At 64.9% G+C, this 57,671-nt stretch carries 47 protein-coding genes (1 of these 47 running past the window's edge); 24 read left to right on the top strand and 23 right to left on the bottom strand.

Translation table 11 applies throughout. The features are described 5' to 3' along the window. Positions 1 to 122 precede the first annotated feature (122 nt). From TZ00_RS06915 to TZ00_RS06945, 7 genes are all read right to left on the bottom strand, one after another. Complete coding sequence (locus TZ00_RS06915; RefSeq protein ID WP_044440485.1) at positions 123 to 1,172, bottom strand: lipoate-protein ligase LplAB; 1,050 nt, start codon at positions 1,170 to 1,172, stop codon at positions 123 to 125. Positions 1,173 to 1,254: 82 nt separating this feature from the next. Further along, positions 1,255 to 2,103: an alpha/beta hydrolase gene (locus TZ00_RS06920; protein WP_044440487.1), complete on the bottom strand. Its 849-nt coding sequence runs from the start codon at positions 2,101 to 2,103 to the stop codon at positions 1,255 to 1,257. 89 nt (positions 2,104 to 2,192) lie between these two features. Continuing rightward, positions 2,193 to 3,038, bottom strand: a complete 846-nt coding sequence (locus tag TZ00_RS06925; protein ID WP_044440489.1) for a transglutaminase family protein — start codon at positions 3,036 to 3,038, stop codon at positions 2,193 to 2,195. Then, positions 3,035 to 3,967, bottom strand: a complete 933-nt coding sequence (locus TZ00_RS06930; protein ID WP_044440491.1) for an alpha-E domain-containing protein — start codon at positions 3,965 to 3,967, stop codon at positions 3,035 to 3,037. Before TZ00_RS06930 ends, TZ00_RS06925 begins: the two co-directional genes overlap by 4 nt. Beyond that, positions 3,961 to 5,685, bottom strand: a complete 1,725-nt coding sequence (locus TZ00_RS06935; RefSeq protein WP_084605966.1) for a circularly permuted type 2 ATP-grasp protein — start codon at positions 5,683 to 5,685, stop codon at positions 3,961 to 3,963. Before TZ00_RS06935 ends, TZ00_RS06930 begins: the two co-directional genes overlap by 7 nt. Positions 5,686 to 5,852: 167 nt before the next feature. Further along, positions 5,853 to 6,554, bottom strand: a complete 702-nt coding sequence (locus TZ00_RS06940; protein ID WP_044440492.1) for a YceI family protein — start codon at positions 6,552 to 6,554, stop codon at positions 5,853 to 5,855. Next, positions 6,551 to 7,762 carry an acyltransferase family protein gene (locus TZ00_RS06945; protein WP_052521371.1) on the bottom strand — a complete coding sequence of 404 codons (1,212 nt, stop codon included), beginning with the start codon at positions 7,760 to 7,762 and terminating at the stop codon, positions 6,551 to 6,553. Before TZ00_RS06945 ends, TZ00_RS06940 begins: the two co-directional genes overlap by 4 nt. Before the next feature lie 186 nt (positions 7,763 to 7,948). Between TZ00_RS06945 and TZ00_RS06950 the strand changes: the two genes are divergently transcribed. Next, positions 7,949 to 8,608, top strand: coding sequence for a response regulator (locus tag TZ00_RS06950; RefSeq protein ID WP_044440494.1), 660 nt, complete (start codon positions 7,949 to 7,951; stop codon positions 8,606 to 8,608). A 99-nt stretch (positions 8,609 to 8,707) separates the two neighbouring features. Then, positions 8,708 to 9,703 (top strand): sensor histidine kinase, encoded by a 996-nt coding sequence (locus TZ00_RS06955; RefSeq protein WP_084605968.1) that lies wholly within the window; start codon positions 8,708 to 8,710, stop codon positions 9,701 to 9,703. Between the two features lies 1 nt (position 9,704). On the opposite strand, the gene TZ00_RS06960 is transcribed toward TZ00_RS06955, so the two are convergent. Further along, positions 9,705 to 10,664 carry a LacI family DNA-binding transcriptional regulator gene (locus TZ00_RS06960; protein WP_084605969.1) on the bottom strand — a complete coding sequence of 320 codons (960 nt, stop codon included), beginning with the start codon at positions 10,662 to 10,664 and terminating at the stop codon, positions 9,705 to 9,707. Between the two features lie 164 nt (positions 10,665 to 10,828). On the opposite strand from TZ00_RS06960, the gene TZ00_RS06965 reads away from it, so the two are divergent. The 3 genes from TZ00_RS06965 to TZ00_RS06975 are packed head-to-tail and all read left to right on the top strand — an operon-like array spanning position 10,829 to position 15,736. Further along, a complete protein-coding gene (locus TZ00_RS06965) occupies positions 10,829 to 12,226 on the top strand; it encodes an MFS transporter (protein ID WP_044440498.1) in 1,398 nt (465 codons plus the stop codon). After that, positions 12,226 to 13,242, top strand: a complete 1,017-nt coding sequence (locus TZ00_RS06970; RefSeq protein WP_044440500.1) for a Gfo/Idh/MocA family protein — start codon at positions 12,226 to 12,228, stop codon at positions 13,240 to 13,242. The genes TZ00_RS06965 and TZ00_RS06970 overlap by 1 nt, the downstream gene beginning before the upstream one ends. Before the next feature lie 25 nt (positions 13,243 to 13,267). Continuing rightward, on the top strand, positions 13,268 to 15,736 hold the full coding sequence (locus TZ00_RS06975) for a glycoside hydrolase family 2 TIM barrel-domain containing protein (protein WP_044441300.1): 2,469 nt from the start codon (positions 13,268 to 13,270) through the stop codon (positions 15,734 to 15,736). A gap of 115 nt (positions 15,737 to 15,851) precedes the next feature. Here TZ00_RS06975 and TZ00_RS06980 read toward each other — a convergent pair whose 3' ends face one another. Next, positions 15,852 to 18,113 carry a glycoside hydrolase family 3 C-terminal domain-containing protein gene (locus TZ00_RS06980; protein WP_044440502.1) on the bottom strand — a complete coding sequence of 754 codons (2,262 nt, stop codon included), beginning with the start codon at positions 18,111 to 18,113 and terminating at the stop codon, positions 15,852 to 15,854. Positions 18,114 to 18,373: 260 nt separating this feature from the next. Here TZ00_RS06980 and TZ00_RS06985 point away from each other — a divergent pair, with 260 nt between their 5' ends. The 5 genes from TZ00_RS06985 (at position 18,374) to TZ00_RS07005 (ending at position 24,238) form a co-directional block, all read left to right on the top strand. Next, the gene (locus tag TZ00_RS06985; RefSeq protein WP_052521374.1) at positions 18,374 to 19,933 is read left to right on the top strand and encodes an ABC transporter substrate-binding protein; all 1,560 of its coding nucleotides are present in this window, start codon (positions 18,374 to 18,376) and stop codon (positions 19,931 to 19,933) included. Positions 19,934 to 19,997: 64 nt separating this feature from the next. Then, the gene (locus TZ00_RS06990) at positions 19,998 to 20,939 is read left to right on the top strand and encodes an ABC transporter permease (protein WP_044440504.1); all 942 of its coding nucleotides are present in this window, start codon (positions 19,998 to 20,000) and stop codon (positions 20,937 to 20,939) included. Next, positions 20,936 to 22,717: a dipeptide/oligopeptide/nickel ABC transporter permease/ATP-binding protein gene (locus tag TZ00_RS06995; RefSeq protein ID WP_044440506.1), complete on the top strand. Its 1,782-nt coding sequence runs from the start codon at positions 20,936 to 20,938 to the stop codon at positions 22,715 to 22,717. The genes TZ00_RS06990 and TZ00_RS06995 overlap by 4 nt, the downstream gene beginning before the upstream one ends. Further along, positions 22,714 to 23,577, top strand: coding sequence for an ATP-binding cassette domain-containing protein (locus TZ00_RS07000; protein ID WP_044440507.1), 864 nt, complete (start codon positions 22,714 to 22,716; stop codon positions 23,575 to 23,577). Before TZ00_RS06995 ends, TZ00_RS07000 begins: the two co-directional genes overlap by 4 nt. A gap of 52 nt (positions 23,578 to 23,629) precedes the next feature. Next, positions 23,630 to 24,238 carry a TetR/AcrR family transcriptional regulator gene (locus tag TZ00_RS07005; protein WP_044440508.1) on the top strand — a complete coding sequence of 203 codons (609 nt, stop codon included), beginning with the start codon at positions 23,630 to 23,632 and terminating at the stop codon, positions 24,236 to 24,238. On the opposite strand, the gene TZ00_RS07010 is transcribed toward TZ00_RS07005, so the two are convergent. The 3 genes from TZ00_RS07010 to TZ00_RS07020 are packed head-to-tail and all read right to left on the bottom strand — an operon-like array spanning position 24,239 to position 28,990. Then, complete coding sequence (locus TZ00_RS07010; RefSeq protein ID WP_044441302.1) at positions 24,239 to 25,444, bottom strand: family 1 glycosylhydrolase; 1,206 nt, start codon at positions 25,442 to 25,444, stop codon at positions 24,239 to 24,241. It lies immediately after the preceding gene. A gap of 17 nt (positions 25,445 to 25,461) precedes the next feature. Continuing rightward, on the bottom strand, positions 25,462 to 27,747 hold the full coding sequence (locus TZ00_RS07015; protein WP_044440509.1) for a glycoside hydrolase family 3 N-terminal domain-containing protein: 2,286 nt from the start codon (positions 27,745 to 27,747) through the stop codon (positions 25,462 to 25,464). Positions 27,748 to 27,769: 22 nt separating this feature from the next. Next, the gene (locus tag TZ00_RS07020) at positions 27,770 to 28,990 is read right to left on the bottom strand and encodes a family 1 glycosylhydrolase (RefSeq protein ID WP_044440510.1); all 1,221 of its coding nucleotides are present in this window, start codon (positions 28,988 to 28,990) and stop codon (positions 27,770 to 27,772) included. A gap of 124 nt (positions 28,991 to 29,114) precedes the next feature. Between TZ00_RS07020 and TZ00_RS07025 the strand changes: the two genes are divergently transcribed. The 4 genes from TZ00_RS07025 to TZ00_RS07040 all read left to right on the top strand — a co-directional run bounded on the left by TZ00_RS07025 (position 29,115) and on the right by TZ00_RS07040 (position 33,797). Continuing rightward, complete coding sequence (locus tag TZ00_RS07025) at positions 29,115 to 29,720, top strand: TetR/AcrR family transcriptional regulator (RefSeq protein ID WP_044440512.1); 606 nt, start codon at positions 29,115 to 29,117, stop codon at positions 29,718 to 29,720. A gap of 74 nt (positions 29,721 to 29,794) precedes the next feature. Then, positions 29,795 to 30,925 (top strand): GDSL-type esterase/lipase family protein, encoded by a 1,131-nt coding sequence (locus tag TZ00_RS07030; RefSeq protein ID WP_044440514.1) that lies wholly within the window; start codon positions 29,795 to 29,797, stop codon positions 30,923 to 30,925. A gap of 84 nt (positions 30,926 to 31,009) precedes the next feature. Beyond that, positions 31,010 to 31,957 carry an alpha/beta hydrolase fold domain-containing protein gene (locus TZ00_RS07035; RefSeq protein WP_202965829.1) on the top strand — a complete coding sequence of 316 codons (948 nt, stop codon included), beginning with the start codon at positions 31,010 to 31,012 and terminating at the stop codon, positions 31,955 to 31,957. 103 nt (positions 31,958 to 32,060) lie between these two features. Next, positions 32,061 to 33,797: a family 43 glycosylhydrolase gene (locus tag TZ00_RS07040; protein WP_202965830.1), complete on the top strand. Its 1,737-nt coding sequence runs from the start codon at positions 32,061 to 32,063 to the stop codon at positions 33,795 to 33,797. Here TZ00_RS07040 and TZ00_RS07045 read toward each other — a convergent pair. Next, positions 33,794 to 34,666 carry a MurR/RpiR family transcriptional regulator gene (locus TZ00_RS07045; protein ID WP_044440520.1) on the bottom strand — a complete coding sequence of 291 codons (873 nt, stop codon included), beginning with the start codon at positions 34,664 to 34,666 and terminating at the stop codon, positions 33,794 to 33,796. The two genes, TZ00_RS07040 and TZ00_RS07045, sit on opposite strands and share 4 nt — an antisense overlap. Before the next feature lie 112 nt (positions 34,667 to 34,778). Here TZ00_RS07045 and TZ00_RS07050 point away from each other — a divergent pair, with 112 nt between their 5' ends. Further along, a complete protein-coding gene (locus TZ00_RS07050; protein ID WP_044440522.1) occupies positions 34,779 to 36,044 on the top strand; it encodes a metal-dependent hydrolase family protein in 1,266 nt (421 codons plus the stop codon). After that, on the top strand, positions 36,041 to 37,288 hold the full coding sequence (locus TZ00_RS07055; protein WP_044440524.1) for an alpha/beta hydrolase: 1,248 nt from the start codon (positions 36,041 to 36,043) through the stop codon (positions 37,286 to 37,288). The genes TZ00_RS07050 and TZ00_RS07055 overlap by 4 nt, the downstream gene beginning before the upstream one ends. Before the next feature lie 47 nt (positions 37,289 to 37,335). On the opposite strand, the gene TZ00_RS07060 is transcribed toward TZ00_RS07055, so the two are convergent. Further along, positions 37,336 to 38,001, bottom strand: coding sequence for a TetR/AcrR family transcriptional regulator (locus tag TZ00_RS07060; RefSeq protein ID WP_044440526.1), 666 nt, complete (start codon positions 37,999 to 38,001; stop codon positions 37,336 to 37,338). Between the two features lie 94 nt (positions 38,002 to 38,095). Between TZ00_RS07060 and TZ00_RS07065 the strand changes: the two genes are divergently transcribed. From TZ00_RS07065 to TZ00_RS07075, 3 genes are all read left to right on the top strand, one after another. Then, on the top strand, positions 38,096 to 38,995 hold the full coding sequence (locus tag TZ00_RS07065; RefSeq protein ID WP_044440528.1) for an SDR family NAD(P)-dependent oxidoreductase: 900 nt from the start codon (positions 38,096 to 38,098) through the stop codon (positions 38,993 to 38,995). A 138-nt stretch (positions 38,996 to 39,133) separates the two neighbouring features. Further along, positions 39,134 to 39,928, top strand: coding sequence for a sugar phosphate isomerase/epimerase family protein (locus TZ00_RS07070; RefSeq protein WP_044440530.1), 795 nt, complete (start codon positions 39,134 to 39,136; stop codon positions 39,926 to 39,928). After that, entirely contained in the window at positions 39,928 to 41,049 is a 1,122-nt protein-coding gene (locus tag TZ00_RS07075; RefSeq protein WP_044440532.1) for a Gfo/Idh/MocA family protein, read from the top strand. The genes TZ00_RS07070 and TZ00_RS07075 overlap by 1 nt, the downstream gene beginning before the upstream one ends. An 80-nt stretch (positions 41,050 to 41,129) precedes the next feature. On the opposite strand, the gene TZ00_RS18740 is transcribed toward TZ00_RS07075, so the two are convergent. From TZ00_RS18740 to TZ00_RS07110, 7 genes are all read right to left on the bottom strand, one after another. After that, a complete protein-coding gene (locus TZ00_RS18740; protein ID WP_052521375.1) occupies positions 41,130 to 42,086 on the bottom strand; it encodes a sugar phosphate isomerase/epimerase family protein in 957 nt (318 codons plus the stop codon). Between the two features lie 36 nt (positions 42,087 to 42,122). Beyond that, positions 42,123 to 42,734: a nucleoside deaminase gene (locus TZ00_RS07085; RefSeq protein ID WP_044440534.1), complete on the bottom strand. Its 612-nt coding sequence runs from the start codon at positions 42,732 to 42,734 to the stop codon at positions 42,123 to 42,125. Positions 42,735 to 42,774: 40 nt separating this feature from the next. Then, positions 42,775 to 44,298, bottom strand: coding sequence for a GMC oxidoreductase (locus TZ00_RS07090; protein ID WP_044440536.1), 1,524 nt, complete (start codon positions 44,296 to 44,298; stop codon positions 42,775 to 42,777). Further along, positions 44,291 to 45,445: an ROK family protein gene (locus TZ00_RS07095; protein ID WP_044440538.1), complete on the bottom strand. Its 1,155-nt coding sequence runs from the start codon at positions 45,443 to 45,445 to the stop codon at positions 44,291 to 44,293. Before TZ00_RS07095 ends, TZ00_RS07090 begins: the two co-directional genes overlap by 8 nt. Positions 45,446 to 45,523: 78 nt before the next feature. Continuing rightward, entirely contained in the window at positions 45,524 to 46,348 is an 825-nt protein-coding gene (locus TZ00_RS07100) for a carbohydrate ABC transporter permease (RefSeq protein WP_044440540.1), read from the bottom strand. Continuing rightward, a complete protein-coding gene (locus tag TZ00_RS07105; RefSeq protein ID WP_044440542.1) occupies positions 46,345 to 47,262 on the bottom strand; it encodes a carbohydrate ABC transporter permease in 918 nt (305 codons plus the stop codon). The genes TZ00_RS07100 and TZ00_RS07105 overlap by 4 nt, the downstream gene beginning before the upstream one ends. 4 nt (positions 47,263 to 47,266) lie before the next feature. Beyond that, positions 47,267 to 48,574, bottom strand: a complete 1,308-nt coding sequence (locus TZ00_RS07110) for an extracellular solute-binding protein (RefSeq protein ID WP_044440544.1) — start codon at positions 48,572 to 48,574, stop codon at positions 47,267 to 47,269. 225 nt (positions 48,575 to 48,799) lie between these two features. On the opposite strand from TZ00_RS07110, the gene TZ00_RS07115 reads away from it, so the two are divergent. Then, a complete protein-coding gene (locus TZ00_RS07115; RefSeq protein ID WP_044440545.1) occupies positions 48,800 to 50,062 on the top strand; it encodes a D-arabinono-1,4-lactone oxidase in 1,263 nt (420 codons plus the stop codon). Positions 50,063 to 50,237: 175 nt separating this feature from the next. Here the strand turns inward: TZ00_RS07115 and TZ00_RS07120 are convergent, their stop codons facing one another. Further along, complete coding sequence (locus TZ00_RS07120) at positions 50,238 to 51,248, bottom strand: LacI family DNA-binding transcriptional regulator (RefSeq protein WP_044440547.1); 1,011 nt, start codon at positions 51,246 to 51,248, stop codon at positions 50,238 to 50,240. Between the two features lie 102 nt (positions 51,249 to 51,350). On the opposite strand from TZ00_RS07120, the gene rhaI reads away from it, so the two are divergent. Together rhaI and TZ00_RS07130 are read left to right on the top strand one after the other, a co-directional pair. Then, complete coding sequence (gene rhaI, locus TZ00_RS07125; protein ID WP_044440549.1) at positions 51,351 to 52,514, top strand: L-rhamnose isomerase; 1,164 nt, start codon at positions 51,351 to 51,353, stop codon at positions 52,512 to 52,514. A gap of 236 nt (positions 52,515 to 52,750) precedes the next feature. Continuing rightward, a complete protein-coding gene (locus TZ00_RS07130; protein ID WP_084605971.1) occupies positions 52,751 to 54,286 on the top strand; it encodes a DHA2 family efflux MFS transporter permease subunit in 1,536 nt (511 codons plus the stop codon). Positions 54,287 to 54,843: 557 nt separating this feature from the next. Here TZ00_RS07130 and TZ00_RS07135 read toward each other — a convergent pair. After that, positions 54,844 to 55,827: a hypothetical protein gene (locus tag TZ00_RS07135; protein WP_078712993.1), complete on the bottom strand. Its 984-nt coding sequence runs from the start codon at positions 55,825 to 55,827 to the stop codon at positions 54,844 to 54,846. Positions 55,828 to 56,732: 905 nt separating this feature from the next. On the opposite strand from TZ00_RS07135, the gene TZ00_RS07140 reads away from it, so the two are divergent. Further along, positions 56,733 to 57,494, top strand: coding sequence for a DeoR/GlpR family DNA-binding transcription regulator (locus tag TZ00_RS07140; protein WP_044440553.1), 762 nt, complete (start codon positions 56,733 to 56,735; stop codon positions 57,492 to 57,494). Between the two features lie 103 nt (positions 57,495 to 57,597). Continuing rightward, a protein-coding gene (locus TZ00_RS07145) for a bifunctional rhamnulose-1-phosphate aldolase/short-chain dehydrogenase (protein ID WP_044440555.1) crosses the window boundary here: on the top strand, positions 57,598 to 57,671 show its beginning. Its footprint extends 1,975 nt past the window's final position; 74 of the gene's 2,049 nt are visible here — the first part of the coding sequence; it begins with the start codon at positions 57,598 to 57,600; the stop codon falls past the right edge of the window.

The raw sequence follows: 57,671 nt of genomic DNA on the forward strand, positions 1-57,671 counted from the left end.
ATCGAGATGGACGTAAAGTGTGGTCAGGAGGGTGTTGAGGTCTGTTTTCACACACTGGGCTTAACACCCTCCGCCTGCGATTAACAGCATCCACGCCGCCCGAACCAATCGGACTCACTCATCTAGGGAACTCGTGCGATCCACTCGGGCGTGCTGAACTTGGTGCGCACCAGCTCTTCGGCCTTGGCGTACTCGTCGTCGGTGATGTCGCCGGGCGTTGCCCCGTAGAGTCCCGTGAAGGTCGCGATCATCTTGTCGATGATCTCGGCTCGCGAGAGACCGGTCTGGCTGCGCAGGGGGTCGACGCGCTTGGCCGCCGACTTCGTTCCCTTGTCGCTCATCTTCTCGCGGCCGATGCGCAGCACCTCAACCATCTTCTCGCCATCCATGTCGTAGCTCATGGTGACGTGGTGCACAACGGCGCCGTTGCCGAGACGCTTCTGCGCGGCCCCGCCGATCTTGCCCGTGGGGCTCGTGATGTCGTTGAGCGGCGCGTAATGTGCGTCGATGCCGAGGGACTTGAGGGCGATGATGACCCACTCGTCGAGGAAGGCATACGAGTCGGCGAACGTCATACCCGAGACAAGGGCCGCGGGAACGTAGATGGAGTAGGTGATCACCGAGCCGGCCTCCATAAACATGGCGCCGCCTCCCGAAATACGGCGCACGACGTCGAAGCCGTACTTCTCGGCGTTCTCGAGGTCTACCTCGTTCTTCAGCGACTGGAAGCTGCCGATCACGACCGCCGGCGACTCCCACTCCCAGATGCGCATGGTGGGCTGGCGCCGACCCTCGCCCACCTCGATCGCGAGCACTTCGTCGAGAGCCATCTGCTCGACCGGCGGGACGGCCTTCGAGTGGATGACCTGCCAGTCGTAGTCGCGCCATCCGGTGGCCTTGGCAAGAGAGCGCCGCACGGCGACCGCCACGGCCTCGGGCGAGAAGCCGAGAAGCTGCGCCCCTTCGGGAAGCGCTGCCTTGACGGCTGCGGCGATGGTGGTCGCGTCGGATTCGACGGGCAGGCCCTCGATGGCCGCGTTGATCAGGGGAAGAGCATCGTCGGGTTCGAGAAAGAAGTCACCCGCCAGGCGGAAATTCGCGATGCGACCATCGACCTGGTCGAGGTCGACGACCACGAGTTTGCCGCCGGGAACCTTGTACTCACCATGCATGCAGCCAGCCTACGCCGCTGCAATTCAGGAAAAATGCGCCTAAACGGCCCTTCTCGCGCGCGGCGACCCCGTTTTTCCTGAGTTAGAGCGCGATGTGGTGCTCGAGCCAGTCGACGAGGCGGTCGAACACCTCTGCGCGGTTCGTTTCGTTGAAGATCTCGTGCCGGGCACCGGGGAACACCACCACCTCCACGTCGTCGAGCTTCGAGCGCCGCCGATACGCGCGCGCCAGCCGCCGCATGCTCGCGGGCCCACCGAGAATATCGTCGGAGCCGCCCATGATCAGCACGGGCAGATCGTGCCGGATGTGGCGCCCCGGCACGCCGAAGAGCCGCAGCCCGTCGCGCAAGCCGAACTCCTTCAACGCCTTCGCCTCGAACATCAGCTCGTCGGTCGCGGCACGCTTCTGTCCCTCGACGTCGCGGGTCAGCCACTCGAATCCGGTGCCCCGCCCACGACCGGGGCGGTGACGCCGCGTCAGGTCGCCGCCATCCATCGACCCCGGCATCCGGTATGCCGTGCCGGTGAACACCACCCCGTCGAACGCCGTCGAGCGAGTGTTGATGACCCGCTGCAGAATGAGTGAGCCGAGGCTGTGGCCGATGGCGAAGAGCGGAACGTCAGGCACCTCGTCGCGCAGCAGACGGGTGAAGCGCACGATGTCGTCACCGGCCGCGCGCAGCCCGCCCACGCCCATGCGGTGCTCGCCGGGTCGGGGGGTTCCGCCGGGCAGTAGCGCGGTCTGGCCGTGGCCACGCTGGTCGTGTGCGTACACCGAGTAGTCGGATGCGTTCAGCCGACCCGCGAGTTCGGCATACCTCCCCGAGTGGTCGCCGAGGCCGTGCACGATCTGCACAACACCACGAGGGCGGTCGACCGGCCAGGCGGAGTAGCTGATGGCGACGCCGTGGTCGCTGAGAAACTGGGGCACCCGTTCATTGTGTCGCCGTTCCCTGAGCTTGTCGAAGGGAATCGGCCCTTCGACAAGCTCAGGGACGACAGACTCAGGGAACGACAGGCTCAGCTCTCGCGAGTGATCTCCACCGTGACGAAGAGGCTCGAGCCGAAGGGACCGGCGTACACACCGCGCAGCGGAGCCACGTCGTTGTAGTCGCGACCGCGTCCGACCGTCACGTGGCGGTCTCCGATGTCGATGGAGTTCGTGGGGTCGAAGCCCCGCCAGTCTCCGCAGTACCACTCGACCCACGCGTGCGATTCGCCCGCGACGGTCTCGCCGATCTCGGCGTTCGGCTTGGGATGCAGGTAGCCCGACACATAGCGCGCGGGGATTCCCACGGAGCGGAGAGCGCCGAGGGCGATGTGCGCGATGTCCTGGCAGACGCCGCGCTTGTCGGCCCAGGAGTCCTTGGCCGTGGAGTGCACGTGCGTGACGCCCTGCACGTACTGCATCTGGTCGCCGATCACCGAGCAGATCTCGAGGGCGGCCTCGCACGGGCTCTCGTAGCGCGACGCGATCTCGGCAGCAAGCTCGACGATGTCGTCGGCCGGGTCGGTGAGCCGTGTCTGCTTGGAGTGCTCGACGAAAGACGTGGCCTTCGCCGAGGCATCGGCAAGCGCCTCCCACCCGACGGTGTGCGGCTGGTGCGCGCGCGGGCGCACCTCGACAAGGCTGTTCGCGGTGAGCGACAGCTCTTTGTGCGGGGTCAGTACCTCGAAGCTCGACACTCGGGTGCCCCAGTAGTCGAGGTAGTTGTGGTTGCTCGAGACGGGAGCGATCTCGAGGTTCGAGAAGAGCACGAACTGGTCGCCCGACGAGACGGGCAGCATGCGCGCTTCGTTGTACGACGCGGCGACCTCGCCCTCGTAGCGATATCCGGTGACGTGCCGGATGCGAAGCCGGTTCATGTGTTCTCTCCCGTCCAGGAAGGAGCCGCGTTGGTGGGGAAGTAGCGCGTGCGAATGGCCTCTGACGCGGTCGACGTCGCATCCTGCACGCTGTCCATGTGCTTGGGCAGCTCGTGAAGGATGTCCATGATCGGTCGGTATTCGAGCTGGCTGCGGATCTGGCCGAGCAGTCGCTGAGCGTTGTCGGTCACGCCGACGCGATCGTTGCGGGGTTCGATTGCCCGAAGCGACTCCTCTGCCCGCGAGACCGAGAAGATGATCGAGCGCGGAAACAGTCGATCGAGCAGCAGAAACTCGGCCGCGTTGCGCGCCGACGGCACGCCGCGATAGGTGCGCAGATAAGTTTCGTAGGCGCCGCACGATCGCAGAATGGTCGTCCAGCTGGGGCCGGATGCCTCGGTGAGGCTTCTCGTCGCCAGCAGGCGGGCCGTCATGTCGGCTTGCTCGAGCGAGCGCCCGAGGTTGAAGAAGTGCCAGGCCTCGTCGCGGCTGGTGCCGGACTCGACGATGCCCACCGCGAGCGCGGCCCGCTCGCGCACCCAGCCGAAGAATTCGTGGGTCTTCTCAGCCGCGACCTTGCGCGGCATCTTGGCGCGGGTCGTGTTGAGGCACTCCCACAGCTCGGTCGACACGATCTCGCGCGCCCGCCTCGCGTTCTCGCGGGCCGCTCCGAGCGAATAGGCGATGGATGCGGGATGCGTGCGGTCTACCGCGAGTGTCGCAAGCACGTCCTGCCGCGTCAGTTCGCGCTCGGGGCCGGGGACCTCGCTGCCCATGAGCGCGAGGAGCGAGCGGCAGGCGAGGTCTTCTTCGATCCACGGGTCTTCGAGCAGCAGCTGCAGGTGCACGTCGAGGATGCGGGCGGTTCCGTCGCTTCGCTCGATGTAGCGACCGATCCAGAAGAGGCTCTCGGCGATGCGGCTCAGCATTCGTCTGCTCCCTCTGCTGCGTTCCGCTCGTCGAGCCTGTCGAGGCGCGGCATCGGCAGCGGTGGATGTCCCGGACTCCAGCGGGCCTGCTGCTGTTGTTGTTGCTGGTCGTTCTGCGGCTTGTCCTGCGGCGAGTGGTCGACGGCGTGCTTGCCCACGATCGGAATCGACTGCGTGTTCGCCGCCTGGTCGGCCACCAGACCCTGGATGTTGCGGGCCGAGGACTCGTGGAAGAAGTCGGGTTCGAGCCCGATGACCCAGGTGTCCTTCGATCCACCGCCCTGGCTCGAGTTCACGACGAGCTCGCCCTCGGGCAGCGCCACGCGAGTGAGCCCACCGGGCAGAACCCAGATGTCGCTGCCGTCGTTGACGGCGAACGGACGCAGATCCGCGTGACGCGGCCGCATCCCATCTTCGACCAGCGTGGGGATCGTCGACAGCTGAACGACGGGCTGCGCGATCCATCCGCGCGGATCTTTGAGCAGCCGTTTGCGCAGCGTCTCGAGTTCGGTTTTGGATGCCGCGGGACCGACCACGAGGCCCTTGCCGCCCGAGCCGTCAACCGGCTTCACGACGAGCTCATCGAGGCGGTCGAGCACCTCTTCGAGCGAGGCCGGGTCTTCGAGGCGCCACGTGTCGACGTTCGGGATGATCGCCGTCTCGCCGAGGTAGTACTTTATGAGGTCGGGCAGGTACGTGTAGACGAGCTTGTCGTCGGCGACCCCGTTGCCGACCGCGTTGGCGATCGTCACGTTTCCGAGCCTGGCCGCCATCATGATGCCGGGCGAACCCAGCTGGCTGTCGGCACGGAACTGCAGCGGGTCGAGGTATTCGTCGTCGACCCGGCGATAGATCACGTCGACGCGCATCGGACCGGCCGTGGTGCGCATCCAGACCCTGCCGCCAGAGCAGAACAGGTCGCGGCCCTCGACGAGCTCGACGCCCATAAGACGGGCCAGCAGGGTGTGCTCGAAGTAGGCCGAGTTGTAGACGCCGGGGGTGAGCACGACCACGTTGGGGTCGTCGACGCCGGCCGGCGCCGATGCACGCAGAGCCTGGAGGAGCTTGTTCGGATAGTCGCCGACCGGGCGAACGCGCATGCTCACGAACAGTTCGGGCAGCGTCTGCGCCATGACCCGGCGATTGGAGATGACGTAGCTGACGCCCGACGGAACACGAACGTTGTCTTCGAGCACCCGCCAGGCGCCCTTCTCATCGCGAATCAGGTCGATGCCCGAGACCTGGATGCGCACGTTGTTGGCCGAGACGATGCCCGCGGCCTGGCGGTGGAAGTGACTCGACGAGCTGATGAGCGCTGCGGGAATGACGCCGTCGCGCACCGCGTGCTGGGGGCCGTAGATGTCGGCGAGAAAGGCCTCGAGCGCGCGCACTCGCTGCTTGATTCCGGCCTCGACGTTGAGCCATTCCTTCTGCTCGATCACCCGCGGAACGGCGTCGAGGGGAAAGGGCCGCTCTTCGCCGGCGAAGTCGAAGGTGACGCCCTGAGCGAGATACGAACTGGCTAGCGCATCGGTGCGCCCGCGCAGTTCCTCTTGTGTCATGCGGGCCAGCGCCTGGTACACGTCTTTGTAAGCGGCACGGGCCTCGACGGGTGCCAAGGAACTCGGTTCGGGGAACATTTCGTCCCATGCGCTCGCGGACCCACGCGACGAACGAGGGTTGAGTGTGGCGCCGTAACCGGCGAACAGGTCGACCATGCCCCGAGCCTAGTGCGGCGGTGTTGCCGGTGTGTTTCGGATGCTGCGAGCTGGCCGAGTGCGCCGGTCGAGCAGACCGGATGCGCTGAGGTGCGGAAAGTGGCCGCTTTCGTGCGCGTTGATGCGGCCATCTTCCGCACCTCAGCGGACCGAATGGATCGGAGCAGCTATGAGGCGTTCGCTCCCTTCTGCAGCGCGAGCGAGAACTCGATCGAGCCCTTCGGCTCCACCTTGACGAAACCGAGGTCGGGAGCGGTGACGCCGTAGTCGGCGAACGTGATCGGAACGCTGCCGACGAGAAGCGCCCCGTCACCGCTGAGGGCGAAGGTCACCGGCGCGGTCACCTCTTTGGTGACGCCATTGATGCTCAGGCTCCCCTTTGTACTCACGGTCTGCGACTTCTTCAGCGACGAGGTGTCGACCTTCAGCGGCTCCGCGATCGTGAAGGTCGCCTTCGGAAAGCGGCTCGTGTCGATCGCGGTCGTTCGGAAGTACTCGTCTCTCGCCGCCTCGGTCGTGGCGATCGATGCCACGTCGACGCTGATCTCAGCGCTCTTCACGGTGTCAGACGTCGTGGTGATCGCCGCGTCGATCTTCGAGGTGCGCCCCGTGACGGTGACGTCGGTTCCGTTCAGAACCTCTTTGACCCGGTACCCGGCATAGGAGCTCGAGCCCGTCTTCCACGATCCGGCCAGTTGATCGCCGGCGAGCGTGCTCGGCTTCAGCACTCCTAGGTCGTCGGCCGGCGCCGCCGCGGCCGGGCCGACCACGAGGTCTCGGTAGAGGGCGGGACCGGCGATCAGTGCCGTTGCGCCGAGGGCGACGACAAGGGTTGCGGCGGAGATGACGACGATATTGCGAGTTCTCATGAGTGGGTCCTTCTATCGGTGGTGGGATCTGTGGTGAGTGAGCTCTTGCGGGTGACGAGCGCTGCGGTCGTGGAGTGAACGAGGGATTCGAGCGGTCCGCGACGCGCGAAGCGGAACCAGATCAGGGCGAAGGCGACTGCACCGGCGACGAACGCCAACAGCACCCAGAGTGGCTGGCCGGGCATCGCGTCGAGGCCGGCGACGTTGATTGTCAGCACGTGCAAGACGTAGATCGTCAGCGACATCGATCCCGCCGCGACGACCGGTCGAGTGAGGCGGGGCAGCCGCTCCGCGACGGCGAGACACACGGCAAGGACTGCCAGCGCGACCCCGATGCCACCGACGATCTCGAAGGTCGAGCCGGTGTGCGCATCCGCCCCCAGCAGAATCGACCAGTCGAGCGAGCCCGACGCGTCGGGCGGGCCGGCGACCGGCCGCGGACCGAGAGGGGTAAGCAGAGCCGAGAATCCGTATGCGACGAAGGCCATGCCTATTCCGATGGCGAGCATCGTCGTGCGTGACAGTCGGGCGATGTCCAACCGGCCGAGCGCCAGGCCCACGAGAATGAACGGCATCCACGTGACGGCAGGATAGATGCCCGTCACGAGCAGCTGGTCGATGCCCTCACCGGAGATGAGCGTGATGGGGTCGACGCGGGCGACCACATCCGCCGCGCTCGAACCCCACCACCATGACTGCACAAGCAGAGCGACGACGGGGCCCGCGAGCGCCCAGCAGCCGGCGATCACGAGCAGGGTTCGCGCCGTGAGTCGCAGGAACGGGATCGCGAGCAGAAAGAACACGCCGTAGTAGGCGAGGATGACGGCCACCGGAGTGCCCATCGCGGTGAGGGTAACTCCGATCGCCATGATGAGCAGGCCGCGCACCGCAATGCGCAGCCGGGTGCGCCGGGGGTCGGATGCGCCGGGCGGCGTCGCGCCGCCGCTCAGCAGAGCGAGCGAGAGCCCGGCGAGGGTGGCGAAGAGAATCGAGGAGTGCCCGGATGCCACGAACATCAGCGCGCCGGTCACGCCTCCGACGTCGGAAGACGGCCCCACGTGAACCGCGAACATGCCGAACAGCGCCAGCCCTCGTGCGAGGTCGATGCCCCGGATGCGAGGACGAACGCCGTTGGTCTCGGTTGTCTGCTCGGCAGGCTTCTCGGCGGCCTTCTCGACGGGCGGCGCTGTGACCGTGGCTGTGCTCATGAACCACTCCTGTTCTTGGGGGCGATGTCGTGTGGGAGGGCGATACATCGACTCTCCGGCAGCAGCAGAGTCGGCAGTATCCGCCGGTCGACCGGAGTACCCCCGACACCTGGGGGATATTCGCCCCCGCGAGAACGACCGCGCAGTTTCTAGCCCTACGGTGGAGACGAACAGGATGGAGACCCGATGATCCGCGTGGTGGTGATCGACGACGAGGCGCTCGTGAGAAGCGGGTTCCGCTTCATCCTCGAAGCCGTCGACGACATCGTTGTGGTGGGTGCCACCGATGGCCATGGGGCCATCGACCTCATCGCCGAGACCGATCCCGACGTCGTGCTGCTCGACATCCGGATGCCGGGGCGCAACGGCCTCGAGATCCTCAGCGAGCTCGATCCGCACGCGGGCGGCCCGGTCGTGGCGATGCTCACGACCTTCGACACCGACAGCTACATCGCCGAAGCGTTGAGGCGCGGAGCCTCGGGCTACCTCGTGAAGGACACCGACCCCGAGCAGCTGCCGCACCTGGTGCGCAGCCTCGCCTCCGGAGGAGTCGTGCTCTCGGCCGAGGCGAGCCGGGCGGTGCTGCACAGGCAGCTCGGCACCGTCGACAACGAGCTCGCGAAGAAGCAGGTGGCCCAGCTCACCGCGCGCGAACGCGAGGTGCTCGTCTTACTGGCCGGCGGCGCATCCAACACGGAGATCGGCTCGTCGCTGCATCTCAGCAGCGGAACGATCAAAGACCATGTCAGCTCGATCCTGGGGAAGTTCGGGGTGGCGACCCGCGTGCAGGCGGCCCTTGTGGCCGATCGCGCGGGCCTGCTCGAGAACAGCGGAGGCGCACGATGAACGCCGTGTATCGCCTGTACCTGCGGACCCCCCCCGATCGTCATCGATCTGCTCCTCGCGGGGCTGGCGCTCACCGATGGGCTGCTCAGCCTGTGGCGCATGACCGACACCGACACGATCTACACGATCGTCGCCGCGGGTGGGTTGCTTCTGCGTCGTCGTGTGCCGTACCTGGCGCTCGCTCTCACGCTGCCCAGTCTGTTCTTCGGGTCCTCCAACGTCGCTGCGATCGTCGCGCTGTACACGGTCGCTGCGCTGTCGCGCTCGCGCGTCGGCGTGCTCGTCGCGGCGGTCGTCGTCTTCTGCGGAAACACCAGCTTCTGGGCCGAGTCACTCACCTTCGCCGAGTCCGTTCCCGACATCATCTACAGCCTCATGGTCGCGGCCGGCCCCACCGCCCTCGGGCTGCTGACCCGCACCTATGGCGAGCTGGCGCGCCGAGTCTCGGAGCTCAGCATCCTGCGCGATCAGGAGCGCGAACGCATCAGCGACGAGGTACGCGCCGCCGAGCGGGTGCAGCTTGCCCGCGAGATGCACGACGTGGTCTCGCACCAGGTCAGCCTCATCTCCGTTCAGGCGGGTGCTCTGCAGGTGCGGTCGGCAGACCCCGAGGTGAAAGAGGCCTCGCTGACGATCCGGCGCCTCGCCTCGCGCACCCTCGAGGAGCTTCGGCAGATGGTGGTTGTGCTGCGCGGCCCCGCCGACGAGGGCGTGTCACTCACGCCCCAACCCACCCTGGCGAGCGTCGACGAGCTGATCGCGAGCAGCGGCCTCGACGTCGAGGCCAGCCTCTCTCTTCCCGCCAATCTCTCCCCCGCCGTGCAGCGCACCCTGTATCGCGCCGTTCAAGAGGGACTGACGAATGTGCGCAAGCACGCCCCCGGCGCCCGAGTGACGGTGCGCGGAGCGGTCGAGCGGAACGAGATCGTTGTCACGGTCACGAATTCGGCGCCCACTCAGCCCGCGCTCGACCTGCCTTCTGCGCGGCATGGGCTGCTTGGGTTGGCCGAGCGCGCGGACATCCACGGCGGGTCGTCATCCGCTGGCGCGACACCGGATGGCGGGTTCGAACTGATGCTGCGGCTGCCCCGCTGACCTAGGCGGAGTCCCCGTCGATCATCTGGAGCGGGAAGGGGCGGTTCACTGCGCCATCGGGGTTTCCGGTAACTGCCGCGATGATACCGGCGACCATAGCGTGCCCCGCCTCGCTGACGAGATATCCGACGGTACTGAGCCGGGGAACCATCACTTGCGACAGAGGCGTGTGGTCGACCCCGACCACCGCGACGTCCAGAGGAATTCTTCGCCCACGAATTTGGGCGGCCGCCACGAGCGTCGCGGCGACATCATCGTTGTAGCACGCGATCGCGATCGGCTCAGGGCCCACCGAATCGAGGGCCGCGAGAGCATCGCCGCGGTCTATGCCCAGCCTGAGCGTGGCGGGCTCGGGCAGCTTGTGCTCTCGACACTCGTCACGAACTCCCGCCTCTCGTTCGTCTCCGAAGGGATCTTGGCGAGCGTCGCTGAGGTGGGCGTAGGCGAGGCGGCTATGTCCTTTGCCGATCAGATAGCTGGCCTGCAGCCTGCCGATCTCGTAGTCGACTTTGCGACGTTCGCCCGGGGTTGAGGTGTCGAAGACTTCGACTCCCCTGGCCAGCATGATGTGTCGTTCCTCAGCGGTGAACGGCAGGAACGACAGAACACCGCGGGGATTCAACGACGAGATCAATCGATCAAATGATTGCGGCGAAGACGTGGCCAGTCGCAAGACCAGCGTGAGCCCATGTTGGGCCAGCTCTTCCGTCGCGCGCTCGAAGATGTTCTGAAGGTTCGCACCGAACGTCGTGTCGGGAATGAGAGCGAGGACGAGGTCGCTTGTCCCCCTCACCAGACTTCGCGCTGCAGCCGATGGCCGATAGCCCATGTCGCGCGCGACTTGTTCGACCTTCTCGCGCGTCGCGGCGGCAAATTTGTGGCCTCGTCCATTGAGGATTTCGCTCACGGTCGAACGGGATACCCCCGCAGTTCGTGCAACGTCGCGACTCGTGGTGACCACGCGCCCTCCTCACCTCGGACGGAACCACAGTCTATACGTGTGTTACGTGACAACTTGGGCGGACTTGTGTATTGTCACGTAACAACATCGGATTTCCGATGTGCCCATAACCGACACGGCTGGATGTAGTTCGCTCGGTTTTCACAACAACGGAGTTCTGATTCATGTCACCCAATCCATCTGACGACACGTCGTCACCACTGTCCGACCCTCAGGCGTATGAGTTGCCGCTGAACCAGCCGGCCACGATTCAAGTCGGAGCCGAGCGCATCAACGATGCTCTGGCAGACACGTCAGCCGACACCCTGCCGAAGCTGCGCACCCGATACCTCTGGGCGATCTACATCACCCAGCTGACACTCTTCATCGCGTTCATCGTTCCGATCGCATTCTCGCTCGCGATCAGGGTCGCTCAGGTCGCACCCGACAACCGCGATGCGATCCTCGCCCTCGCTGTTGGACTTCCTGGCCTGTTCGTCGTCATCGGCACCCCGCTCGTCGGCATGTTCAGCGACCGCACACGGTCTCGATTCGGACGGCGACGTCCCTGGCTGCTCTTCGGCAGCGTCCTGGGCCTCGTCGGGTCGGCCACGATCGCGCTCACGGGTGACGTCGCAGGTCTGGTCATCGGTTGGTCTGTCGCCTACACCGGATACGGGATCGCGGCTTCGATGCTGGGCACGCACCTCGGCGACACCCTTCCAGCGCTTCAGCGCGGACGCGTGATGGGGATCCTGGGTGCAATCAGCCAGATCGCACCCATCCTCGGCATCTCCGTCGCCGGTGCGCTTGTCGCCAGTCCGATCGGACTGTTCCTCCTGCCCGCCGGCATCGCGTTCGTCGGCAGCCTGTTCTTCATTCTCGTCATGCGCGACCCCAAGGTGAACACCCCTCGGCCGGAACTGAAACTCTCGAAAGTCTTCGAGGGCTTCTACTTCAACCCGCGCCGATACCCGAACCTCGCCTGGGTGTGGATCAGTAAAGCGTGCGTTTTTCTCGCAATCTCGATGTCGGGCCTCTACGGCGTCTACCTCCTCACGACTCGCCTCGGCCTCGGCCCTGCGGACATCGGCGCGCTGCTCGCCACGACCGGTCTTCTCGGCGTTGTCACCGGCATCGTTGGCGCTGTCGGATCCGGTTACCTTTCCGACAAGTTGAAAACCCGCAAACCGTTCCTGGTTTTCAGTGCCATCGCGCTCGGCGCAAGCATGATCGTCTCCGGCACGTCGAACAGCGTGCCGCAGTACATCGCCGGTGGCCTCCTCCTGTCTCTCTCCATCGGCGTCTACGGCGCAGTGGACCAGGCACTGGCGCTGGACGTTCTCCCCCGCGACACCGACGAGAATGGGCGCTTCCTCGCCATCATCGGAATCGGCAGCACGCTTCCCCAGGCAATCGGTCCATTCGCCGCCGGTATGGTCCTCGCGCTGGGCTCGGGCGATTACACCGTGGTGTACATCGTGGGCGCCGTGGTCGCGATTGCGGGAGCGCTCTTGATCATCCCGATCAGCGCAGGTCGTCGCGCCGATCTCGACACCCACAGCGTGAAGGTCATGAGGTAGTGAGGGGCTCCGCAGGCGCGGGGTCGTCCACGCCGACTCAACGATGGGCCGCGATCGGAACGGGAACGATCTCACGAAGCGTCGTGCCAGACCTCCAAGCCTGCGACGGAGTGGACGTGACCGTGGTGCACAGCCGCGATGCGAGCAAGGCAGCACGATTCGCCGACGATTTCGGGATCGCGCGATCCACCGACGACTACGCAGGTCTTCTCGCCGATGACAACATCGACGTCGTCTACCTTGCGACCCCGTTCGCGACCCACCATCGCATGGCGCGCGAGGCACTCGAAGCGGGAAAGCATGTCCTCGTGGAGAAACCCATCACGATGACGTCCGCCGACGCCGCCGAGCTGTTCGACATCGCCGCAGCACACAACGTCTTCCTCATGGAAGCCATGTGGATGAAGTTCAGCCCTGTCTTCCTGCGCCTTCACGAAGAGATCGCCGACGGCTGCATCGGGCAGCCTCGAAACCTCCGCGCGAGCTTCGGCATCCCTTTTCCCTCAGACGGAAACAGCAGCAAGTGGGATGTGGCCAGAAGCGGTGGAGCTCTTCTCGACCAAGGGATCTACCCCATCACGCTCGCCCACTCCGTATTCGGCGTACCGGTCGGGGTCACGGCATCCGGAACCATCCGCGAGGATGGCCTGGACGTCGCCGAGCACTTCACCTTGGAATTCTCGGACGGCCGTTTCGCGCAGTGCTCCAGTTCACTGGCAGAGTTCACCGAACTCACGGCGTCCGTCGGCGGTGAGACAGGATGGCTGACCCTCACTTCGCCCTTCTGGGCGACGACCGATCTGGAGGTCCACGCCCGCACCCCTCTCCAGATCTTCCGTGTCCCCGAACTGATCGAGTACCCGCGGGAGGGCAGCGGCTACCAGCCGATGCTCCGGGCTGTCCGGGATGCCATCGGCAACGGCCTCACCGAACATCCCGCTCACACCGCTGCCGACACGATCGCCGTGATGCGCACGATCGACGACATCTTCGCGCTCCTTCGCAGATCACCCTGAGAACACGAAAGAAATGCTCCTCCCCATGACCACAACCTCCTTCAACACCGGCTGGACCGTCCGACCCAAAGTCAGCCCCTACGCCCAACTGCAGGCACCTCAGGGAGACGGCATCCCCGTCACCCTCCCTCACGATGCGATGATCACGCTTCCCCGCTCCGAGGACGCGACCTCGGGAGGACGAGGCGGGTACTTCCCCGGAGGCGTCTTCGAATACTCGAAGACGTTCGACGTGCCAGCGGACTTCGCGGACAAGAGGGTCTCGATCGAATTCGAGGGTGTCTACCGCGACGCGATGATCTTCGTCAACGGCGTCTTCGCCGGCCAGCGTCCGAACGGCTATTCAGGGTTCGTGGTCGCCCTCGACCCGTACCTGCGGTACGGAGCCGAGAACACGATCAGGGTTGACGCACGCGCGCACGACGACTCCCGGTGGTACACCGGCATCGGCATCTACCGTGATACCCGACTGATCGTCAGCAGCCTCACCCACATCGAGCATGGCGGACTGCAGATCACCACTCCAGACGTCGATGCTGAGCGGGCAGTCGTCGCCGCAGTGGTGACACTTCGAAACGACAGCCTCCACACCCGGACTGTCACCGTTGTCACTCGCATCGACGGGCCGGACGGCGTTCAGGTGGCCGAAGCCAGCTCGCCCGCCACTATCCGGGCGGGTGAGGGCCTGACCGTCCGGCAGCGGTTCTACGTGCCCAGCCCGTCGCTCTGGAATGTCGAAACACCGACGCTCTACTCCGCTCGAGCTGCGGTCGTGGAGGACGCCGGGATCCAGGACGAGCAGTCCAGCACCTTCGGGATCCGGGTGCTGCAACTCGATCCCCAGCATGGGCTCCGAATCAACGGGCACACCGTCAAGCTTCGCGGTGCATGCATCCACCACGACAACGGGATTCTCGGCACCGCAACCATTCGGCGAGCGGAAGAGCGTCGCATCCAACTGCTGAAAGAAGCCGGGTTCAACGCGATCCGCAGCTCCCATAACCCGCTCAGCCCCGCGATGCTCGACGCCTGCGATCGACTCGGGATGCTCGTTATGGATGAGACCTTCGACATGTGGACAGAAGGAAAATCATCCTTCGACTACTCCCTTTCCTTCCCTGAATGGTGGGAACGCGACGTCGAAGCGCTCGTGACCAAGAATTTCAATCACCCCAGCGTCATCTTCTACTCCATCGGAAACGAGATCATCGAAACCGGGGATCCCCTGGGCTCCGCGTTGGGCCGTCAGATCGCCGAAAAAGTGCGTTCGCTAGACAGCACCCGCTTTGTCACCAACGGCATCAATGGATTCGTCGCGGCGCTCCGCGACGTCGTCGAAATGATGCACGCGAACGCCGGGAACGCCGACTCCAGCAGCGAAGGAGGCGTGAACGGTGCAATGAATTCAGCCGCCGACTTCATGAGTCAGATCAACGCATCTCCCCTCGTCACGTCGAAGACCGAAGAGTCCTTCTCCATCCTTGACGTTGCCGGGCTGAACTACGGTGACAGCAGGTACCTCCTCGACAAAGAGCAGTTCCCCGACCGCATTTTGGTCGGCAGCGAGACCTTCCCGCCCGGGATCGCCACATACTGGCGCCTCGTCGAAGACAATCCGCATGTGCTCGGCGACTTCACCTGGACAGGCTGGGACTATCTGGGTGAGGTCGGAATCGGACGTGTGCAGTACGCCGACGTCCCAGCCGTCTTCGAGGCCCCGTTCCCCTGGATCACAGCCTGGGTCGGCGACATCGACATCACCGGCCACCGCCGCACGATCTCGTACTACCGAGAGACTGTCTTCGGCATGCGCACGCGACCATTCATCGCTGTTCAACGACCCGAGAACTACGGCCGACCGGCCCTGCCCGGTATGTGGGCCTGGAGCGACACAGTCTCAAGCTGGACCTGGGACGCAGCCGATGGCACACCTACCCTTGTGGAGGTATACAGCGACGCCGACGAAGTCGAACTCCTCATCAATGGCGAATCCCAGGGACGCGAGCGCTGCGGCCGGGACCATGCCTACATCAGCAGGTTCACCGTCAAATACGTTCGAGGCGATATCACCGCCGTCGCCTACACGGACGGAACGGAAACCGCCCGCACAACCATCGCCACTGCCGCCCAGGATGGGATAGCACTCACCGCGACTCCCGACCGGGCGGTTCTGTCAGCAGACGATACCGACCTCTGCTTCATCGCCATCGAATTCCGCGATTCCAATGGCATACTCGCCACCACGGTCAATGACCCCGTCACCGTGCATGTCGAGGGCCCGGCAATCCTCCAAGGGCTAGGAAGCGCACGACCCGATAACCCGGAACGGTACGACGCCGTGGAACACACCAGCTTCGATGGACGTCTCCTGGCTGCAGTTCGACCGACTGGCTCTGGCCCCATCACAGTGACGGTCTCGTCCGAGGACTACGACACCGTGGTCGTCGCGCTCGACGCTGTGGAGAAAACAGTCGTTTCTGGCGACAGAAGATGACAATCGTTCCTCCTCACCGATCACGGTAGAGCCCCTCGCTGCCACGGGGAGCGGACCTCTCGCAGAGTTGTTGTGCGCAGGAGGTCCGCTCTCGCCCGGCTGCGGGCGACCGTGCCTATCTCTGCGCGTTCGAGGCGGCGAGCACCTGATCGAGCATGTCGCTGCTGACCCCCATCATCGCGATCCGGCCCAGAGGGTAGGCACCCATGATCGTTTGTAGAGCGCTGTCGTCGTCGAAGATGTCAGCCGCCGAAGCGTTCTCCTGACCGTTGGCACCCATCGCCTGCGCGAGGAGCGGACCCGCAACAGGGTGAGCCATCGCCTCGGCCAGGGAAGAGTCGCGGGTGAGGGCAACATCGATCTCGTCGCCCACGACCTCGACCTCTACTTCTCCGCGTAGGTCTCGACTGGAGGACGCCGCGACGAAGGTGTAGAGACCTCCCTCGACGACCCATTGCTGCGCGATCGGGTGCCAATAGGCGAGATCGGCGCGGCGGGCCCGCATGGTCACTGTCGCACTTCCCCCCGGTTCAAGCTCCACGCTGCCGAACGCCTTCAACTCGCGTACAGGGCGTTGAACACTGGAGTTGCCGATCGAGCTGTAGACCTGCACGACCTCTCGACCAGCTCGGGCCCCCGTGTTCGTCACCGAAACAGTCACGTCGATATCGCCGTCGTCGGTGATGACCGCCGTCGGCTCTCCGTATGAGAAAGACGTGTAACTGAGACCATGCCCGAAGGGGAAGGCGACGTCCATGTCTCGGGCGTCGTACCAGCGATAGCCGACGAACAAGCCCTCGGAGTACCGCACGTGGCTGAACTCGCCGCCATACGAAAGGAACGCGGGGGTGTCCTGCAGGCGCAGCGGCAGGGTTTCCGTGAGCTTTCCCGAGGGATTCACATCACCGAAAATTACGTCAGCCGTGCCCCCGCCGCCAGCCTGACCGAGCAGCCACGCTTCGAGGATCGCAGGAACGCGCGCTGCGAACGGCAGCCGCACAACGCTTCCATTGGACAGGACGACGACCACGCGCGGATTGACTGCGATGATCGCCTCGATGAGGTCGAGCTGGTCCTGCGGAAGGTCCAGATGCGAACGATCGAGCCCCTCGGATTCGGCACGCCCGGGGAGCCCAGCGAACACAACGACAACGCGATGAGCGGCGGCCAAGTGGACCGCCTCCTCTCGGAGCGCGGCGATCGTCTCAGTATCCGTCGTCTTCTCGAGGCTGAATCCTGCGGCGAACTCGATCGTGCCGTTGGAGAGAGAGCGCATCTCATCGATGGCCTTGTCCAGGCGCGTGGGATTGATGTTCGAGGATCCGGAGCCCTGGTACCGGGGCTGCTCGGCGAAAGCCCCGATGACAGCGATGTCCTCGTCTCGGGAGAGCGGCAGAAGGTCGTCGTCATTCTTCAGCAGGACAATCGAACGTCCTGCTGCCTCGCGAGCGAGCGCATGATGGGCATCGACGTCGACCGCACGGGCCGAATCCGTGGGAGCGGTCTTCTCGGCGAGCTCCCACAGTCTCTGCGCTGCCGCGTCGACGTGGACCGCGTCGAGCGACCCGCTCTCAACGGCGTCGACGATCTCCTGATCGGATCGTCCTCCGCTCGGAGGCATCTCGAGATCCATGCCGGCAGCGATAGCGGCAACGCGATCATCCACCGCGCCCCAGTCCGAGACAACGAGGCCATCGAAGCCCCACTCGTCGCGCAGAACCGACGTGAGCAGCCACGGGTCTTGCGAAGCATAGACACCGTTGATGCGGTTGTACGAACACATCACTGTGTAGGGATGTGCGTCTTGAACCACTCGCTGGAAGCTTCGCAGATAGATCTCGCGGAGCGGCCGCTCATCGATATCGCTCGACGAGCGCATGCGATCGAACTCCTGGTTGTTCGCAGCGAAATGCTTGAGTGACGCACCCACGCCCGTCGCCTGGATGCCCTGCACCCATGCGGCCGAGAGCGTGCCCGAGGCGATGGGATCTTCAGAGAAGTACTCGAAGTTGCGCCCGCACAGCGGCGACCGCTTGATATTTGCGCCGGGACCGAGGACGACATCGACGTCGAGCGCACGAGCCTCGCGCCCGATGGCCTCAGCCACGCGAGCGATGAGCTCTACGTCCCACGACGAGCCGAGTCCGGCAGCGGGAGGAAAGCAGGTCGACGGAAGACTCTGGGCGATACCAAGGTGATCGTGCGCTTTGTCCTGTCTGCGCAGTCCGTGGGGACCGTCCGTCAGCGTGATCTCACGCAGGCCAATGCTCTCGATCGGCTTCGTGCTCCAGAAGGTGCCGCCGCTGGTCAGCGAGGCCTTCTCCTCGAGCGTCAGATTGGCGATACCCGCCGAAGTAGAGGTGATTGGGGTGTGCATCGTAGATGCCGCTCCTCTCGAGCGAAGGCGGTTTCCCGGTACTCCGGCTCTGGTCTGGTCGGGGCGTCAATGGTCCCGAACGACCGGTCCTCACGACGCCGTGCGATGATCCGCGGCTCGACTCTAACCCAATTTCGCGGCGAAGCGGTATTTTCATTTCTCTAAATTCGCGGAGCAGTGGTAATTTCGCTCAAGACGTGCTTGGATGGCATCCGATCCTGCTGGACAGGGTCGGAATCACTCGACAAAGGAGTTAAATCGTGATCACATTCCGCGCATCAGCGGGGCGTCGCCGACAGGCCCTGGCTGTCGCGACGATGAGCGCAGCACTCGCTCTCACGCTCTCGGCCTGCTCGCCTTCCGGCGGCGGTTCGAACTCGGCCGGCACAGCACCGACCACCATCGGCATCGGCATCGGCGCTCAGCCCGCCACCTTCGATCCGGCGCAACTCGACCTCGGCGAGTCCGCCGTGATCTGGACGGGTGTCTTCGACACGCTTCTGAAGGTCGACAACGACGGCGTCGTGCAGCCGAACGCCGCAAAATCCTACGAATACTCGGCTGACGGGCGTGTTCTCACTCTGTCTCTGCGCGAAGGCATGACCTTCAGCAATGGAGACGCCGTGACGTCGGCCGACGTCGTTGCGACGATCAACCGCATGAAGGAGACCCCCGGCGTCCGCACACCGGACGTCGCCTCCATCGCTTCGGTGGATGCTCCCGATGACCTGACCGTCGTGCTGAACCTCAACGCCCCCGACCCGTCCCTCTTGATCAACCTCGCCACCGGCGCAGGCGTGATCGCGGACGCCGCGACGCTCAACAACGACGACATCGCGCTCAACCCGATCGGGTCAGGCCCCTACGTGCTCGACACGGCTGCCACCGTCACGGGTTCCTCCTACGTCATGACGAAGCGTGAGGATCACTGGAACGCCGCCGCGTACCCGTTCCAGACCGTCACTGCCCGCGTTCTCGCAGACAGCCAAGCACGCTTCAACGCACTGCAGGCCGGCGAGATCTCGGTTTCGACGATCGCTTCCGATCAAGCCGACTCGATCAAGGCGGCAGGATTCAGCGTGCACGTTGTCGATGCAAGCGCAGTCGGCAGCCTGCTGTTCCTGGACCGTACCGGCTCGATCGTTCCGGCGCTCGGTGACGTTCGTGTGCGTCAGGCAATAAACATGGCCTTCGACCGCCAGCTCTACGTCGACCAGCTCCTCCTCGGAGCCGGCGTACCGACGGAGCAGTTCTACAACCCCGGCCAGCCCGGGTACGTAGAGGACCTGAACAAAACGTACCCGTATGACGTCAAGGGCGCGAAGGCTCTGCTGGCAGAAGCCGGCTACCCCGATGGCTTCGCGTTGACGATGCCCAGCACGTACTTCTCGCAGGCCACGGAACCCGCACTCACGCAGACGCTGGCGGATATCGGAATCACGGTGACCTGGGAATCCGTGCCGCCACAGGAGGTCGTCAGCTCGCTCTCGTCGGGCAAGTACGCGATGGCGTGGTTCTACGAGGGTCTCAACTCGCCGTCGATCATGACGCGCAGCGACCTCGGCGCCGACGGGCTTCTCAACCCGACCAGCTACACGACACCTGAACTCACCGCTCTGCTCGACAAGGTGAACAGCCTCACCGCTGACCCCGACGCGCAGGGCGCGGCATACGAGGAGATCAACAAGTACTCGGTAGAGAACGCGCTCGTCGCACCCGTGTACTACACGTCGACGTACTACGGTCTCGCCAAGGGGATCTCGTTCCTCGCCGACACAGCAGTCCCGCTGGACATCGCCAACTACGGCATCGCCGGTTGACCTTCCCCCACCCGCGCAGTGAGGTCCCGGTCCGCCGGGACCGCACTACTACCTTCTGAGAATCATGGCTGCCTACATTCTTCGTCGCTTCGTCGCCGGCATCGTGCTGGCCGTGCTCGTGACCTTCATCACCTATCTGCTCCTGGCAACGACCTTCGACAGCGTCGTTCGGGCACTCCTCGGACCTGCGGGAACCGACGAGACGGTGGCGGCCAAGACCACGCAACTCGGCTGGGACCGACCGATCCTCGTGCAGTACGGCGACTGGCTCCTTCACGCGGTCCAAGGCGACCTGGGACGATCCCTGTTCACCAGCGAGCCGGTCATCCCTGCGGTGTCACAGCGGCTGAGCGTGACCCTCTCCATCGTGCTGGTCGCGCTCGTTCTCTCGGTGCTGCTCAGCATCGTGCTGGGAGTGACCGCCGCGGTCCGCGGTGGCATCGTCGACCGGCTCGCTCAGGGCATCTCACTGGTCGGCATGCTTATCCCCGGCCTCCTGCTCTCCATCGGCCTGGTACTCGTCTTCGCGATCACGCTGAAGGTACTACCGGCAACCGGATACACCGCGCCGGGCGACGACTTCGGCCGGTACCTTGCGGCGATCACCATCCCCGTCTTTGTGCTCGTGGTCGCGGGGACCGCAAGCATGTCCGCCCAGGTCCGAGGCGCGATGATCGGAGAGTTGCGGAAAGACTACGTGCGCACCCTCGAGGCCCGCGGACTCTCTCGCCGCGCGATCATCCTCAAGCATGTGCTCCGCAACGCTGCGGCTCCCGCCGTCACTGTGTTGGGCTTCGAGTTCATCACGATGCTCGGAGGAGCGATCTTCATCGAGAAGGTCTTCGCACTGCCCGGTTACGGCACTTTCTCACTCAACTCCGCTCTCCGTGGAGACGTTCCCGTCATCCTGGGCATCACCGCATTCAGCGTGATGCTCGTGGTGTTCGTCAATCTCCTCGTCGATCTCGCGATCGGCTGGCTGACCCCGAAAGCGAGGATGCTATGAGTGCTGAGCAGCTTCTCAACGACCCCGACCTCTCTGCCACACCTCGCCGATCGGTCCTGCGGCGGCTCGCCCGCGACCCGCAGGCGATCATCACCACGACCCTGATTCTGATCATCGTCGCCGCCGGTTTTCTCGGGCCCATCTTCCTTGCAGTCGATCCCAATCAGGCCGACCTCAGGTCGGCGAACGCTCTACCCGGAACCCCCGGCCACCCCCTCGGCGCCGATCAGAGTGGACGCGACATCCTTGCCCGGCTCCTCGCGTCCGCCCAGACGAGCGCGATCTCTGGACTCATCGGCGCCGGGGTCGCCCTCGTGGTTGGCGTCACGATGGGACTCATCGGAGGCTACTTCGGGCGGCGCACCTCAGCCGTCACGGAGTGGGTCTTCAACCTCGTTATGACGTTCCCCGGCGTGCTGCTGCTTATCGTGCTCACTCCCGTCACGGGAGGCGACTACCGCTTCACGATGCTCATCTTCGGTTTTATGCTCTCGCCTACGATCTTCCGGATCACCCGCAACCTCGTGATGGGCACAAAACAGGAGCTGTTCGTCGACGCCGCCCGCGTGTCCGGCCTGTCGAACACGCGCATCCTCGGCCGACACGTGCTGTCCGCCGTACGCGGGCCGATCATCGTGGCGACCGCGTTCCTGATCGGCACCGCCATCGCCACCCAGGCCGGCCTCGCCTTCCTAGGAATCGGCTCGTCGGCGGTTCCGAGCTTCGGCTCGATGGTCGGGGAAGGCTTCACGAATCTCACTCGACGGCCTCTGCAGTTCCTCTGGCCCAGCCTCGTACTCGGTATCCTCACCGCTTCGCTTGTCCTTCTGGGTAATGCGCTGCGCGACGCGCTGGAGGGACTACGCACAGTGCCGCCCCGTCGTGGCCGCACGGAATCGCCGGCGGAGCCGGTATCGATGGGCGAGGAGGACGAAGCCCCGCTTCTGAGGATCCGCCATCTGGCCATCGGCTACCCCTCCACGACCGGCGAGATCGAAGAGGTCGTTCACGGCGTCGATCTCGACGTGCGCGCGGGAGAAATCCTGGGGCTGGTCGGCGAGTCGGGCTCAGGGAAGACCCAGACGGCGTTTGCCGTGCTTGGCCTGCTTCCGCCGGAGGCGGTGATCACCCGTGGTTCCGTGCAGCTGAACGGCAGGGAACTGCTCGGGCTGAGCGGCGAGGAACTCCGAACCTACCGCGGCAAGACAATCGCCTACATCCCGCAGGAGCCGATGTCGAACCTCGACCCCTCTTACCGCGTCGGGTCCCAACTCGTGGAGTCGCTCCGAGCCACGTCGACCCTCTCGAATCGAGAGGCGAAGGAACGCGTTCTCGCACTCCTGGCGCGGGTCGGGATCCCCGATCCGCAACGGGTGTTCCGGATGTACCCCTTCGAGATCTCGGGTGGCATGGCGCAGCGCGTGCTGATCGCCGGTGCCGTCGCGAGCCGTCCTGCCCTCCTGATTGCTGACGAACCGACGACGGCACTCGACGTCACCGTTCAGGCCGAGATCCTCGATCTGCTGCGCGATCTGCAAGCGGAGCTCGGTATGGCCGTGTTGCTCGTCACGCACAACTTCGGAGTGGTCGCCGACCTCTGCGAGTCCATGGCCGTTATGCAGAAGGGACGAATCGTCGAGACCGGCAAGGTCCGCCAGACCTTTGCAGAGCCTCAGGCGGACTACACCCGTACCCTCTTGGACTCGATCCTCGACGAGGACACGGTGCGCACAGATCCGCCCGTGGCTCCGCGCGACCACAAGGAGGTAGCCCGATGAGCGAGCAACTGCTGAGCCTGCGAGATCTGCGCGTCTCGTTCGGCACCCGTGGAGTTCTGCGTAAGCCTCGGGAAGTACTGCACGGCGTCTCGCTCGATGTCGCCGCAGGCGAGACTCTTGGCGTGGTCGGCGAGTCCGGTTCGGGCAAGACGACCATCGGCCGGGCCGTCCTCGGTCTGGTCAAGCCCAGCGGCGGTTCGATTCACTTCGACGGCACCGACATCACCGCCGCGAACGCAGCGAAACGTCGACGGCTGGCGCGGGACATGCAGGTCGTCTTCCAGGATCCCTACAGCTCCCTCAATCCCACGATGACGATCGGCGAGATTCTCACCGAGCCGCTCGTCACCCAGGGATCGACCGCTCGGGATGCCCGCAGTCGCGTGCGGGGGCTGCTCGACGAAGTCGGCCTGCCCCTCGGCGCCATCGATCGCCTTCCTCGTGAATTCAGCGGTGGCCAGCGGCAGCGGATTGCGATCGCTCGTGCGCTCGCCCCGTCGCCGCGATTGATCGTCTGCGACGAGCCGGTCTCGGCCCTCGACCTGACGACGCAGGCGCGAGTGCTCGAACTGCTTCTGGAGATCCAGCGCTCCACCGGAGTCGCCTACCTCTTCATCTCGCACGATCTCGCCGTCGTCCGCCACATCAGCCACCGGGTAGCCGTGCTCTACCGCGGCGACCTCGTCGAGACGGGGCCCGCGGCAATCGTCACGAAAACACCGGAGCACCCGTACACCGAGCGTCTTCTCCTGGCGGCTCCCGTCGCCGACCCAGCGGCTCAGGAGCGTCGACGCGCCGAGCGCGTGCGCTTGCGCGAGGAGCAGCGCGCGCGGGATGAGCAGGCGGGCGCAGTTCTCTGATCAGCGATCGGCGAGAAGTATCATGAGCTGACCACACGCGCAAGGAGACTAGATGAGCGAGAAGCCGACAGCGCGCGGCCCTTACGCGAAGACTCCGATTGTGCGCGCGAGAATCCTCGCCGCCGCAACCGCCGCTTTCTCCGAGTCCGGCTATCGCGCGACGACGATGAAAGACATCGCCGAACGCGCCGGTATCAGCCAACGCGGTCTGGTGCACCACTTCCCCTCGAAGGACGACCTGCTCGTGCAGATCATCAAGACCCGGGAAGAGTCCCTCGCCGAACAGATCACCGAACCGGCGCATACCGACTTCCTCCGCGCGATCCTTCGAGTCGTCCACGACAATGTCAAGAATCCTGGCCAGGTCGAGCTGCACACACTGCTGTCAGCCGAGGCCACCTCGCCCGATCATCCGGCGCACGAGCACTACCGCGTGCGGTACGAACAGTTCACCGAATTCGCCGAAGAGGCACTGCAGCGTCTGCACGACGAGGGCGAACTACGCGATGGAATGGACGCGCGGATCCTCGCTCAGATGCTGATCGCGCTCAGCGACGGAGTCCAGATCCAGTGGCTCTACAACCGTGAGGACGTCGACGCCGAGGCGGTCATGGGAGCCTTTCTCAAGCTGATCGGCACACCAGCCCGCGTCATCGTCTGATCATTGCCGGTGCGCGCCGGCGCGTTGTCCGAGCCAGTAAAGGCTCGGCTTGGGGATGCGGACGAAGGTCGTCCGGTCGACAGCGATGAGACCGAACGTGGGACCCCAGTGCCCCCACTCGTAGTTGTCGAGGATGCTCCAATGCAGGTATCCGCGAACATCGATGCCATCAGCGACAGCATCCGCAAGTCCAGCAAGAGCACCCTCGGTATAAGCGATACGGCGGGTGTCATCCGCGGTCGCGATGCCGTTCTCCGTCACCAGGATCGGGACCCCCGCAACCTCCGCCGCGTGACGGACAGCCATGCCCAGAGCATCCGGGCGGTACGCGGCACCGGTGAGGGTATTGTCCGGGTGCGGAGGATGTGCGACGAGACCGTTCTCGTCAACAGCCTGCGACGAATACGCCTGGACCCCAAGGAAGTCGTCCTCGCGAGACGCCTCGAGATAGAGATCCTCCCAGTCATAACGCACCGATACCAGCTTCTCCTCATTGCCCGGCGTTGCGGTCAAAGCCAGGCAGGCGATGCTCCAGCCGACCTTCGCGCCGGTGCGCTCACGGATAGTGTCGCGGACCGCCCGATGCAGCTCGATGAAACGCCGCCCGATCACCGGGTCAGGATCGGGAAGCATCGCCGCCCGACCACTATCGGGCTCGTCCTCCACCGTGGGACTGACCCAGTCGCCCATATCCCCTGAAGTGAACATCTGCTGCGCTTTGATCATCATCGAGAGCATGTTCGGCTCATTGAAGGTGATGATCCACTCAACACCCGTCAGGATCGGCATGACCGTATCGACGTAGAAGGTCCACCGCTCGAGAGCGGTGTCGCCGGCCCATCCGCCTTCATCAGCGAACCACAGCGGAATCGTGAAGTGATTCAAAGTGATCACCGGAGTCAAACCCAGCTCGAATGCCGTGTCGATCATCCGCCGGTAGTGGGCGAGCTCTGCCCACGAAACATGCCCCTGTCGCGGCTCGATCCGCGCCCACTCGATACCGAAACGGTACGTGTCCAAACCGGCGTCGGCGAGCAATTGCATGTCCTCCCGATAGCGGTGATAGCTGTCCACCGCATCACCACTCGGCTCCATGCCGGGCATCATCGCCTCGCTCTTCCACCAGTCGCTGGCGAGGTTGTTTCCCTCGATCTGATGAGGTGCCGAAGAGGCACCCCAGAGGAAATCCGGGCGGAACGTGGACATGTGCTTCTCCTGAATACTCATCGTGCGGCGGTCGGGGTAATGGTAAGAACGTTATTCAGAGCAGTCGCCGACGACGGGCCAACGCCGAGCTCGATAGTGGTCGCATCCTGCACCCAGCCGCGATCAGCAGCGCTCCAGTAACGCAACTGCTCCGGGCCAAGGGCGAATGTCAGCGTGCGAGACTCGCCCGCTTCGAGGTGCACGCGCTGGAAACCCTTCAGCTCACGCACCGGGCGCGCAGCGCGCCCATGACGCTGGTGGATGTAGAGCTGTGCCACCTCGTCCGCCGCAACATCGGACGTGTTCGTCACATCGACTGTCACGGCTACGGTCTCGCCTACCTCGACGCTCGCGCGCTCGAGCTGGACATCGCCGTAGGTGAAGGTCGCGTAGCTGAGACCATACCCGAACGGGTACAACGAGGTGGACTCTTCATCCCAATACCGCTTGCCCTGGTTCTCGGGCTGGAAGGTGCGCAGATGAGACGAGATGATCGGAACCTGCCCGACATGACGCGGCCACGTGAACGGCAGGCGCCCGGCGGGCGACACGTCGCCGAACAGCAAAGCTGCAACGGCGTCGCCTCCGCGAGTTCCCGGATACCAGATCTCCAGAATCGACGGGATATGCACATCCGGCCACCTCAGATCCAACGGGCGACCAGACATCACCAGCAGAACAACCGGCGTACCGGTCTCCGCGATCCGCTGAAGCTGCTCGAGCTGCCGACCCGGCAACGCGAGGGTCGACGAAGAAGCGGTCTCACCGATCTGATTCTGCCGCTGTCCGACGACGACAACGGCCACGTCGGAGTCCGCAGCGAGGGCGACCGCCTGCTCAATCGCCGCATCATCATCGTAGTCATCGGGCGTGCCCACGACTGTCGGGTCGTGCTGGTCGAAATCCGACGCGAAGAGACGCGAGGGAATCCCTGCACCGAACGCGGAACGCACCTCGGCTGCGCCCGCGACCCGTGCCCGGATGCCCTCGACGATCGTGATGGTCTCGTCTGTGTCATGCGAGAACACCCAGGGGCCAAGCGTGTCACGCTTGCTGTCCGCGAGCTCACCGATGACCGCGATCGAGCCGAGCGACTCGAGTTGCAGAGGAAGCAGACCGTCATTCTTCAGCAGCACGGCCGAGGACTCGGCCATCGCCCGAGCCCGATCGCGGTGCTCCGGGGCCGCGAGAACCGCGTCCTCCGCCTCCTCATTCGCATAGGGGCTCTCGAAGAGACCCAGATCGAACTTGACCGCGAGGATCCGAGTCACGGATTCGTCGACGGCACTCTCCTCGACAAGTCCCGCTCTGACCGCCTCCGGCACGGACGCGAAAGCGGGATCGAACATGCACATCTCCATGTCCAAACCGGCCGTAACCGCTCGAACCGCCGCGTCAGTCAGGTCGGCCGCGAAGTGCTGGGCCGTAAGAGACCGCACCGCATTCGCGTCCGAAACGACAAAACCGGTGAAACCGAGCTCGTCTCGAAGCACATCCCGAAGGAGCCACCGATTACCGCTCGCGGGAACACCGTTGAGCTCCATATACGCGCTCATCACATTCGCCGCACCGGCCTCGATCGCCGCCGCGAACGGCGGCAGATAGACATTCCGCAACTCCGAATCGGACACCTCGACCTCGTCGTAGTCACGGCCACCGCGCGCGGCACCATAGGCCGCGAAGTGCTTGGGGCCGGCGAGGATGCTCTCCGGACCGAACGAGCCCTGAAAACCTCGTACCTGGGCGGCAGCCATCGCAGCCCCGAGATGCGGATCCTCACCAGCACCCTCGACGATACGACCCCACCGAGGATCCCGGCCAATATCGACCATCGGAGCGAACGTCCAGTGAATCCCACTCGCACGAGCCTCGCGCCCAGCAGTCCTCTGCGACTCCTCGACCGCGTCAGGATCCCACGACGCAGCCTGTGCAATCGGCACAGGAAACACGGTGCGGTGTCCGTGAACGACATCGAAACCAAAAATCAACGGGATGCCCAGGCGCGTGTCCTCGACCGCGGAACGCTGAAGCACATTCGCCATCCTCGCCTCCCGCACGAACAAAACAGACCCCGTCGCACCCCGCGCAATCGCATCCCGCACCATCGCCGGCTGCCCGACGAACTGCCGATGCTCAGGAGGCAGCGCGTCAATATCGATATCCGCCGGCGCCTCACCAAACGAACCGAAATAGAAGTACTGAGTCAGCTGACCCGCCTTCTCCTCCAGTGTCATCCGACCCAGCAGGTCGGCAACCCTCTCGCTCGTCGATGCGGTCGGGTTCTGGTAGAGGTGCTGCGACATGGTGTAGGTCCTCAGTAGCGGGTCAGCGAGCGGCGGCGAGGGACTCGGAAGTCGGGACCCCCCGACGGGCGACACGACCGAGCCAGCCGAGGCTGGGCTTGGGATGCCGCGCGAAAGTCGTCCTGTCGACGGCGATGAGCCCGAATGTCGATTCCCAGTCACCCCACTCATAGTTATCGAGGGCCGACCAGTGCAGGTAGCCACGAACGTCGATTCCCTCTGCCATCGCCTCCGCGAGGTGCGCCAGCGCCTCCGAGGTATAGGCGATCCGACGTTCGTCGTCGGCCGTGGCGATGCCGTTCTCGGTAATCAGTGCCGGGATGCCACCGGTCACGTCGGCGGCATTGCGCACCGCGATGCCGAGAGCATCCGGCCGGTAGGCCCAGCCGTTGAGTGTGTTGGCGGGATCCTCGACGTGGGGAACGATGCCGACCGCGTCGATCAGCTGGCTCGTGTACGCCTGAACGCCGATGAAATCGTCTTCTCGCGACGCCTCGAGGAACTTGTCCTCCCAGACGTACTTGATCTCGGCGAAGCGATCCTCGTTACCCGGAGTGCTCTGAAACGCCTGACCCGCTACGCTCCAGCCGACCTTCCCTGACACAGATGCGCGCAGGATCTCACGCGCGGCCGCGTGGGCCTCGATCAGCCGATCGCCGATCGCCAGAGGAGGCACCACTCGTGCAAGAGCCTCGGAGTGGTCCGCCGCTGCAGCATTCTGGTCAAAGGTGCCGTCCTCGATAGCCCTCATCATCGGCTCTCGCAGCGACATCAGGGCGAGAACATTCGGCTCGTTGATCGTGATGATGTACGGCACGTCGGCGAGGATCTCGGTACTCGCCGCGACGAACGAGCGGAAGCGGTCGATGGCCTCCGGGGCGAGCCATCCGCCTGCCCGCTTGAACCAGGCAGGCACGGTGAAGTGCTGAATGGTGACAACCGGGGTCAGCCCTGCCTCCAACGCCGCGTCGATCATGCGCCGGTAATGCGCCAGCTCCGCCCGGGAGATATGCCCCTCGACCGGTTCGATCCGAGCCCACTCGATCCCGAACCGGTAGGCGTTCAGACCAGCGTCGGCGAGAAGCTTCATATCTTCCGCATATCGGTGGTAACTGTCGAGGGCGTCACCGCTGCGCTCGAACAACTGCGGGAAAGCCTGCTCTTGGGCCCACCAGTCACTGTTGAGGTTGTTGCCCTCGACCTGGTGGGGGGATGTGCTGGCGCCCCAGAGGAAGTCAGTCATTGCTGTGATCCGTTCATTGAAGGAGAAACGGTGCGCCCTGATACGCCGAAAGCACCATCGCTGTGTACTTTTCGTACGCTAGCATAAACCTCATCGCAGTGAGAATTTCGGATCAGAGGAGATCATGACAGCGCAACGGGGGCCATACTCCAAGACACCCGAGGTTCGTGCGCGCATCATCGAAGCAGCGTCCGGCATCTTCGCCGCGTCCGGGTACCGCGGCACCACGATGAAGGATGTCGCTGCCGCCTGCGGTCTGACGGCCAAGGGCGTCTCCCACCACTTCTCGTCGAAGGATGAGCTGCTGATGGCGGTGCTCGCAGATCGCGACATTCAAGCAGGGCGCGCTGCCGAAGGCGCCTCGGACGGCGCCCCGGATATCCTGTTCGACGCCCTCGCTGAATCGCTCCGCAAACCCCGGCTCGTCGAGCTGTATTCCGTACTCTCCGCCGAAGCGATCGCGCCCGATCACCCAGCTCATGCGTACTACGAGGAACGCTACGCGCGCATCCGGGCCGAGCTGTCGCTCTACCTCGAAACGATCGCGAGCAAACCGCTCGGTGACACGGAGCTCTCCGCAGTCGACTTCGCGACACTGCTCGTCGGCGTCATCGACGGACTTCAGATCCAATGGCTGTACGACGAACAGTCCGTGGATCTGGAAAGACTGGTACGCGCCTTCGTCCGACGCCTCATCGCCTCCGGGTCGCACGAACCAACGCGTTCATGACCGACCTCGGATCCGCGCCGACGCCTACGCCGCCTCAATCGGCGGACATCTCTTCTCCAACAGAAATCAGGCCAATGACGAAGCTCGACGCTGAAACGTGGATCGCAGGGTGGACCCAGGCTGTGACCGACATCGGCCAGGCCCCTGAAGTTTCTGACGTGACGATGAGGATTCAGGTTCGATTGACTCTTGCCGGGTCAGCGATTCGTTTTGTCTTGTCGAATCGCCTCGGCACCGCCCCGATCCTGATCGGCGAAGCTGCGGCGGTCTTCGCCGACAGGAGTGCGCCAGTGTCCTTCGACGGGCGCCCGTGGGGCGAGATACCCCCCGGCGGAGAACTGACAAGCGATGCTCTGGCCACCGACGAAAATGACGGCCGTGACGTCGTGATCGATGTGTATCTGCCCGAAGCGACAACGCTCTCGACGGGCAACATCGCTGGCGCCGCATGGAGCCCGTCCGATGCGGGCAACCACGTCGGAGACCCCGTGGATGCGCCCGTCGTCACACCATCCGTCACTGCACCCGATGGCACCTCGTTCACACGTCCGACGCCTCTCCTCCGGGCCGTGGAGATCCTGAGCCACGACGTCACGGCTGTCGTGGCCTGCCTGGGCGACTCGATCACAGCGGCAGGATGGCCGGAACGGGCTTCAGCCCTGCTGACGCACAAGAAGGTCGTGCTGCTGAATCGGGGCATCTCAGGGAACCGCCTGCGCCGCGACGGTGCGGGACCGGCCGGATCGTTCTTCGGGCGCTCAGGGCTCGAGCGCTTCACCAGTGATGTGCTGGGCACGTCCGGAGTCACCCATGCCGTTCTCGCTCTCGGGACCAACGACCTCGGCCATCCGGGAACACCCGCCGCGCCGACGGAGACGGTCCCTTCTGCAGAGGATCTGATCAACGCGCTCGACGTCCTCGTCAACAGATGCGTGGCAGCCGACGTTGTCCCGATCCTGGCGACGATCACCCCTTTCCTCCCCGCCGACGGCTATGACGCCGATCGAGAACGAACACGGCACGAGGTGAACGGGTGGATCCGCGCCGTTTCTCCCCCGGCCCGGTTCCTTGACTTCGACCTCGCACTCCGTTCGTCGTCCGACCCCTCTCGACTCGCAGATGAATTCGATAGCGGCGACCATCTGCACCCGAACGGTGCCGGCCAATCGCGCCTCGCCGAGGCGTGCGTTGCTCTTTTCGCCTAACCACGACTGACCACCGCAACAGACGCAGCCCGCGCCGACCTCTCTATCCCTCTCTCAGCACCACAAAACGAAGGAGTTTGCACCGTGCCGTTCGAAATTCACCCAGACCTCGCGCCGATGTTCGCGGCCATGGCCGGCGACACACCTCCACCACCAGTCGGACGGGGCGATGTCTCTACTCTTCGCGCCCTCGGCGAAGGCGGCCTCGCAATGGTTCGCGAGAACCAGCCCGAGTATCCCGAGGTGAACCGCCGCAAGGTCGTCATCCGCTCGTTCGACGGGGCAGAGATCGCGGGTCGATGGTATTCCGCGGCCGACGATTCCGCCCCGGGGTCTGCTGTTGTGTACCTCCACGGTGGCGGAATGGTACTTGGCAGCGTCGAGCTCTTCGACCGAACCGTCGCGGGGTACGTGGCCGACAGCGGCGTGCCCATGCTGGCGGTCGACTACAGAACGGCCCCGGAGAACCCTCATCCCACGCCCGTCGAGGACTCGTACGCCGGCCTGGTCTGGCTTCGCGAGCAAGCAGCAGTTCTGGGCGTCGATGCAGACCGGATCGGCGTTATGGGCGACAGCGGCGGTGGCGGTCTAGCTGCGGCGGTAGCCATCCTCGCCAGGGAGCGCGGGGTCACCCTTGCGCGGCAGATCCTCATCTACCCGATGCTGGACGACCGGAATACAGTCCCAGATCCGCACCTCGTGCCCTTCGCCGGCTGGACCTACGACAGCAACTACACCGGTTGGCATGCGCTTCTCGGAGACTCCATCGGCTCACGCGATGTCCCATCGTCGGCGGCTCCCGCACGTGAAACCCACTTCGCGGGCCTCGCCGACGCATATATCGAGGTCGGCGAACTCGATATCTTCCGCGACGAAGACGTGGAGTACGCCCGCGGACTATCCCGCGCCGGTGTTTCGACCGAATTGCACGTCATTCCCGGATGCCCGCACGGATTCGACGTGCTGACCGCAAGCACCCCCGTCGTTCAGCGGTCACGCGCAGACAGGGTACGCGTGCTCCGCTCGCTCTGATCGGATGTCGAACGTCGAAACATCACTTACTGACTTACCGCAATTCCCCTCACTCCTCAGGAAGGACCCGACTATGGCCTCGGATCTAACATCTCAACACCGCGTGACGTGCAACCCCGTCGATCTGGCGTATCGATATCAGGACGCCAGCATCCCGCAGCACTCGCGCGGCGTCTTCCGTGAAGCAGCAGACCCATCGATCGTTCGATACAACGATCGCTATTACATGTTCGCGTCGATGTCGCGCGGGTTCTGGCATACGACCGACCTGGCGACCTGGACCTTCGCAGCGACTGACAAACTGCCGATCCTGGACTACGCGCCCGATGTGCGCGTGATCGATGGAGCCCTGTACATCTCAGCATCCCGCCGAGACGAGGGCTGTCCCGTCTTCCGGAGCACCGATCCCCTTGCCGACGACTTCGCCGAGGTCGCCGTGAGCGCCTTCCCCTTCTGGGATCCGAACCTGTTTCAGGACGACGACGGCTCGGTGTATTTCTACTGGGGTTGCGACAACAAGGAGCCCCTGTACGGCATCAGGGTCGACCTCGATGGGTTCCGCCAGATCGGCGAGCGCGCCGAGCTGATCAACTCGGACACGGAAACCCGTGGTTGGGAGCAGCCCGGCGAGAATCACGTACGCCAGGAGCCTCGTACCGAGATGGAACGGATCATCGCCCAGCACATGGGCACTCGACCGTTCATCGAGGGCGCCTGGATGGACCGGCGCGACGACACCTACTACCTGCAGTACTCGGCACCCGGCACCGAGACCAACACCTACGCAGACGGATACGCGACCTCGTCGAGCCCCCTCGGCCCGTTCGAATACTCGCCCTACAGCCCGTTCTCCTCCAAGCCCGGAGGATTCATCACCGGCGCGGGACACGGAAGCACCTTCCAGGACGACTTCGGAAACTGGTGGCACGCCGCCACCATGCGGGTATCCATCGCGCACTCGTTCGAGCGGCGCATCGGCCTGTTTCCCGCCGGCTTCGACGACGACGGCGTGCTGTTCTGCAATCAGAACTTCGGGGACTACCCGATGGTGGTCCCCAACGGTCCTATCGACCCGTGGACCGAGGCGTCACCGGGCTGGATGCTGATGTCCCGCGGAAGCAATGCCACGGCGTCATCCTCTCTGGAGGACCACGGCCCGGCCCTCGCCGTCAACGAGGACATACGCACCTGGTGGGTGGCCGGCGACTCCGCCGCAGGGCACTGGCTGCAGCTCGATCTCGGCAGCGCCAAAGACGCACGGGCGATCCAGGTCAATCTCGCAGACCACGACCTCGCGGCATTCGCCCCCGCCGTACCTGACCCCGCGCCGAAAGACCACGAGGTGCGCGGAATCTATACCGACATCCAGGCCCCCGAGTACACGCTCGAGGTATCGACTGACGGAGACTCATGGGCCACCGTCGCCGACACACGTGAGGACGGAGTAGACGCGCCACACAAACTGGTGGTTCTCAGCGAACCGACTCCGGTGCGCTACGTGCGCCTGACCGGCTACCGGATGCCGTTCGGCGCCCCGCTCACGGTCAGCGGCATCCGCGTGTTCGGCGTGGGCGGCGGGGAGCAGCCTGCCGAGGTCTCGGCGACAGTGAAGCGGGTGGATCCCCTCACTGCGCACCTCTCCTGGGAACCGGTGGCCGGAGCAGACGGGTACAACGTGCGCTATGGCATCCACCCGGAGAAGCTCTACCACAGCTGGATGGTCTACGACGCCGATGAGCTCACCATCCGCTCCCTGAACGCAGGGCAGCGCTACTGGTTCGCCGTGGATGCGTTCAATGAATCCGGGGTGACGACGGGTGTGACCGTCGCCGACGCCTAACGTCGTTTTCGCATGATCCTCAGCGCGTCCCAGCTCGCCTCGGATGCCGCAATGCTTGCGCGTGAATGCTCGACATCGCGTGAGGCGACCTCCACGGCGATGGCCTGGGCCAACGCAAGGCTGGGTACGAGCGACGGAAAGAATCCCGCCCCTTCGGAGGGCACGACGACCACTATCGTTGCGTCCTTCGTCACCTCCGAGGCCTCATCATCAGTGATGACAACGACCGCCGCCCCCGCCGCCGCCGCTATGGCGGCGGCGCGGACGGTGCTGTCGTAGACGCGCCACAGGCTGAATATCACGACGACATCGTCTTGCGTCAGCCGCGCGATCGAATTGGCCAGGCCCGCAACGTCTGCGTCGAGCAGCCGGATGTCATACCCGGCGATCCCGACGTTGTGCTCCAAAGCACGCCCTGGCACCGCGTAACTGCCTCCCGCTATCACCCATGTGCGGCGCGCTCGGACTATTGCGTCGGCGACACGATGGAGCAGGTCGGCGTCCACAGAACGTCCGAGGTAGGCGAGGTTGGCCTGATCGGTTGAAATGGCAAGCCTGCACGGATCCTGGGCCGCCGCCTCATGCTCAGCGGCGACCTCGACGGCACTCAATGACGAGAGGTAGCGCGAGCGGAACTCGACCTGGAACTCGGCCCACCCGTCGTACCCGAGAGCCTGCGCCGTGCGCGTGACAGTCGATGCGTTCGACCCGGCCGCCTGGGCGACGTCGGTGACGGAGGAATACGAGGCGAGTCTCGGCTGGGCCCTGAGCACAGCGAGCACCTGGTCCTGGCGCGGGGACAGCCTCTTCTCCCCCAGTCGCGCGGACAGCCACGCGGTCACGCCCCCGGTGTTAATTCCCTGTTTCATCGGTTGACCCCTCGTCGATGACCACCCTAATCTCTACATATGCCTGCACAACTCCGTGCATCGCCAGTATTTTGCACAAGGTCAACCACCATGACTGAGTAGAGAACACACCATGACCCGTATCCCATCCCAACCGAGCACGACCGAGACCGGCAACGTCGTTATCACCGGCGGTAACGTTCTCGACGTCGTCGCGGGTATAACGCGCACGGCAGACATCCGAATCGAGAACGGCCGCATCCGCGAGATCGGCATCGACCTGAATCGCAGCGGCGCGGAGCAGATCGACGCAACGGGCCGCGTAGTAATGCCAGGCCTGATCGACGCACACGTGCACCTCACGGCCTTCAGCGCCGACTTCCGAGAACTCGAGCGCAACGCCCCGTCGTACATCTATGCCCAGGGCTCCCGGATCATGCGCGAGACCCTGCAGCGCGGATTCACCACCGTGCGCGATCTCTCCGGAGCCGACCATGGAATGGCGCGGGCACAGGAAGAGGGACTTCTCGTCGGCCCGCGCATCTTCTACTGTGGCCACGCCCTGAGCCAGACCGGTGGCCACGGCGACATGCGACTTCCAGGCGAAGACCACGCTCCCGGCTCTCGCGGCTGCTGCGGGATCGGAACCGTGGCCGATGGCGTCGACGCCGTGCGGGCCGCGGCTCGCGACGAGATCCGCAAGGGTGCGCACCACATCAAAATCATGGCCTCAGGAGGAGTGTCCTCGCCGACGGACCGCATCGACTCGACCCAGTACTCGGTTGAAGAGATGGAGGCAGCTGTCGGCGAGGCCACGGCCGCCAATCGCTACGTCGCCGCCCACGCGTACACGGCGCGCGCGATCAACCGCGCCCTCCGGGCCGGAGTGCGCTCGATTGAACATGGCAACCTGCTCGACGACGAGAGCATCGCCCTCTTCCTCGAGCACGACGCGTTTCTCGTACCCACCCTCGTGACCTACTGGGCGCTGAAGGAGGAAGGCCGCGAATTCGGTCTGAGCGAGGGGATGTGGCAGAAGGTCGACACGGTTCTCGAGACGGGGCTGGATGCGATCCGTCGCGCCCACGAGGCAGGCGTCAATCTGGTCTATGGTTCCGACCTGCTCGGCGGCATGCAACGGCACCAGAACGAAGAATTCCGCCTGCTCGCACAAGTGCAGCCGGCCATCGACGCTATTCGCTCGGCAACCGTGACCGCGGCCGAGCTGCTCGAACGCTCCGGCGAGCTCGGAGTCGTCGCGGAAGGAGCCATTGCTGATCTGCTCATCCTCGACGCCGACCCGACCGTCGACATCACAGTGCTGGCAGACATCGACAAACATCTCGTCTCGGTAATCCAGGGCGGGCGCATTGTTACGACAGAAGGGATCACACGATGAGGTACGAGACTGGCTGGCGAGAGCCTGCTACAGGGCGACGCGTAGAAGCACTGCGAGCAGAACTGGCAACCACGGACGACAGGGCAAAGGTCATCGCCGAGTTCTGGGCCGAGGTGGAAACGGAGGGCGCACCCCTGGTCGCCCCGATCGACGGCGACGACGACGGAGTCGCCGTCACGTTCCTGTGGCGCGACGACACCGGAACGACAGAGCACGTCGGGCTCGGCGGCGGACTCGTGCTCAATGACTGGGAGCAGCACCTCCTTCGACGGCTTCCCGACACCGACGTCTTTCATCTGACGCTGCGCCTGCCGCGGGATACGCGCGTGGCGTATCAGTATGCGCCAGACATCCACGGCCATTGGGACCCGTGGCTGGAGACCGCTGAACAGTGGCCGGTTTACAGCAGATTCGTGCACGATCCACTCAACCCTCCGGCGCACCTCGACCGCGACCCCTACCCCTCGTCGGTGCTCGATCTCGACCCAGGACGCGATGTCGACCTTGTAGCGGCGCTGGACCGACCGGCATCCGGATCATTGACCGAACATCAGCTGGTGAGTACCGCGCTCGGAGGCGAGCGACACTACTGGGTGTACCTGCCGCCGGGAGAAGAACCCGTAGAGAACGTACTGTGGAGCTTCGATGGAGCCAACTGCCTCGGCGGCATCAGGCCACCCCAGAACCTCGTCCAATCCCTCGTGTCCTCAGGCACGATCGCACGCACGGCCATCGTCTTCATCGACAACCCCTACCAGAGCCGCCAGGCGGAGGTGCTCTTCGAGGTACCTCTCGACGAGTTCGTGTGCAACGAACTCGTGCCGCACGTGCGCAGCCACTACGAATTCCCGGCAGAGCGAGAACGCAACATCATCGCCGGGTTCAGCGGGGGCGGCGAGGCCGCCATCATCACGGCGGCACACGAATCCGCTCTCTTCGGCAAGGTCATCGCGGGATCGCCAGGCATCGCGTACATGCGCCGCGGGCACGAGCCACGAGAGCTCTATGCTCGTTTCCGCGCGGCCCTCCCCCCGCAGGACACCCGCTTCGTGCTCACCGTCGGCGAGCTCGAGGTCGACCGCGTCTACGACATTCCTTCGCTCTACACCGCCGCCCACGAGTTCACGGAGATCCTTCAGGAGGCGCAGTTCGACGTGACACTGTTCACGGGGCCGAACGGTCACGACTACTTCTCGTCCCACGTCCTCTTCGCGCGCGGACTTCAGCATCTCCTGACGCCCTAGGCAGCACCGGGAGACGTCGAAGCTCATGACCTCCACGCCCGACCACCCTATTGGCGGGCCAGGGTCCCGCTGATGAGTGTGGCGACGGTATCTTCGAGGAAGGCATGGGGGTCGAGATTCAGCGACGCCAGCGCAGGGTCAGCCTCGTAGGCGGCGAGTGCGCTGGCGGAGGGGCGACCATAGGACGACAGAGAGCCCGCCAGCATCAACGCCAGCGCGGAGACGGTCCAGGCACCGTTGCCGAGTTCCGGCACGTGCCGACGGATGGTGTCCGCGCATGCCGCCATGCTGGCGCTGGCCGACCGCTTGTGCCGCACCACGACCTCGACAGACACGTTGTGCTCCAACACACTCCCCTGCGCGTTGAGGAGATCACACAGCACGGCCTGGCGGACGAGGGACGCACTGAGCACCGCGGCCACCTGATCGACACGCTCCCGTAGCGAGCCGCGCTCGTCGACACCGATGGCCAGTTCCCCTGGCAACTGCGCGACCCACGCCTCCAGAGCATTCTCCAGCAGCTCCAGCAGCACGGCCTCACGGGATTCGAAGTACCGCAGCACGTTGGACTTGGCCAATCCGACCCGCCGGCTCAGCTCATTGAGGCTTATCTCTGCCACCGACATCTCGGCGAGCATCTCCGTCGCGGTCTCCAGAATCGTCTGGCGCCGCACCTCTCGCTGCGCCTCGTTGCGTGCCCGTTGAAATGCCATGCCACATTTTACAGACCGTCGACCTCTTGACACCAGACCATCGGTCTTTTACTCTTGGCGTACAAGAGACCGATGGTCCACTAAGGAGTCTGCTGTGAAGTGGAATGAGCGCGACATCCCCAGCCAGAAGGGCAGGGTGGCGGTCGTGACCGGCGCCAATACCGGTCTCGGCTTCGAAACCGCCCGAGCGCTCGCCGAGCACGGAGCGACCGTCGTGCTCGCCGTACGGGACGTTGCGAAGGGCAAGCAGGCGGCCTCGCGCCTCACCGGCGATGTCTCCGTGCAGGAGCTGGACCTGACATCTCTGAACTCGATCCGCGCTGCGGCGGATAACCTGCATGACACGCTTCCCGGCATCGATCTGCTGATCAACAACGCCGGCGTTATGTTCACACCGCGGCAGACCACGCGCGACGGGTTCGAGCTGCAGTTCGGCACCAACCATCTCGGCCACTTTGCGTTTACTGGACTGGTCCTGGACATGCTGCTCCCCTTAGCCAATTCTCGCGTGGTGACGGTCAGCAGCGTCGGCCACCGCCTCCGGGCCGACATCCATTTCGACGACCTGCAGTCACAGCAGTCCTACAGTCGGGTCGCAGCCTACGGGCAGTCCAAGCTCGCGAACCTGATGTTCACCTACGAACTGCAGCGACGGCTCGCACGACACAGCACCACGATCGCCGTCGCCGCACACCCCGGCTTCGCGAACACAGACCTCGTGCGGAACTCGCCCGGCATGCTGCGCGCGATCAACCCGATCATCTCACCCCTGCTCAGCCAGAAACCGGAGATGGGCGCCCTACCGTCGCTGCGCGCCGCCACCGACCCCGCGGTCTTGGGCGGTCAGTATTACGGACCGATCGACCTCGGCGGAAACCGAGGGCACCCGGAGATCGTCGCATCCAGCCCGAGGTCCTACGACATGGCCATCCAGCAGCGCCTGTGGTCCGTCTCCGAGGACCTCACCGGCGTGACGTTCCCCGAGCTCGGCTGACCGGATCGACGCCCGACAGTCGTCGTGGTTGGTGCGGCGAATACCGACTATGCGAGTCCGCACCGCCTGAATGTATGCGCATCCCGCCGCGACAACTAGGCTTGTCGCACACCCCGCACGCACTCATCGAGGAGACGCATGACCGCGACCATTTCGCTCCAGCTCTACACGGTTAAGGAGGCGCTCGCCGCCGATCCGGATGCGACGCTCGGGAGGATCGCCGACATCGGATTCACTGCTGTCGAGCTCTTCGGCCTGCCGTACTTCGGCGATGCCTACGCGGCGGGGCTCGCGAAGCACGGCCTCACCGCGCCGAGCGCCCACGTGCCACTCGCGACCGGCGAGCTCGAGGCATCCTTCGATCTGGCCGAGAAACTGGGCGTGCACACGGTGATCGAGTCGTTCACCCCGCCGACCCTCTGGGAGAGCGCCGACGAGATAGCCCGCCTCGCCGATCGTCTCAACTCGGCGGTCGAGCCCGCCGCCGCCCGCGGCATGCGCGTCGGCTACCACAACCACGACGGCGAGATCCGCAATCGTGTCGAGGGCGTCACGGGCCTCGACCACTTCGCGAGCCTGCTCGACCCCCGCGTCGTTCTCGAGGTCGACGCCTACTGGGTGGCCGCGGGAGGCGAGGACCTCGTCGAGTTCCTCACCCGCAACGCCGACCGCATCAAGTTCATCCACGTGAAAGACGGCTCGCTCACCGGCGACCTGCCCAATCAGGTGCCCGCCGGCCACATCTCGGGCGAGGCGCCTGAGCACCTCTCGAGCCAGCTTCCCGCAGGTCGGGGCGTCGTGCCTCTCGCCGCCGGCCTCGATGCGGTTGCCGACCTCGAGTTCGCCGTGGTCGAGTTCGATGTCTACTCTGGCGACATCTTCGAGGGCATCGCCGAAGCCAGACAGTTCCTCGTCGAGAGGGGGCTCCGCTGATGAGCACCACCACCTACAGCCCGGTCGGTTCCGGCCCCGTCGGCATCGGCATCATCGGCGCCGGCGCGATCAGCGACCAGTACCTCTCGAACCTCACGACATTCCCCGACGTGCGCGTCGTGATGATCGGCGATCTGGATGTCGCACGCGCCGCGCAGCAGGCCGAGAAATACGGCGTGCCGCGTTCCGGACGCGCCGACGAGGTACTGAAAGACGACGACGTCGAGATCGTGATCAACCTCACGATTCCGGCGGTGCACGCCGAGCTCTCCTCCGCAGCGCTCACCGCCGGAAAGCACGTGTGGAGCGAGAAGCCGATCAGTCTCGACCGCGAGAGCGGACAGGCGCTGCTCGACCAGGCATCGGCATCCGGCCTTCGCATCGGCGTCGCGCCTGACACGATCCTCGGACCGGGCGTGCAGAGCGCGTTGCGCGCGATCGCTCGCGGCGACATCGGCCGACCGCTCACCGCGATGACCGCATTCCAGGGACCCGGACCCGAGTCGTGGCACCCGAACCCCGACTTCTTCTTCGTTCCCGGCGCCGGACCGCTGTTCGACATGGGGCCGTACTACCTCACGACGCTGGCCTGCATCTTCGGCTCGTTCACCGAGGTCGCCGCGATCGGCTCGCGCGCGCGAGACATCCGGGTCATCGGATCGGGCCCCCGCGCCGGAACCGAGCTGCCCGTGACCGTGAACACCCAGATGAGCGCGCTCGCCCGCTTCGAGGGTGGCGAATCGTCGCAGAGCATCTTCAGCTTCGACTCCCCGCTGCGGCGTTCGGGCTTCGTTGAGATCACCGGCGAGACCGGAACGCTCGTGCTGCCCGACCCGAACATGTTCGAGGGAGTGAGCACGCTCGTGCGCGGCGAGGAGAGCGTCGAGCTGGCCGAGACCGGATTCGCCGGCGGCCGCGGATCGGCCGTGTTGGAGATGGCCAGGGCCATCCGGTCTGGTGGCGCCGACCTGCTGCCGGCCGAGCTGGGCTACCACGTGCTCGACGTGATGACCGCGATGGAGGAGTCGTCGGAGGCCGGCCAGTTCGTGCGCGTCGAAAGCAAGGCCCCTGCATCCCCGGTCCTCCCGGAGTCCTGGAACCCGACCACACGCACCCTGTAGCGCGCATCCGCGCCACCTCGGCGCATCCGCCCCCGTTCGACCAGGAGCGGATGCGCCGAAAGGGCGCGGATACCGACGCGTCAGGCCGGGATGGTGGCCTCCAGCCAGGCGCGACTGGCCTGCGCGCTCGCGAACGGCTCCATGCTGGCGCGGTCGACCTCGATGATGATCCAGCCTCCGAAGCCGTCGGGCAGGGCAGAGAGGATGCCGTCGAGGTCCATTCCGCCGAGCCCCGGCTCGAGGAACAGCCCCTGGTCGGTGGCATCGCGGTACGACGTGGCCGTCGCCCGGCTGGCAGCGGCCACGTCGAGGTCAAGGTCTTTGATGTGCAGATCCACCAGACGATCCGAGTACTTGGTCAGGGTCGCGACCGGGTCGATGCCCGCCCACGCGAGGTGCCCGACATCGAACGACGCACCCAGCAGATCCGGCGAGATGGCCGAAAGCACCCGGTCGATCTCGTGTTCCGTCTCGACCCAGGTGCCCACGTGGTTGTGCAGACCAGCTCTGATGCCTTCCGAGGCGAGCACGCTCGCTGCCTCGCCGAGCACGTCGATCACCCGGTCGAGCCGGCCCTCGTCGAAGACTGCACCGACGGCCACGGATTCGAGCGTGCGCACCGTGCCGGGAGCCCACGACACCTCGGGAGCCAGAAACACCGACGACAGCCCGAAGAAGTTCGACTCCTCCGCCTTGCGGCGCACGCCATCGAACCAGCGCACGAACGAAGCGCTACCCGGCGCCAGAGAAACCCCGTGGTCCTCCGGCAACGCCACCGAGCAGTACCCGGGGGCTACGCGAAGGCCCGTCTCACGCAGCATGCGGGCGTAGTTCTGCAGCGTCTGCGTGTCGAGCACCTCCATCATGGTCGCGTCGAAGCCCGAGCGGCGCACCTGCGCCAGCACATCCGGGTACTGCTCCCGAAAGCTCGGCTCGGCGAAGAGCCAGAGGTCATCGCTGGTCGGGTCCGCCGGGTCGGCCTTGATGTTGATCCACTGAATAGGGTTGAGCGCGAACTGCGAGCGGCTGAGCGTCATGGTCTTCTCCTGAAATGTAAGTAAAGCCGGATGCCGTCACTCGGCCGCGCGGGCGTTGTACACGACCGCGCCACCCGCATCCACGTGCTCGCGGTAGTCGCGGAACACCGCGAGGGCCTCGTCGCGGGTCACGTCTTGCACAACGGCGATACCGCGCGCTTCGAACTGCGGAGCCCAGTCGTCGCGCATCGGACCCTCGTCGAACGTCGTGATCTCCTCGAGCTCGGGCCCATCGCCGGCGACGACGAGCGTGCGCACTCCCGACCACAGCGTCGCGCCGTAGCACTGCACGCACGGGCGCCAGTTCACGACCAGCTCATGCGCGGGCTGTCCTTCGCCGCCGAGGTCCCAGGATCCGATGCGCGTCTGCGCGAGCCCGAGGGCGGTGACCTCCGCGTGCGCCGACGAGACCCCGCTCTTCAGCACCACGTTCACGCCCACCGACACGATCTTGCCGGTGGCCGACTCGACCACGATCGCGGCGAACGGTCCCCCGCTGCCCTCTCTGAAGTTGCGGGCGGCGAGCCGGTGCACGAGCCGCATGCGCTCCTCATAGCTGCCGAGCGCATCCGGCACGTCGGCGAGCTCGTCGGCGATCCAGTCGGGCAGCTCGATCGAATACGAGGTGGCCAGGGTGTCGATGTTCATTGTTGTCCTTTCGTAAGACGAATCGGATGCGCGGGGCCGGTCAGGCGGTCGGCACACGAAGGCGGGCGACGGCTCGCGCCGCGCGCACCGCGGTGATGACGCCCGTGAGCGTGGCGTTGCCGATGACCGGCGTCGGGATGACCCCGTTGCCGGCCAGATAGAGGCCGTCGACGCCCCAGACCTTGCCATCCGGGTCGCAGACGCTCGTGCCGTCATCGGTCACACCCATGCGCACCGTGCCGGTCTGGTGCAGCGACGATCCTGCGGCGAGCACCGCCGACTCGGTCTCGGGGTCGAACGCGCCGAAGCGGCGGGCGATGAGCCCGGTCGTCTCCGACGCACGTTCGATGAGGGCGCGGTCTGTATCGGTGTAGTCGAACTCCACGGTGATGCGCGGCATCCCCATAACGTCGGTCTCCGACTCCGAGAAGACGAGTCCGTTCTCTGCTCGCGACTCCACCGGTGTGTAGAGCGAAACACCCACCGAGTACGCGAGCGCATTGTCGTGATCGTCGACGTAGACCGTATTCATGATCTGCCCGTGGAAGGGCTGAGCGGCCCCGTTCTGCGGCAGCCACAGCGAATCTGTGGCGAACTCGCCCTCGAGCATTCGCGGAAGATCGTCAAGGGTGAGCCCGAAGCGCTCGAGATCCATCAAGACCCGGCTCGTGACGAATGCGTGCTCGTTGAGGTAGCGTCCGAGCGCGGCCGGGCGAATTCCTGATGCGAACAGCAATTGGGGGGTGCGGATCACGTCGGCGCAGACGACCGTGACCGACGCCTCGATGTCGTACTCGTCACCTGATCCGATGTCACGCACCCGCGCACCGGTCGCACGACCGCCGTCGTGCAGCACGGCCGTGGCGAGCGTTCCCGCCCGCAGCTCGAATGCGTCGTCACCACCCTCGGAGATCGGGGGGAAGATGCGGCTCGGTCCGGTGCGCGGCAGGGGCCCGGATGCGCCGGGCTCCACGGCCATCGGCATGGCCTGCGGGCGCCGGTCATCCGGCCCGGACGCACCGAACAGCTCATCGAGAACCTCGAGAACGACACGCCCAGGCACGGTCGGCCCCAGCACGCTCGGGTGCACGCCGAGCAGCTCGCGTGCACGATCGAGATCCGCCTGCCACTGCTCGGCGTCGCCGAGGTCGAAGGTCTCGTCGCCGGCGGGCCAGGGCGTGGCCGCGGTCCAGTGCACGCCCATCCCGCCGACGTTCCACGCGAGCGCGCTGGCCGGCATCGCGGTCGCGTCTTCGCCGAGGGCCGACAGGTTGTACATGCCAGGCTCGACAGAGCGCAGCTCGTCGGTGATGTCGGGAGTCACATTGGCTCCGGTGTACATGCCCTGGATGCCCGACGCGACCCTCTGGTTGTACCGCTCCCAGATGGCGGGTTCGGGGCTGTCGTGCAGGTGAAGGCCGGGCACTCCTCCCACGGGCGGTGCCCCGTCGATCATCAGGATGCGTGCCGCGGGGTCGGCCTCGCGCAGCAGCCTGGCCACCGAGGCTCCCATGATTCCGCTGCCGACGATGAGGATATCGGGGGCGTTCTGCGAGTCAGACATTCAAAGCTCCTGGTTCATATGTTGAGACGGTCGGACCGAAGAACTCCGCGTCCATACGATCGAGCACGAGCTTGACCGCTCCGAGCAGGGGCGCATCCGAGCCGATCGTCGTGGCACGCACATCGATCGACAGAGCTCCGAGCGCCTCCAGCGCAGCGGTCACGCGAGGCAGCAGCACATCGCCGGCCACCTCGAGCCCTCCGCCGAGCACGATCATCTCCGGCGCGATCGTCCATGCCAGCGACGACAGCAGCCGGGCGACATCGTTTGCGAAGTCGTCGAGCAGCACGAGCGCTTCGGCATCGCCGGTCCGCGCTCGTTCCACGAGAGCCGCGGCCTCACGACGCTCGGCCACGAGCGGCGAGGTCAGGAGGCCGAACGGCTGATACTCCATGCGCGACGCGTCGAGAACTCCGGCCTCCACGATCTCGCCCGCTGCCCCTCGAAATCCACGGTGCACATCGCCCTTGATAACGATGCCGACACCGGTGCGGTTGCCGAGGATGCACCACGCGAACGTGCTCGTCTGCTGAGCGGCCCCGCGCCAATGCTCGGCGAGAGCGGCCAGGTTGGCGTCGTTGTCGGCGAACATCGGAATGCCGAGATGCGCTCCGAGTTCGTCGGCGAGGGCGAATCCGTTCCATGCGGGCGCGTTGATGAGACGGTGCACCACACCGTCTTCATCGATAGCGCCACCGGATGCGACGGCCCCGGCGCGCACCCGGTCGCGGGGCATGCCCGACTCGCGAATCGCCGCATCCACCGCCTCGACGGCGTCGAGCATCGTCTGGCCGGTGTCGGAGTAGTCGTGCAGTGTGAGCAGCCCTCGTCCGAGCACACGGCCCCGGATGTCGGAGACGGCCGCGCTGGCAGCATGCGTATCGATACGCACAGCCACCACAAGAGATCGGTCGGCCTCGAACGCGAAGAAGCGCGGAGGCCGACCGACGTCGACGTGCACGGGTGTCACCTCGACGGCCCAACCGCTCTCACAGAGTCGGCCGAGAATGAGTTCGACGGTGCGCCTCGACAGCGCGACCTGCGCGACAAGGGTGGCCATCGTGACGGGTTCGTCATGTTCTGCGAGAGCGCGCAGCACCACAGACGTGTTCAATCGGCGCATCGCGCTCGGGTCGAGTCCAGGCATACGTTCACTCTCGCAGACGGCTGTCGAGGAGCGGCAGCACCGGGTCGTACGCACCCTCGACCAGGGCCACCGGGGCCATCACTTGAGTCCCGTTGCGACGATTCCCTGCACGAAGTAGCGCTGCAGGAACAGGAACAGCACGAGCACCGGCAGCATAACGACGACCGCGCCGGCAAGAACGAGGCCGTAGTCCTTCACGTTCCCGGCGGCCTGGCTCATGGCCGCGAGGCCGACGGGCAGGGTGTAGCTGTCGGCGCTCTGGGCCACGATGAGCGGCCAGATGAAGTTGTTCCACGATGCGAGGAACGACATGATCGTGACCGTCGCCACAGCCGGGCCCGCGAGCGGCAGGAAGATCTGAAAGAAGATGCGGATCTCGCTGGCGCCGTCGATGCGGGCGGCCTCGAGCAACTCGTCGGGGATACCGGCGGCGAACTGCCTCATGATGAAGATCGAGATCGGCAGCACGAGGCTGGGCAGGGCGATGCCCGCGAGGGTGTCGACGAGGCCGAGTTGCACGGTCACCACGAACTGGGGAACGAAGGTGGCCGAGAAGGGCACCATCAAGGCGATCAGCACAGCCGCGAACGCGATGCGCTTGCCGCGGAACTCCAGCTTGGCCAGTGCGAAGCCGGCCATGGATGCCGCGATGATGTTGCCGATCACGATGACGACCGCCACAACGATGCTGTTGCTCAGAAAGGTGCTGAAGCCGTTCTTCGAGAAGAGCCTCACGAAGTTGTCGAACGTCGCCTGTGTCGGCAGCCACGCGCCGGGGTTCGCCAGAATGTCGCCGGTCGTTCGCAGCGATCCGGAGATCACCCAGACGAAGGGCAGCACCGTGATGATCACAAGAACGATGAGTGCTGTGTAGAGCACGGTGGGGCGCAGACGTCCGGTCATGAGCGGCTCCTCAGCAGACGGAATTGGAGGGCGCTCACGGCAGCCACGATGATCAGCAAGATGAACGACGCTGCGGAGGAAATGCCGAAGTTGCCGAAGCCGAACTGGTGGTAGGTGAACAGCGCCATCGACTCTGTTGAACCGAGCGGGCCGCCGTTGGTGAGCAGATAGGGCTCGTCGAACACCTGCAGAAAGAAGACCGACAGCAGAACCGAGACCAGCAGCGTCGTGGGCATGATGAGCGGAATCGTGATCGACCAGAGCCGCCGCCAGGGGCCGGCTCCGTCGAGGGCCGCGGCCTCCTTCACATCTTCCGGCACAGACTGGAGCCCGGCCAGGAACAGGAGCATGGCCGTGCCGAAGTTGCGCCAGATGCCGAGCAGAAGCACCACGGGCATCGCGAGATTCTCATCGCCCAGCCAGTTGGGGCCGGCAAAACCGAGGTTCGCCAGCACCTCGTTGACCGTGCCGTTCTGGTTGAACGCGTACTGCCAAATGAGGGCGACCGACACGATGTTCGTAACGACCGGCGCGTAGAACAGGCCACGGAAGACCGACCTGAAACGCCGGATGCCGTTGTTCAGCACGAGCGCCAGCGCGAAACCGATGACCATGGTCACGGGCACGCCGACCACAACGAAAATCAGGGTGTTGAGAATAGCCCTGACGAAGTTCGGATCGGAGAGCAGCGAGACGTAGTTCTCGAGGCCGGAGAAATCGACGCCGAACGGCGTCTGCAGATCTGCACTCTTCATGTCGGTGAGGCTGATGGCCAGCGACGAGATGATCGGGATCGCCGTGAAGACGACGAAGATCACCGCGAAGGGTGCGAGGAAAAGCCACGCTATCCCGGTGTGCGGGGGGCGCCGCCGCGTGAGCGGCGCCCCCGTCTTTGCCTGCAGGGCGAATGCCATGAGATCAGTCCGAGCCCGTTCCGATGCTGTCGGCCTGCTTCTGGGCGTTGGCCATGGCCTCCGCCGCAGTCTCCTTGCCGCGGGCCACCTGCTCCAGCTCCTTGCCGAGCATCGTCGACACCTCGTTCCAGGTGCTGGCGGCAGGCATCGGCTTGACGTTCTTCATCTGCTCGAGGAACGGTGCGAGCAGGGGCTGGTCGGCGATGGACGAGTCGCTCCACGCGTCGACGACCGCGGGCAGGCTGCCCGCCGCCTTGTACTGAGCGACCTGCGTGTCTTTCTCGGCCATGAACTTGATCGTCTTCCACGCGGCATCCGAATTCTTGGATTTTGCGGTGACGCCCCAGCTACCGCCGGCGAGTTGGCCGACGCTTCCATCGGGCCCGGCCGGAAGAACTGCGGTCTTGATGTGAGCCGCGGTCCAGCCGGGTTCGGCGGCGGTCGTGTCGAGAGTGGCGATCACCCACGGTCCACTGATCATCGATCCGGTTTTGCCGGAGACGAGGTACGGCTGGGCGTCGAGGAACTGCGGGGTGTCGGGTGACGAGACGCCCGATGAGAAGAAGGATGCGTTGAACTCAGCCGCCTTCACCATGCCGGGGGTATCGAGCGCCCACGACTTTCCGTCGGCACTGAGCAGGGACTCGCCTGCCTGGTAGCCGAAGATCGCGAGGTTCTGGCCGTTGTAGGTGTCCCATCCGACGTCAGCACCGTAGCCGCTCTCGGCGCCGCCCTCCTGGAGCTTCTTGAAGAAGGGAATCGTCTCGTCCCACGTGGTGGGCGCGGTGGCTCCGGCATTCTGCGCGAAGTCGTCGCGGTAGATGAGCAGTCGCGTGTATGCGTACCACGGCACCGAATAGGCCGTGCCGTCGACCTCGCCGGCGGCCCACGAACCCTTGAAGAACGACGACGAATCGGCAACGCCGTCGGGAACGGGTGCGAAGGCGTTCGATGCGAGGAACTGGGTCTGCGCTTCGGTGTAGAGGAAGGCGACGTCGGGGGCGGTTCCCGAGGCGATAGCGGTCTGCAGCTTGGTGTTGTAGTCGTCGCTGGGCACGAGGGTCACTTCGACGTCGACATCGGGGTTGTCGCTCTCAAACGGAGCGAGAACCTTGTCGAGGGCAGTGGCGTCGCCGTCGGGCGCCCACAGGGTGACCTTCCCGCTGGCCTTGCTGTCGTCGATGCTGCCGGCGGCCTGGGGTGCGGCACCGTCGCTGGAGCGACCGCATCCGGTGGCGATGATCGCTGTCGCTGCGAGGATCGCAGCGAGTGGAATGAGGCGGGAGCGCCTCAGTGCAGGGCGGGTCTTCATGGGTGGCTCCTCGGGATGTCGGTGGGACTGTGGCGGGAACTGGTGCTGGATTCGAATTATGCTACTTAGTTGCAAAATTGGCCAGAAAAAAGTTACTGGCGTCGTGGAACAGGAGTTGCAGAACGTCAGAATATGGGACTCGTGTTTCGGCACGATTAAGCGTGCGCGTCGGCGGTGTAACGTCACTCACATTGCGCAATCAGACCATCAACGAAGAAGGACCCCGTGAGCCACGACTCCGAGCTGAACTGGGCGGGCACGCTCGAATACGGCGCCGCCGACATCATCGACGCCACCACGATCGACGAGGTCTCCTCCCTCGTCGCCGGCGCGAAACGCATCCGTGCCCTGGGAACACGGCACTCGTTCAGCGACATCGCCGACACCAACGCCCTGCTCGTAACGGTCACCGGCATCGAGCCCGACTTCGTGCTCGACGAGGATGCCCGCACCGTGACGGTCGGTGCGGGAACGCGCTACGGCATCCTGGCCCGCTTTCTCGAAGACCACGGCTGGGCGCTGCACAACATGGGCTCGCTGCCGCACATCTCGATCGCAGGAGCCATCGCAACCGGAACGCACGGCTCGGGCAATGGCAACGGAGTGCTCTCGACGGCCATCTCCGCCCTCGAGCTCGTCGTCGCCGACGGCTCGCGCCGGGTCATTCGCCGCGGCGAGCCCGGCTTCGATGGCGTGGTCGTGGGTCTCGGGGCGTTCGGTGTCGTCGTTCGGGTGACCCTCGACATCCAGCCGTCTTTTCAGGTTCGGCAGGATGTCTACCGAGGCCTGCCCTGGGACGTTCTGCTCGACGACCTCGAGGGCGTCACAAGCCTGGGTTACAGCGTGAGCGTGTTCACCGACTGGGTCGAGGAGACGATCGCGAACTTCTGGGTGAAGACGCGCATGGATGCCGGCACCGAGGTCGTCGACGAATGGCGCGGGGCCAAACGCGACATCGTGTCGGCCGGCGCGCTCTGGGAGACCTCGGACGACAATCTCAACGAGCAGGGCGGTGTCGTGGGGCCGTGGCTCGAACGACTTCCGCACTTCCGGCTCGACCGCATTCCGTCGAACGGCGACGAGATCCAGACCGAGTACTTCGTTCCGCGGTCGCAGGGCGGCGACGCCCTTCGGGCACTCCGGGCACTCGGCCCGAAGATCGCGCCGCACCTTATGATCACCGAGCTGCGCACCGCGGCCGCGGACGATCTCTGGCTGAGCATGGCCTATCAGCGGGACTCGCTGATCATCCACTTCACCTGGAAGAACGAGCCCGAGGCCGTTCTCGCGCTCCTGCCGCAGATCGAGGAGGCGCTCGCGCCGTTCGAGGCGCGACCGCACTGGGGCAAGCTCAACACGGTGGATGCCGCGACTCTGGCTCGCCTGTATCCGCGCCTCCCCGAGTTCCGGGCTCTGGCCGCGGAGTGGGACCCGACGGGCGCGTTCCGCAACGCCTACCTCAACAGGCTCATCTTCACGGGCGAGTAGCGCAGGCACTCGCTCGGCTGCGGGCTATCCCGCGCCATGTGGCGGTAATCGACCTAACCAGACCCGGATAGGTCGATCTTCGCCACATGGCGCATGCGAGCGAGTGCCCGTCTGTCACGAATCGACCTTGTCGCGACATTTTGAGTCGATTCGCGCCAAGCGGCAGTGAGCCGCCTCAGGCCTGCGTCGACGCGCGCACCACAAGCTCGGGCTGGAAGACGACATGCCTCGGTGGCGAGGACGGGTCCTGCACCTCAGCGAGCAGAATCTCGACCGCAGTCTTTCCGATCAGCGCGCTCGGTTGCCGAATAGACGACAGCGGCACCACGGCGGCGCTGGCAAAGTCGATGTCGTCGTAGCCGATGAGAGCGATCTGCCCGGGAACAGCCACGTCGGCCCCCTGCATCGCGAACGCCTGCAGCAGTCCCATCGAGACGAGGTCGTTCGCCGCGAAGATCGCGTCGGGCCGCAGGGCCGGCGCTCGCCCAACGATGTCGGCTCCCGCCGCTCGGCCCGCCAGAACGCTCAGCGCGTCGATCTCGATGACCTCGAGCGAGACATCCGGATGCGCCGCGACGGCCGCGCGGGCGCCCTCGAGTCGGTCGGCCACCTGGCGGATGCCCATGGGCCCGCCCACGAAGGCGAGCCGACGTCGCCCGAGCGAGATGAGGTGGTCGACGGCGAGCCTGCCACCGGCGAGATCGTCGACCGACACCGAGCTGAACTCACCGTCGGGGCTCGACCTGTCGACGAGCACGGCGGGGATGCCGCGCTGTTTGAGCCGGATGAGTCGTTCGGTGATGTCGGCGTAGGCAGAGATGACCATGCCGTAGACGCGCTGCTGCTCGAACAGGTCGAGATAGGTGGCCTCACGAGCCGGGTTCTCGTCGCTGTTGCCGAGGGTCACCATAAGCCCTGAGCCGGCGGCCTCATCTTCGGCCCCGCGCGCCAGATCGGTGAAGAACGGGTTGCGCACGTCGAGGACCACCATGCCGATGGTGCGACTGCGTCCGTTGCGCAGCTGCCTGGCGGCGTCGTTGCGAATGAAGCCGAGTTCGTCGATGGCCCGCTGCACCCGTTCGACCGCGGACGGCGACACCTTCTCTGGATGGTTCAACACGTTTGAGACCGTGCCGACGGAGACGCCGGCACGCAGGGCGACATCCCGAACGCTCGACGCTGACATGCACCCCACCCTACGGGCCAGCACCGCGGTCTTGTGAATCCATTCATCGTCACCTAGCCTTGATCGTATTGAATCGATTCAAAGAAGAACGGAATATTCCCTATGGTGCAATTCAGCGACATCGCCACCCAGCTCGAGGGGCAGTCCATCGAACTGCCCTCGTGGGCGTTCGGAAACTCGGGCACGCGATTCCGCGTCTTCGGCACCCCCGGAACCGCGCGCAACCCGGAAGAGAAGATCGCCGACGCTGCCCAGGTCAACAAGTACACGGGCCTGTCACCCAAGGTGGCCATCCACATTCCGTGGGACAAGGTCGACGACTACGCTGCCCTCGGCGCCTACGCCAACGACCTCGGCGTCGAGCTCGGAACGGTGAACTCGAACACCTTCCAAGATGAGGACTACAAGTTCGGCTCGCTCACCTCGTCGAACCCGGCCGTGCGCCAGAAGGCCATCGACCACCACTTCGAGTGCATCGACATCATGCATGCGACGGGCTCGAAAGACCTCAAGGTCTGGCTCGCAGACGGCACGAACTACCCAGGGCAAGATGACATCCGCGGCCGTCAGGATCGCCTCGCCGAGTCGCTGCAGACGATCTATGACCGTATCGACGCCGAGCAGCGCCTCGTTCTCGAGTACAAGTTCTTCGAGCCGGCGTTCTATCACACCGATGTTCCCGACTGGGGAACTTCGTACGCCCAGGTCGCCGCGCTCGGAGAGCGCGCCCTGGTCTGCCTCGATACCGGCCACCACGCTCCGGGCACCAACATCGAGTTCATCGTCGCCCAGCTGTTGCGCCTCGGAAAGCTCGGCTCGTTCGACTTCAACTCGCGCTTCTACGCCGACGACGACCTGATCGTGGGCGCGGCCGACCCGTTCCAGCTGTTCCGGATCCTCTACGAGGTCATCCGCGGCGGCGGCTACGGACCCGACTCGGCCGTGGCCTTCATGCTTGACCAGTGCCACAACATCGAGGCCAAGATCGCCGGCCAGATGCGCTCGGTGCTGAACGTGCAGGAGATGACCGCGCGTGCGTTGCTCGTAGACCGCGAGGCACTCACCGCAGCACAGGAGTCCACCGACGTTCTCGGTGCGAATGCGATCCTCATGGACGCCTTCTACACGGATGTCCGTGGCCCGCTGGCCGAGTGGCGCGAGTCTCGCGGTCTTCCGGCCGACCCGATCGCCGCTTTCCAGGCATCCGGTTACCAGGAGAAGATCTCGGCCGAGCGCGTCGGCGCCCAGGCCAGCTGGGGCGCGTAGCGACCCGCCGATCCCGCCGTATCCGCGCCCGCTCGGCGCATCCGCCGCCCCTCGACCGGGCGCGGATGCACCGGGCGGGCGCGCTTGTGCGCCACGGGTCTTTCGAGTGTCGGGGGAATAGTGGAGAGTGGGGGCAGGTTCTCCCGACGAAGCGAATTCCGCGAGCCGTCGCTCTGCTCGCCTCCGCTCCCCCCTCACGCTTCTAAAGCAACACCGTCCTCAGCCCTGGAGTTCTCGTGACTGATCACCTCGCCCCGCCCACAGACTCCCTGCCGGCCGTCGCGGCGTCCACTCACCACGACGCACCCGGGTCGCCCTGGGCATCCGACCCTGCGCTCGCCGGGCGCAACCGTCTCGTCATTTCTTTGCTCCTCGTCTCGGCGTTCGTTGTGATCCTCAACGAGACGATCATGAGCGTGGCGCTGCCGGTGCTTATGAAAGACCTCGACATCGCCGCCGAGGCGGCCCAGTGGTTGACGACCGCGTTCATGCTCACGATGGCCGTGGTCATTCCGATCACAGGCTTCCTGCTGCAGAGGTTCAACACGCGTCCGGTCTTCCTCGCGGCGATGGCGCTCTTCAGTGCGGGCACGTTCATCTCGGCCATGGCGCCCGGTTTCGAGGTTCTGCTCGCGGGTCGCGTCATCCAAGCCAGCGGAACAGCCATCATGATGCCGCTGCTGATGACCACCGTGCTCAACCTCGTGCCGCCCGCAACCCGCGGCCGCACGATGGGCAACATCTCGATCGTCATCTCGGTCGCGCCGGCGATCGGCCCCACGATCTCGGGCCTCATCCTCAGCGTGCTCGACTGGCGTTGGATGTTCTGGATCGTTCTGCCCATCGCCGTCGGTTCGCTGGTGCTCGGCTTCCTCAAGATTCCCAACGTCACCGAACCGCGCAAGGCTCCCATCGACGTGTTCTCGGTCATCCTCTCTGCATTCGCCTTCGGCGGCCTGGTCTACGGGCTCAGTTCGATCGGCGGCCACGGAACCACCGAAGGCGGCATGCCCGGCTGGCTGCCGCTCGTCGTGGGCGTCGTCGCCCTGGCCGCGTTCATTCTGCGTCAGGTCATGCTGGCCCGCCGAGAGAAGGCGCTGCTCGACCTCCGGGTCTTCCGCTCGTCGACATTCTCGGTGGCCATCGCCATGCTCGCGATCAGCATGATGGCCCTCTTCGGCACCCTCATCATCCTGCCGCTGTATACGCAGAACGTTCTTGGGCTCAACACCCTGTCGACGGGCCTGCTGCTGCTTCCCGGTGGACTGCTGATGGGCGTTCTGGCTCCGTTCGTCGGCCGCATCTACGATCGCTTCGGCCCTCGGGTGCTGCTGATTCCGGGCTCGATCATCGTGAGCGCCGCGTTCTGGGGCATGACCCTCTTCACCGCCACCACAGGGTGGGGCTGGGTACTCGCCGCCCACGTCACCATGAGCCTTGGCCTCGCGCTGCTCTTCACGCCGCTGTTCACCGCGGGGCTCGCATCTCTCACCCCGAAGCTCTACTCACACGGCAGCGCCGTGGTGGGCACGGTGCAGCAGCTCGCCGGTGCGGCAGGAACCGCGCTGTTCGTCTCGGTCATGTCAGCCCAGGCGATCGCTCTCTCGGGCGGCGGCACTCCGAGCGCGGTCGACACGGCCGGTGGAATCCACGTGGCCATCATGTACGGCGCGTTCATCTCGCTCGCCGCGATCGCGATCTCGTTCTTCGTCAAGGCACCCGCGCAGCCGTCCGCCGAGGGCGCGCACGACGCGATGCCCGCCGGCCACTAGGCGTCACCGCTGCGCCCTCGACTGGCCCGAGAAATTCGGCGGATCAGTCGAGTGTCGGTCGCGGCGAGAGCAGTCAGGCTCGACCACCGGATCCAGAAGTCCAAAACCCTCTTGTCTCGGTGCAAGTAGAAGAAAACAGGCCGCTTCGGTTCACAATGGCTTTGTGGATCAGCCGTGCGGCTCACGTTGCGTAAGCACCCTCTTCCTTGGCTCGCTAGAAAATGGTGGTCGCCCAGACCCGAACTAGGCGACCACCAGCTGCCGGATACCCGCACCCGGCAGCACCGAAAGGACGAACCTTCCGGAGCTCATGAAACATATGAAGACAGTGGAGTAACGATAAGGATCGACAGCGCTTATCCCTGCGAGCTGCCAGTCGTCCTGCCCGGTTGGGCAGACAGAGGATCTCGCAAGATTCAACGGATGACGCGGTTGGGTCGATTGGAGGGGGTGCCGGACTCAACCGCGTCATCCACCTGAAGAGAGAGACGAGGCAACGATTCATGACGCAAAACCGCAAAATATTCATTGGATCGGGGATACGAGCAATGAAATGTCTATCTTTTCGCCCGGAAAGTGGATGTGCTGAAGTCGATGGAACCGATTCCGGAGAGCGGCCGGTTGTGTCGAAGGGATGTCTTTCGGACGCGGTGTGCGCGAGCCTTCCTGCTGGCCTTGCGTTCTATTGCCCACAGGTCCCGAATCAGAGTCAGTCTCCTTCGCCGGATGAGCATAAGGCCGCCTGCGGCCAAATGGCGGTGTAGCGATGACCAATGATTTGTCATCGGCAGAACGAGCGGAACGAAAGGTAGCGCAAGTGAGACCAGCGCGCCGGTTGTCAAGATCGCTGACTGGGGGCGATACCAAGGCGTGAAGGCCACAAGCAGCGTCGTGGGTAGCCCTACCCATACTGTCCCCAGAATCCATACCAGGCAGCTCCAGCGTCGCTCATGCTCAAGCACTTGAGTGACTTGCGCTGCGATGGCCACTGACGCAACGAGAACGCAGGTTGTCGACAGAATCGCGGTGGTGCTTATATATGCGGCTGTCGCTGCGATCGGTGGAAAGTTGTGAGTCGATACGAGGGAAAGAAGCTCCATCGATGCCGTTGCTGCAGCTACGACAATGACGGACATAAACAGGAGGTGGAGCACTAGTTTCGTGATCGGGCGTCGATGGGCCTTATGACCTAACGGTATGAACGCTGATAGTCGGTGAATCGACCAGGCATTGACGGTGATCTCGGTTCGTATGCGGCGGCGTAGTAGCCGCCGGTTGCGTGCCCAAAACCACTCGATCCACTGGGAGACACCGACCGCCACAATCGTTGCCGCCATGATGACCCAGAGACGTCGTATGTCTTCGCTGCTGCCGATGGCACCGATCGCGCTCAGAAGGGCCGCGACGATGGCCAGACCGGCGAGCAGATGGGCGAACAAAGCGACCGAGACGTGATTGCGGATCTCGTGGGGAGTTTTGAGTCTTGACCGGCGCGCCAGGACTTGTGCAATGAGAAGAGACGTCAGCACGCCGATAATCATTGTGTTGAATGTGAGGGCATCTTGTTCGATGCTTCTGCCGAGGAGGTGGAGTTCGCGAGCGATGTGATTTCTGTGCTGCGTTTGAGACAACCCTGTGATCTGAAGCGTTACAAGGAATGTGAGGAATGCGGGAAAGAGGGTCGCGGCTGCATTTGTGAGAGTGGTTCCAATGCGGCGTCGTCGGGGGCGCTTACGCCACCACCCGTTGGCTATCCCTGACATGCGCACCTCCCTCTCACCACTCATTCATTCCCCCTCCTGCTACGCGACGAGCGTGGCCTCAGCAGATAGGCGGCAAGCGCAACGGCGGCAACTGAAAAAATGAAAATGCTCAGCAGAAGGCCCGGCGACGGGTTATAGATCGCACGAATTGTTCCAATGAAGGCCAACACTCCGAAGACCACTGACAGGATGCGAAGCGATAGGGACAAAGGAACAGAGCGGGTATCAGAGGAGCTCACGAGTGACCTTAGGCAGAAGAAAGAACGAGGTTCCGACTCACAACAGAGCTGAGCCGCTAACCCAGCACGATGTCCGCGGTTGCAGAGTCGCATTCACCGGGCATAGAACAAGAGACGCGGCGGGCCTTAACCGGAGGGGGGATCCGAACCCGACCGCGTCTCTCACCTGAAGAGAGTCCAGACGCATCATTTCGTTACGTCGAATATTCAAATCCGACAAAATCTGTCGCTTGGAGGTTCGTCACAACGGCGCTAACCACCACGTACTCAACGTATGAGTACCGGAACCTGACGACCGCGTGGGAGGCGAAGAAATCCTGTTGCAATGACCTTATGAATCCAAGTGCAATGTGGGTCGATACACGCCACGCGGGGTGCCCTGGCCGCACGGTCGACGTGTTACTTTATGTGAGATCTACGCCCGAGCTCACACGGAAGACGACCATGGCCACACTGCGCAGTTTCGGCGCCGAAGCGCGCCGCGACGCTCTGCTCGAAACGCTGCGCTCCGATGGCGGCGTGCGCCTCGAGGCCGCCGCCGAACAGCTCGGCGTCAGCGTCATGACCGTGCGCCGCGACCTCGACGAGCTGGATGCGGCGGGCCTCGCGAGACGGGTGCGTGGCGGCGCCGTGCCCGTCGCCGGCGCGCGGCCGTTCAGCGAACGCCGCGGAACAGGCCGTGCGGCGAAGACGCGCATCGCCGAGAAGGCCGCGCAGCTTCTGCCCGGCGCGGGGTCGATCGCGGTCGACGCATCCACCACCGCCGGAGGCCTTGCCGCCCATCTCGCCCCGAGCGGCCCGCTGACCATCGCGACCAACAGCTACGAGAACTTCGCGGCCATCACGTCGACCAGTGAGGTGTCGGCCATTCTGATCGGCGGCGAACTCGACGAGCGCACCGGCAGCTTCGTTGGGCTCATCGCCTGTCAGGCCGCGCAGTCCATGCTCTACAGCCGATTCTTCGCCTCGGCCTACTCGCTCGACGCGCCCAACGGCAGCTCAGAAGTGTCGCTCGCCGAGAGCCAGGTGAAGCGCGCGTTCGCCGAACGCGCCCGTGAGATCGTTCTTTTGGTCGACTCGTCGAAGCTCGGTCAGCAGGCCCTTGCCGTGGGTTTCGCATGGCATGAGATCGGCATCCTCGTGACCGAACTCGACCCGGCCGATTCCGCCCTCGAGCCATACCGGGATCTCGTCGAACTGCTCTAGGCCTCTTCCCTTCGACAGACTCAGGGAACGACAGTGTTGTGCGGCAGAGTTAGATTTTGTAACATCTAACAAAACGCAACAAACCCCGTGCATTGGAGCGCCCATGACTTCCCCCGAGACCCCCGTCGCCGCAGCCGAGCTGATCGCCCGCTCCAACCGACTCGGACAGGACCCGAA

Origin of the sequence: Agreia bicolorata (genome assembly GCF_000938265.1) — a bacterium.
Taxonomy (GTDB): domain Bacteria; phylum Actinomycetota; class Actinomycetes; order Actinomycetales; family Microbacteriaceae; genus Agreia; species Agreia bicolorata.

Coding starts and splice junctions, on each gene's coding strand:
- TZ00_RS07120 (WP_044440547.1), bottom strand. CDS start 51,248: ATGTCAGCGTCGAGCGTTCGGGATGTCGCCCTGCGTGCCGGCGTCTCC.
- TZ00_RS07110 (WP_044440544.1), bottom strand. CDS start 48,574: ATGAAGACCCGCCCTGCACTGAGGCGCTCCCGCCTCATTCCACTCGCT.
- TZ00_RS07015 (WP_044440509.1), bottom strand. CDS start 27,747: ATGTCGCAGCACCTCTACCAGAACCCGACCGCATCGACGAGCGAGAGG.
- TZ00_RS07000 (WP_044440507.1), top strand. CDS start 22,714: ATGAGCGAGCAACTGCTGAGCCTGCGAGATCTGCGCGTCTCGTTCGGC.
- TZ00_RS07045 (WP_044440520.1), bottom strand. CDS start 34,666: ATGAAACAGGGAATTAACACCGGGGGCGTGACCGCGTGGCTGTCCGCG.
- TZ00_RS07140 (WP_044440553.1), top strand. CDS start 56,733: ATGGCCACACTGCGCAGTTTCGGCGCCGAAGCGCGCCGCGACGCTCTG.
- TZ00_RS07070 (WP_044440530.1), top strand. CDS start 39,134: ATGACCGCGACCATTTCGCTCCAGCTCTACACGGTTAAGGAGGCGCTC.
- TZ00_RS06990 (WP_044440504.1), top strand. CDS start 19,998: ATGGCTGCCTACATTCTTCGTCGCTTCGTCGCCGGCATCGTGCTGGCC.
- rhaI (WP_044440549.1), top strand. CDS start 51,351: ATGGTGCAATTCAGCGACATCGCCACCCAGCTCGAGGGGCAGTCCATC.
- TZ00_RS07060 (WP_044440526.1), bottom strand. CDS start 38,001: ATGGCATTTCAACGGGCACGCAACGAGGCGCAGCGAGAGGTGCGGCGC.
- TZ00_RS06965 (WP_044440498.1), top strand. CDS start 10,829: ATGTCACCCAATCCATCTGACGACACGTCGTCACCACTGTCCGACCCT.
- TZ00_RS07100 (WP_044440540.1), bottom strand. CDS start 46,348: ATGACCGGACGTCTGCGCCCCACCGTGCTCTACACAGCACTCATCGTT.
- TZ00_RS06925 (WP_044440489.1), bottom strand. CDS start 3,038: ATGAACCGGCTTCGCATCCGGCACGTCACCGGATATCGCTACGAGGGC.
- TZ00_RS07090 (WP_044440536.1), bottom strand. CDS start 44,298: ATGTCTGACTCGCAGAACGCCCCCGATATCCTCATCGTCGGCAGCGGA.
- TZ00_RS06915 (WP_044440485.1), bottom strand. CDS start 1,172: ATGCATGGTGAGTACAAGGTTCCCGGCGGCAAACTCGTGGTCGTCGAC.
- TZ00_RS06950 (WP_044440494.1), top strand. CDS start 7,949: ATGATCCGCGTGGTGGTGATCGACGACGAGGCGCTCGTGAGAAGCGGG.
- TZ00_RS18740 (WP_052521375.1), bottom strand. CDS start 42,086: ATGACGCTCAGCCGCTCGCAGTTCGCGCTCAACCCTATTCAGTGGATC.
- TZ00_RS06980 (WP_044440502.1), bottom strand. CDS start 18,113: ATGCACACCCCAATCACCTCTACTTCGGCGGGTATCGCCAATCTGACG.
- TZ00_RS06975 (WP_044441300.1), top strand. CDS start 13,268: ATGACCACAACCTCCTTCAACACCGGCTGGACCGTCCGACCCAAAGTC.
- TZ00_RS06945 (WP_052521371.1), bottom strand. CDS start 7,762: ATGAGCACAGCCACGGTCACAGCGCCGCCCGTCGAGAAGGCCGCCGAG.
- TZ00_RS06935 (WP_084605966.1), bottom strand. CDS start 5,685: ATGGTCGACCTGTTCGCCGGTTACGGCGCCACACTCAACCCTCGTTCG.
- TZ00_RS07050 (WP_044440522.1), top strand. CDS start 34,779: ATGACCCGTATCCCATCCCAACCGAGCACGACCGAGACCGGCAACGTC.
- TZ00_RS07010 (WP_044441302.1), bottom strand. CDS start 25,444: ATGTCCACGTTCCGCCCGGATTTCCTCTGGGGTGCCTCTTCGGCACCT.
- TZ00_RS06955 (WP_084605968.1), top strand. CDS start 8,708: ATGACCGACACCGACACGATCTACACGATCGTCGCCGCGGGTGGGTTG.
- TZ00_RS06940 (WP_044440492.1), bottom strand. CDS start 6,554: ATGAGAACTCGCAATATCGTCGTCATCTCCGCCGCAACCCTTGTCGTC.
- TZ00_RS07105 (WP_044440542.1), bottom strand. CDS start 47,262: ATGGCATTCGCCCTGCAGGCAAAGACGGGGGCGCCGCTCACGCGGCGG.
- TZ00_RS07095 (WP_044440538.1), bottom strand. CDS start 45,445: ATGCCTGGACTCGACCCGAGCGCGATGCGCCGATTGAACACGTCTGTG.
- TZ00_RS07055 (WP_044440524.1), top strand. CDS start 36,041: ATGAGGTACGAGACTGGCTGGCGAGAGCCTGCTACAGGGCGACGCGTA.
- TZ00_RS07030 (WP_044440514.1), top strand. CDS start 29,795: ATGACGAAGCTCGACGCTGAAACGTGGATCGCAGGGTGGACCCAGGCT.
- TZ00_RS07135 (WP_078712993.1), bottom strand. CDS start 55,827: ATGATTATCGGCGTGCTGACGTCTCTTCTCATTGCACAAGTCCTGGCG.
- TZ00_RS06930 (WP_044440491.1), bottom strand. CDS start 3,967: ATGCTGAGCCGCATCGCCGAGAGCCTCTTCTGGATCGGTCGCTACATC.
- TZ00_RS07005 (WP_044440508.1), top strand. CDS start 23,630: ATGAGCGAGAAGCCGACAGCGCGCGGCCCTTACGCGAAGACTCCGATT.
- TZ00_RS07085 (WP_044440534.1), bottom strand. CDS start 42,734: ATGAACATCGACACCCTGGCCACCTCGTATTCGATCGAGCTGCCCGAC.
- TZ00_RS07075 (WP_044440532.1), top strand. CDS start 39,928: ATGAGCACCACCACCTACAGCCCGGTCGGTTCCGGCCCCGTCGGCATC.
- TZ00_RS06995 (WP_044440506.1), top strand. CDS start 20,936: ATGAGTGCTGAGCAGCTTCTCAACGACCCCGACCTCTCTGCCACACCT.
- TZ00_RS07020 (WP_044440510.1), bottom strand. CDS start 28,990: ATGACTGACTTCCTCTGGGGCGCCAGCACATCCCCCCACCAGGTCGAG.
- TZ00_RS07025 (WP_044440512.1), top strand. CDS start 29,115: ATGACAGCGCAACGGGGGCCATACTCCAAGACACCCGAGGTTCGTGCG.